The following is a 57,671-nucleotide window of genomic DNA, read 5'->3' on the forward strand; positions in this document are numbered from 1 at the left end:
CCTTGGCGCAGGGGCTTCTCGAGTACGAGACCCTCTCGGGCGATGAGATCAAGAACCTCATCGCCGGCCGACCGCCGATCCGCGATGCGGGCGATGGTCCGACCACCCTGCGCGGGTCGTCGGTCCCGTCCACGGGTCGCGGTCGTCCGCGCGGCAGCGACGGACTGGAGCCGCAGCCCCAGGCCTGATCGCCACCGCGCGAACCGATCGCTCCGACACCACGAGCCCGCCTCCGGCGGGCTCGTTCGTATCAAGTCTCCACGAATGCTGGTTCGGGTTCCTCGATCGCCCTCGGTTATCGCCCGTGATCCCGCAACTGGATCTTCAGGCTGTCGGGTGCACAGATCCTGACGCATCATCTCCGATGAGGCTGGGAGAACGGCGTCCGGAAACGGAGCTGGCCTCCTCGGCTCAAGATTAGAAACGGGACGCGAAGATCATGGCGCGCAAGTATTTCGGCACGGACGGTATCCGGGGCCGCGCCAACGGCGTCATCACGCCGGAACTCGCCCTCAAGGTCGGTCAGGCCGCCGGCCTGGTGTTTCAGCGCGGCGATCATCGTCATCGCGTCGTGATCGGCAAGGATACCCGCCTGTCGGGCTACATGATCGAGACCGCCCTGATCGCCGGCTTCACCTCTGTGGGGATGGACGTGCTCCAGCTCGGGCCGATGCCCACCCCGGCTGTGGCGATGCTGACCCGCTCCATGCGCGCCGATATCGGGGTGATGATCTCGGCCTCGCACAACCCGTTCGAGGATAACGGCATCAAGCTGTTCGGGCCGGACGGGTTCAAGCTCAACGACGACGTCGAGCACGAGATCGAGGCCCTGATCGACGGCGAGTTGCACAAGCGTCTCGCAGGCTCGCGCGATCTCGGACGCGCCAAGCGCATCGAGAGCGTGCATGCCCGCTACATCGAGTTCGCCAAGCGTTCGCTGCCGCGCAACATCACCCTCGACGGCCTGAGGATCGTGGTCGACTGTGCCAATGGCGCGGCCTACCGCGTGGCGCCCGAGACCCTGTGGGAACTCGGCGCGGAGGTCATCGCCATCGGTGTCGAGCCGGACGGCTTCAACATCAACCGCGACGTTGGATCGACCGCACCGGCCGCGCTCTCCGCCAAAGTCCGGGAACTGCGCGCCGATATCGGCATCGCCCTCGACGGCGACGCCGACCGTGTCCTCATCGTCGACGAGAAGGGCCAATCGGTCGACGGGGACCAGCTGATGGCCGTGGTCGCCCGCTCGTGGAAGGAGGACGATCGCCTGACCCAGCCGGGCCTGGTCGCGACCATCATGTCCAACCTCGGCCTCGAGCGTTACCTTGGCGGGATCGGGCTTAACCTCGCCCGCACGGCCGTGGGCGACCGCTACGTGCTCGAGCACATGCGCGAGCACGGCTACAATCTCGGCGGCGAGCAATCGGGCCACATCATCATGTCAGACTACGCGACCACCGGAGATGGCCTCGTGGCCGCTCTCCAGCTGCTCAGCGTCGTCAAGCGGCAGGAGCGCCCCGTGAGCGAGGTCTGCCACTGCTTCGAGCCGTTGCCGCAGATCCTCAAGAACGTGCGCTATCGCTCCGGCGAGCCTCTGCGGGCGGATTCGGTGGTCACCGCCATCGCCCAGGCCCGCGAGCGCCTCGGCAATTCGGGGCGCCTCGTCATCCGCCCCTCGGGCACAGAGACGGTGATCCGCGTCATGGCCGAGGGCGACGACCGGCGCCTCGTCTCCGAGGTGGTCGACGAGGTCGTGGAGGCGGTGACCAGGGCGGCGGCCTGAGAGGTCCGATACCGGGATCGAAGCCCGGCCTCAAATCCGGTCCTCATCCGCCGGCGCGACTTCGCGCCAAGCGGCCAGGAGGGCCGCAAGCAGCGCGTCCTCATCGGCCTCCCAGAGATTGAGATTGGTCCAGCCCCGGCGGCCCCAGGCGCCCTCGATCGCCTCGAAGCGGTCGGGTTCAGCCTCGACCCATTCCGCCTGCTGGGCGCGCGACAGGCGCAGAACCACTCGCTCTTCCTCGACCCAGAGCGTCGCGAAGATGCGCCCCCACACGCGGAAGTCGGGATGGCCGCTATGGGCGCCCTCGACGACTTCCGGCAGGGCACGGGCCAGACGTCGAACATCCTCGGGTTTCATGGTCACGAACGTGACGTCTCCCTGGTCATCGTGAAGCACGATGTCTCTTGCTGGACGATGCTCGCAAGTGCCCGTCGCAATACAACCAAACCGGTGTCAACGCTTCGGCAAGGATAAGATTTAACGTTAAATCCGATTTAACACTTCCCCACCATGGTGTCCTCGTCATCCCGCCGGCGTCTTGAGCTTCCGGCACACGGTCGATTGAAGGACATCCGATGCGCCGCACCAAGCTGTCTGCCTTGGCGCGCTCGATCACGCTCATTGTGAGCGTGGCAGCGCCCTGCCTCGCCCAAGCGGCGGATCTGCTGCCCCCGCTGCCGCCCGAGCCGCTGCCCCCGCCGGTCGAGATCGGCGGCGGCTGGTACCTGCGCGGCGATGTCGGAGTCGGCGCGACCAATGTCGGTGCCATCTCGACGACGGTGCATGGCGAGGGCCTTCCTTCAGGCTACCGCTACGATCAGAAGTCGGTCGAGGACAGCTACTTCGCCGGCGGCGGCGTCGGTTACCAGTTCGGCAGCTACTTCCACGGCGACATCACGGCCGAATATCGGGGCGGCAGCAAATTCCGCTTCCAGGACAGCTACGACTCCGTCTGCGGCGGCGACAACGCCTATCCGTGCAAGGGCGTGAACGCCTACAACGCCAACCTGTCGTCGGTGGTGGTGATGGCCAACGGCTACATCGATCTCGGCACCTGGTACGGGGTCACGCCCTTCGTCGGCGGCGGCGTCGGTACAGCCTTTCACCGCTTGAGCGGATTCAACGATTCCGGCTTCGGCGCCGCCTCGGGTGGCTACGGCTACGCCAAGGACAAGAACACCAACACCTTCGCGTGGGCCGCCATGGCGGGCCTCGGCTACAGCGTCACCCCGAACGTGAAGCTGGAACTCGGCTATCGCTACATGAACCTCGGCCATGTCGGCTCCAACCCGGTGACCTGCATCAACGATCCGGGCTGCGGCGGCGCCGTCTACAAGATCAAGGACATCACCTCCCACGACGTCCGGATCGGCATGCGCTGGCTGCTCGGAGGCGTCGTCGCCCCGGCGGTCGTCGAGTACCAGCCCGAGCCCGCCCCGCTGATCCGCAAGTACTGATCCGGAAACGACGGTCTGGGGCCGCCAAGCCGCCCTCGTCGTCGCGACCGCTGAACGTCCAACAAGCACCGATCCAAAACGGCCACGACAGCGGGAGACTGCTCGCGTGGCCGTTCTGCTGTGTCGCATGGGGGTGAAATCCTAAGGTGACGAAAACCTTTTCGCAGCAGAGGGTTAGGGTTAAGTCCTCTCTAACGCTTCCCGTGCAGGATCGCCAGAACGGCAATCCGCACCGCGTCTCCGGCGCCCGGTCTGCCACGCGTACCGTGAGTTCGAGGGCGTTATGGCCGCACACCGATTCCGCACCGCGACGGCACTCGCCCTCGCGCTCTCCGCATCCGGCTGGGCCACGACCGTACGGGCCGCCGATCTTCTGCCGCCCCCGCCCCCGCCGCCGCCGATCGCACCGGTGGCCATTGGTGAGGGCTGGTATCTGCGCGTGGACGCCACCGTCAGCGACTACGCCCGGCCGCGCGATGCGACGCCGCGACCGGCCGACGGCAGCCCGATCGTTCCCCTGACGCGCATGAACCTCGAGACCGTGCCGGGTTACGGCGGCGGCATCGGCTACCGGATCAGCAACTGGCTCCGCGTCGACGCCACGATCGATCAGCGCATGCCCGCGCGCTACAGCGCCTATTCGTCCGGGTCCAATTTCGTGACCGGCTACAATGTCGAGGCGGGCCAGATCGACGTGCTCACCGGCCTCGTCAACGTCTATGCAGATCTCGGCACCTGGTGGGGCCTGACGCCCTATATCGGCGGCGGCATCGGTTTCGCCGACAAGCGTTTCGCCAAGGCCTACACTCAGACCACCTGCATCCTCGAATTCTGCGACAACAATGCGGGCACGGGCCCGCGCGACGCGGTGCGCCGGCCGAGCCGGTCCGTCACCTCCCTCGCCTGGGCCCTCACCGGTGGCGTCTCCTACGACATCGGCCATGGCCTCAGCCTCGACACCAGCTACCGCTACGTCGATCTCGGCCGGGCGAAGACCGGCGTCGATGCCTTCGGGTACGATTCGCGCCTGAAGGATCTGGCCTCGCACGAGGTCCGGGTCGGCTTGCGCTACCGCTTCGCCGACGCCTCCGGTCGCCTGCCCGGCCTGGCGGTCCCGAGCTGGAGCCGGAATCCCTACGAGTAGGGGAGGGGACCCGCAGGCTCTCGGTGCACCTCGTTCGGGGGAGCGTCGGACCGCCGCGTCCTCCCGAGTCCCGTCCCGCCACGGGACGGCTCTCCACTACATCAAATCGCAAACCGCAACGGAGCGTTAAGGTTACTCAAGTAGAACCAGGCTACAGGCACAGCACTCTCACCCATCGGGCTGCGCCGTTAGGACGACATCGATGCGTACCGCAACCCTCGCGCTCCTGGCCAGCTTCACCCTCGGGGTCATCGCGCCGGCGCAGGGGGCCGACCTCGATTACGGCGTGCTGCGCGGGTCGGACTACGAGCCCGAGATCCAGCTCATCGACTGGAACGGCATCTATGTCGGCGGGCATGGCGGGTATACGTCCGCCTCCGCAGGCTTCAAGAACGTCTACACTCCGTTGATCTTGAACGAATTGCGGGATTCGTCGGCTGAGAGCCTTTTTGGCGCCTCGACCCTGCTCCCTTCGCGGACCGGCACCACGGAGGGTTCCAGCTACGGCGCGTATATTGGTTTCAACTATCAGTTCGAAGAGACGGTGATCGGTATCGAGGCCGATTACACGCGCTTCGATCGGACCACTTCGGCGCGCGACAGCATCGCTCGTTTCAAACTCAGTCCCGATGGCTACATGGAAAGCGTCTCCCTCGACGGGGCGGCCACCTCACGCGTCGAGGATTACGGGACGCTGCGGGCGCGTGGAGGCTACGCGATCGGAAACTTCCTGCCCTACATCACCGGTGGTCTGGCGATCGGCCGCGTTCATGTCGATCAATCGGTCGCCATTCAGTATCATGGCTACGACGCGGCCGCCTACAAAGCCAATCAAGCCCTCCAGGTGGGCGCCAAGGCCGTTGCCGTGAAGGATTTCGGTTACGTGAATGGCGGCTTCGATCCGAACAACCCTGAAGCCGGTATCCCGGCAACCAGGCGGGTGCGCAACGCCAAGACCAAGACCATGGGCGGATTCGTCCTCGGCGCCGGCCTCGAATTTGCCCTCACCAGCAACATCCTGCTTCGGGCCGAATACCAGTACGTGATGCTTAACGACTTCCAGGAGAGTGCCGCCAACCGCGTCGCCATCAACACCGTGCGTGCCGGTGCCGCGGTGAAATTTTGAGGGTACCGTTAAGCAGTCGCCCCTATCCTGGCGGTTCGATCATCAGCCGCAGTTGGCCTGCGCCCGCCGGGATGTTCTCCATGCTTCGACTCGTCCTCGCCGGCAGCGTCTTCGCCGGCAGCGTGCTCACGATGCCCGCGGGCGTCGGAATGGCTCTCGCGGGGGGAGAGCCCGGGCCGGCCTATCGGCGCCCGCTGCTTCCGCCCGACATCGCCTATCGCGACCCGACCTACGTCGCGCCGCCGCCGCTTCGGACCGTGGTCCTGGCGCCGGTCCTTCGCGCGCCGCGCTCCCTGGCGCTTCCGCTTTACAACGAGCCGCCGCCGCGCTTCCCCACCCCGTAGACCGCCTCAGCTTTCCAGCTCGGTGTCCCAGTAGAGGTAATCGAGCCAGGTGTGGTGGTACTCCCGGTGGTCGAATTCCGGCTGGCGGCGGTGAAGTTCGTGCCGCGTCGGCCGGTGCGGCTCGTGCAGGAGCGGCATGTCGGCCTCGGCCGGGGTGCGGTTGGCCTTTCGCAGGTTGCAGGGGGAGCACGCCGCCACGACGTTCTCCCAGCTCGACTGGCCGCCCCGCGAGCGCGGCACCACATGGTCGAAGGTCAGGCCCCCGGAGGGCAGGCGCAAACCGCAATACTGACAGGAGAAGGTGTCGCGCAGGTAGATGTTGTAGCGCGTGAAGGCGGGACTGCGCGCCAGGGTCACGTAGCTCTTCAGGGCGACCACGCTGGGAACCCGCAGGGACCGCGATGGGGACCGCGCCTCGACATCGTAGCTCGCGACCAGGGTGACCCGGTCGAGGAACAGGGCGGTGAAGGCGTCCTTCCAGGACCACAGGGACAGCGGATTGTAGGAGAGCGGCCGGTAATCCGCATTCAGGACGAGCGTTTGGAGATCCAGCATCGGCGCTACCCTCTCGACGGGTCAACGAGGGGACAACGCGCAGGAATCGGCCGACGCATCGTCCCGGGTTGGTGAAAGATCAGACATCTCCGCAATCCGGGGCGTCGAGGCGCGCGACGGAAGAGCGGGGGAACCGGGTGTCCGCGATGGGGCTGGTGGGGCCGGAGCGGTGACACGCCGAAGGCAGATTTGCCGGACGTTGGCCAAAAGCCGTCGCATCGGGCGGGAACGCCCGGTTCGTGGCGACGCTCATCGGCGCGGATGGGCGTCGCCACCTCCTCGCACGGGAACGAAAAGGCCAAGTCCATCGGGGCTTAGTCTAATATCAGCGTGACACGCTTGTGAAGGTCACTCCGGCTTTCCACGACGTCGCGCCCACAACCCGGACGCGCAGGTCCGCGTTTCTGCCCGGAAACCGCCACTTCGTCAGCCTTTCGCCCCATTGCTCGGCGATGGGGCGGGCCACAGCCGCTCCCTGCTCCCCGACTCGCACAGATCCTGCTGGGGCGATTCGAGCCCTGCGGGTTGCCAGCGGCTCGGCGAAGCGGCGCGTGACGGCGGGCCACGAGCGCGCGTTGGCGCGGCGCGAAAGGATCGACATGGGCGGTATCCCGAGAGGCCAGACACCCTGGGGCATCCGGAGGGCAGCGGTGATCGCCGCCTGGCTCGGGGCCCTCGTGCTGGCTCCCATCGGTGCGGTCGCGCAGGGCACGCAGACGGCCCCGGCCAAGCCCGCCCCCGCTGTGGCGCCTGCGGAGACTAAGCCCGCGCCGGCGGACCCGAAGGCGGCGCCAGCGGAGGCCAAGTCGAAACCGGCCGTACCGAAGCCGGCGGTCTCCGAAGAGATCCAGAACGTTCGCGCCGAGCTCGACGCCGCCAAGGCCGATTTGGAACAACGCGAAAAGATCCTGAGCGGGCCCAACGTCGGCAGCGGCGACCTGACCCGCGCCCGCGAAGGCATCGAGGGGATCGCCGACAAGATCCGCCACGTCATCGACATCACCACGCCGCGCCTGGAGGCCGCCCGGGAGCGCTTGACCCAGCTCGGCCCGAAGCCCAAGGAGGGCGAGGAGGGCGAGGACGTGGCGCGCGAGCGGACGGAACGCGAGCATGCCGTCGCCGAGATCGACGAGACCCAGCGGCTCGCTCGCTCGCTGCTGGTGCAGACCGATCAGATTATCGACCAGGTCTCCAACCGCCGGCGTGCGGCTTTCACCCGCGGCCTGTTCGAGCGTTCGACCGCCCTGGTCAGCCCCGACCTGTGGATGCGGATCGCAGCGGATGTCCCGCGCGACCTGCGGGCGCTCCAGAGCGCGGTGGAGGACACCGTGGCGCTGTTCGCCCGCAACGGCACCATCGGCAACCTCCTGCTGCTCGGGGTCGCCTTCGGCATCTCGATCGCCCTGTATTTCGGCCGCCGCAACATTGCGCCCCGCCTCGGCCGCCGCGACGCGAAGGCCGTCGCCCCGTCGCAGCGGAAGAAGCTCCTGGCGGCCTGGCGGGTGTTTCTGCTCGGAACCATCCCGGCCATCATCGGCAGCTACGCGGTCTATTACGCCCTGGACGCCACCGACCTCCTGCCCCTGCGGCTCCTGCCGGTGGCCGGCGCCATCCTGGGCGGTCTCGCCTTCGTGGCCTATGTCGAGGCCCTGGCCGACGGGCTGCTCTCCCCGGGCAAACCGTCCTGGCGCGTCGCCACCATGAGCGATGCGGCCGCCTCGCGGGTGACGCGGCTGGCGGTCGGCATCGCCGTCGTCATCTCGGTGGTCAAGTCGATCGAGGCCCTGAATTCCGGCCTCTCGGCGGCCCTGCCGATCTCGATCGCCACGCGCGGCATCGGCGCGCTGGCGACCGCGCTCATCCTCGCCATCGGCCTGCACCGCTTCGCCGACTCGGCCGAGCAGGAGGAGGCCTGCTTCGGTCCCTACGTGGCTCCCGAAGCCACCACCGGCATCGGCGGCCCGGCGCGGCTCCTCGGCTGGGCGGCCGCGGTGGTGATCGCGATCGCCGCCCTCGTCGGCTACGTCGCCTTCGCGGCCTTCGTCATCGACCAGCTGGTGTGGACGGCGGGCCTGCTGGTCCTCCTGTTCCTGCTGACCTCCAGCGCCGACACCTTCATCGGCGGGACGCTCGGCGACGACACCAAGTTCGCCACGGCGCTCCAGGCCAATACCGGCCTGCGCAAGCGCTCGATCAACCAGATCGCCGTACTGGCCTCGGGCTTTGCCCGCGTGGTCCTCGTGCTGATCGCGGCCCTGCTGGCGCTCGCCCCCTGGGGTCTCGACTCGACTGACGTCTTCAGTTCGGTGCGGACCGCTTTCTTCGGCTTCAAGGTCGGTGACGTCACCATCTCACTCTCCACCATCGCGCTGGCGATCGGCCTGCTGATCCTCGGTATGACACTGACGCGGGCGATCCAGCGCTGGCTCGAACAGACCTACCTGCCGGCCACCGACCTCGACGCGGGCCTGCGCAACTCGATCTCGACCATCGCCGGCTATGTCGGCTTCCTGCTCACCCTGGCGCTGGCCTTCTCGTATCTCGGCCTGAGTCTCGAGAAGCTCACCATCGTGGCCGGCGCGCTCTCGGTCGGTATCGGTTTCGGCCTGCAATCGATCGTCAACAACTTCGTCTCCGGCCTTCTGCTGCTGTGGGAGCGACCGATCCGCGTCGGCGATCAGGTGCTCATCGGTGACAGTGAGGGCATCGTGAAACGCATCTCGGTGCGCTCCACCGAGATCCAGACCTTCGACCGGTCGGCCGTGATCGTTCCGAACTCGAACCTGATCTCGGGCATCGTCAAGAACCGCGTGCGCGGCGACCGGACCGGCCGGGTCAGCATCACGGTCAGCGTCCTGCGCAATCAGGACCCGGTCCGGGCGGCGGAACTGCTGATGAACTGCGCGCAGGCCCAGCCGGACGTGCTGAAGGAGCCGCCGCCCCGGGTGGTGTTCCGCAAGATCGGCGACCCGTTCCTGGAATTCGAGCTGATCGCGATGATCGTCGACATCAGCCTCAGCCTGAAAGTGCAGAACGATTTGAACTTTGCTGTCTTCCAAACCTTGTCTGGGGCCGGAATGATCCCGGCTCTCGGCCCGGGCTCCAGCGTGGTCACGGTCCAGGGGCTGGATTCCTTCCAGTCCGCCATGGGCCAGATCGCCAGCACGTTCACGCCGCCGCAGCGGCCCGGCGAACAGGCGGGTCCGGCTCGGGCCGCGGAGGACCGCCTCGACGAGGCCGAACCGATGCGCTCGGCGGAGGCGGCGCGCCGGCGCGCGGGAAGCTGAACGTCAGGGAGATCGGGTCGTGGTGAGGCGGATGTCGGTGAAGGGATTGGGGATCGGCTTCGCCGCCGGTGGGATCGGGCTCCTGACGGGATGCGCCACCCCGGAGCCCGTGAACGCGACCCTTCCGAGCCTGTACTGGCCGATGACCACCCAGACGGCGCAGGTCGACACGGCCACGGCGCGTGACATGATCTCGGCCTATCGGGCCCGCAGCGGTGCGGGTGCCCTGCGCCTCGATCCGGACTTGCAGAAACTGGCGGAGGCGGAGGCCGCCTCCATGGCGATGGCGGATCGGCCGAGCCGGGCGCAGACCGTGAAGAACGCCGTCGAGCGGCTCGGCTTCGAATCGGCTGAGGCCAACCTGTCGGCCGGCTATCACACCCTGGCGGAGGCCTTTTCGGGCTGGCGGGATAGCCCCGCGCACAACGCCGCGATGCTGTCGCCCACCGCCCAGCGCATGGGCATCGCCACAGCCTACGCGCCGGGCTCGAAATACAAGGTCTACTGGGCGCTGCTGCTGGCGAAATAGCGCTCCGGCAGGAGCCTCCCGCCGGTGCGCCTGGCGGGTTCTGCCAACCGAGGAACCCAAGCCGACAAGCTTGGATCCCTCGTGACGTAGGCTGGCTCCTTGACCGGTCGGCTGCCGCAGGCTGTCAGGCGGCCCGGACGGTGGCGAGGAAGCGCTGGATCTCGCCGTCGAGATGTTCGCTCTGGCGCGACAACTCGGAGGCTGCGCCCAGGACCTGCTCGGCCGCCGCTCCCGTCCCGGCGGCCGCATTGGCCACGCCCGTGATGCTGGTCGTCACGACGTCCGTGCCGCTGGCGGCCTGGGCGACGTTGCGCACGATCTCCTGGGTGGCAGCCCCCTGTTGCTCCACCGCCGCCGCGATGGTGGTGGCGACCACGCTCATCTCGCGGACCTGGTTGGCGATCCCCTCGATGGCGCCTACGGCGCGGCCGGTGGAATCCTGGATCTCGTTGATCTGCCGGGCGATCTCGTCCGTGGCACGGGCGGTCTGGCTCGCCAGTTCCTTGACCTCGGTCGCGACGACCGCGAAGCCGCGGCCCGCCTCGCCGGCCCGCGCCGCCTCGATGGTGGCGTTGAGCGCCAGCAGATTGGTCTGCCCGGCGATGCTGGAGATCAGACCGACGACCTCCCCGATCTTGGCGGCACTCCGCGACAGGGCCTGGACCAGGATCGTGGTCTCGGCCGCCTGGGAGGCGGCCTGATTGGCGAGATGGGCCGAGCCGTCGACCTGCCGGCCGATTTCGGCGACGGAGGAGCCGAGTTCCTCCGCGGCCGACGCCACCGTGGTGACGTTGGTGGCGGCTTCCTCGGCCGCGGCGGCGACATTCGTCGACTGATTGCTGGTCTCGGTCGCCGTCGTGCTCATGACCTGGGCGGTCGCCTGCAACTCGGTGGCCGAGGCCGCCACCGCGCCCACGATGCCGCCCACGGCGCGCTCGAACCCATCGGCCAGCTCGCGCATGGCGGTCTGGCGCTGGACCTCGATGCTGGCCCGCGCCAGTTCGGCCTGCCGTTCCAGCTCGGCAGTCCGGATCAGGTTGTCCTTGAACACGCCGACCGCCGCCGCCATCGCGCCGACCTCGTCGCGACGCCCGGCCCCCGGAACCGCAAGCGACAGGTCCCCGGCCGCGAGACGCGCCATCATGGCGGTCATGGCCCGGATCGGCCGGGCAATCCCGAGATGCAGCAGCAGCAGGCTGAGTGCGGAGACCAGGAGGATGACGCCGATCCCGATCCAGTTCGCAAGCCGGGACGCCAGGGTCGCGGCGGCGGCGGCGGCCCCGCGGGTCTCCAGCAAAGACGCCTCGTCGGCCACGATCTCGGCCGCCTTGACTCTGAGAGCGTCCATCGAGGCCTTGCCGGCTCCCGAAGCCTCGACGCGGCGCGCCTCATCCTGCGTGGCCGGATTGGCCATGAGGCGGATTTCCTTCTCCGCGACGTCCCCTTGCCATTGCCGCGCGAAGCCCTCCACGGCGCGGAGCCGCTCCTGCTGGCGGGCGTTGTCCGAGGTCAGCTGCCGCACCGCGCCCAGGGAGGTGGCGAAGACGGCTTGGCCCGCCTTGTAAGGGGCCAGGAAGGCGTCATCGCCGGAGACGAGATAGCCGCGCACCCCCGTTTCCTGATCGACCATCGCGCCGGTGAGGCGGCTCATCTCGCCCAGCACTTGGTAGGTGTGGCGTGTCCATTGGTTGGCCTCCTCAATCGCCGAAAGGTTTCGGAGCGATACAACCGAAACGGTTGTGGAAGCCGCCAGAACAACAGCAAGGGTTGCACCAATCTTCGCAGCGATCTTGAGGTTGATGAGCCGGGACAACATTGAGAATGTCTCTTCGTTGCGGGTGCAAAAAGCCTTCTGCTCCCGTCTGTGGCGAAAAAAATCCGCTTGTCGAAGAGCTAGTCTTATCTTTTATAACTATGTCTTACGCCTCCCTATCATTTATCAATTTCGGCCCCCAGGAGGAAGAAGCGCGACAGCATCGTCCGCTCGCGGCGGGGCCGCGGCGTAGGCTGATCGGTCGGGGGAGGTGGTGATCGTCCGGCAGGCCGCCGCCATGCGCGGGGTGGGGCGCCGGAAGGACGAGGCTGTGCGGTGGACGCGGTGTCGGGACATCGGGGGCGATCCGACCGGCGGTCGGAAACGCCCTCCACCGTCAGGGGAAGTGCTTCATCCGCGGCGAAGGCGACGATTCGCTGATCAGCGTCACGGTCACGCGGCGGTTGGCGGGCAGGTAGGGGTTGTCCGGAAACATCGGCTCGGTGTCCGCCTTGCCGGCGACGGAGGCGAAACGGTCGTCGGGTACGCCGCTGCCCGCCAGGATCTCGCGCACGCTGATCGCCCGGTTGGCCGAGAGTTCCCAGGGCGGGGCGGGGGCGCGCGTTCCGGGCCGGTCGGTGGCGGTGTAGCCAGTGATGGCGATCCGGTTCGGCATCTTGCGCAGGGTGACGGCGATGCGTTCGAGCAGGCGGCGGGTGCGGGCGTTCGGTCGGCTCGATCCATCGGGAAACATCGAGGCTCCGTCCTGGTCGACGATGGACAGGTCGACCCCGCGCTGGGAGGGCGCCACGATGATGTTCTTCGACAGCTCGGCCACCTCCGGCATGTCCTGAAGCGCCTGGCGCAGGCTCGCGGCCGCCAGACCCGCGCCGTCGGGATAGCCCTTGTCCGGCATGCCCTCGTCGACGTTGCCGTCCACGGCCGGCGGCGTGGTGTGATCGGAGGCGAGCTCCGGCGGGATGTCGCGCCGGTACTTCACCTTGTCGGCATGGGCCAGACCGTCCTTCTCAATGATGCCGGCGAAGCGCGATTCCTTATTGACGCCGAAGGCATCGCGCATGGAGCCGGCCACCGCCTGCATCTTCTTCTGATCCTGCGTCGAATAGGCCGCGATCATGACGAAGAAGCTCATGAGCAGCGCCATCAGGTCGGCGAAGGTCACGAACCAGCCGTGGCCGCCATGCGCGCCGCCGCGCTTCTTCTTAGCCATGAGCGGTACCGCGCTTGTTCTTAGTCATGCGTGATACTGCGCCCGATGCGAACCCGCGCCATCAGGCCGGCTCGGCCACGAGTTCGTCACGGTGGTTGTGCGGCAGATAGGCGATCAGCATCTCGCGCACCAGGGAGGCGCTCTTGGCATCGCGGATGAGCAGGATGCCGTCGATGATCAGCGAGCGGGAGACGTCCTCCTCCTCCAGCTTCACATGCAGCTTGTCGGCCAGCGGCAGGGTGATCATGTTGGCGATCAGTGCGCCGTAGAGGGTGGCGAGCAGCGCGGTCGCCATGGCGGGGCCGAGCTTCGAGGGGTCCGACATGTTGGCGAACATCGTCACCATGCCGAGAATCGTCCCGATCATGCCCCAGGCCGGGGCGCAGTCGCCGAAGGCCCGGTAGATCTTCGAGCCCTCGTCGAGGTGCATGAGGAAGTTGTCGCGGTCGCGCTCCATCGTGTCGCGGATGAACTCGCGGTCGTAGCCGTCAGCGATGTAGCGCGCACCCTGGGCCAGGAAGGGGTCGGAGATCTCCATGTTTTCCAGGGCCATCGGGCCGGACTTGCGCACCACGTCGGCGATCTTGGTGATCTCCTCGATGAGGTCGCGCGGCTTGATGGCGCGCATCGAAAATGCGTAGCGCAGGCCCATCGGCAGCCCGTGCATCATGGTGGAGAACGGGAACCGCATCATCGTGGCGGCAGTGGCGCCGCCGAAGATCACGATGACCGCGTGCTTGTCGAAATAGGCGGCGAAATTGCCGCCGTCGATCATGATCAGGATGAAGACGACGGCGAAGCCGCCGACGAGGCCGATACCGGTTGCGAGATCCATGATCACTCGAGCCTGAGCGGCTGCCCGCATGCCGCGTTGGCACCGCACGACGAGGCGCCGCTCCCACCGTTACGCATTCAGGTTGAACGAACCGTAAAAACGCCGGCGGTCTCTGGCCAAACACCGTGTGATCGCGTCATGCACTGTTCAGGGAGCGCCGGACATAAGGCACGCCACGCCAAGGATTTGGCGGCCTCCGCCGGGATGCGTTCGCGCAACCCGGTCAGGGATCGGAGCACACGGTATCATGTCGTTGGTTCGTCTTTACGCACGGGTCATGGGTCTCCTGGGTGCCGACCGCCGTCTGGCGGCGGTCCTGGCCTGCGCCAACGTCGCGCTCGCAGTGGCGGCCTTCGCCGAGCCGCTGCTGATGGGCCGCATCATCGACCAGCTCACCCATCTCAAGAGCAGCACCAACGCCTTCGCCACGCTGGCGCCCCTGATCGGCGCCTGGGTGGGCTTCGGCCTGTTCACGATCGCGGCCGGCGTGACGATCGCCCTGCACGCGGACCGGCTGGCTCACCGCAACCGCCTCACCGCCATGGCCAACTACTTCGAGCACGTGCTCGAACTGCCGCTCGCCTTCCATTCCTCCAATCATTCCGGCCGCGTCCTGAAGGCGATGCTGGAAGGCTCGAACGGCATGTTCTGGCTCTGGCTCGGCTTCTTCCGCGACCACTTCGTCGCCTTCGTGTCGCTGATCGTCCTCCTGCCTATGACCCTGTTCGTGAACTGGCAGCTCGGCTCGATCCTGGTCGTGCTCGTGCTCGCCTTCACCGCCCTGACCACGATGGTCATGCGCCGCACCGAGACCCTGCAGGGCCGGGTCGAGGCCTATCAGTCGGGCCTCGCCGAGCACGCCTCGGACGCCCTGGGCAACGTCGCCGTCATCCAGTCCTTCACCCGCGCCAAGGCCGAGAAGGAGGCGATGCACGACATCATCCGCAACCTGCTCGCCGCGCAGATCCCTGTCCTGTCCTGGTGGGCGCTCGCCAACGTCGCCACCCGCGCCTCCGCGACCCTGACCATGACGGCGATCTTCATCACCGGTATCGCGCTGCACCAGCACGGCCAGGCCAGCGTCGGCGAGGTCGTGGCCTTCATGAGCCTGGCCACCATGCTGGTTTCGCGCCTCGATCAGGTCGCCACCTGCATCAACGGCCTGTTCCAGCAGATGCCCAAGATCGACGAGTTCTTCGAGATCCTCGACACCACCCCGGCCGTTCACGACCGTCCCGGCGCCCAGCAGGTCGCGCGCTTCGACGGCGAGGTCGCCTTCGATAGCGTCGGTTTCTCCTACACGGCCCGCCGCAAGGCCCTGGAGGATGTCTCCTTCACCGCGCAGGCCGGCCAGACCATCGCCCTCGTGGGCACCACCGGCTCGGGCAAGTCGACCACCCTCGGCCTCCTGCACCGCGCCTTCGATCCCGACCATGGGGCCATCCGCATCGATGGCACCGACATTCGCGACATCGGCCTGTCCAGCCTGCGCCACAACATCGGCGTGGTGTTCCAGGAGCCGATGCTGTTCGCCCGCTCCATCCGCGAGAACCTTCAGGTCGGCCGGCCGAACGCCACCGATGCCGAGATGCTCGACGCCCTCGAGCGGGCCCAGGCCACCGAGTTCATGGCCCGCCAGGCGGACGGCCTCGACACGGTGATCGGCGAGCGCGGCCGCTCGCTCTCCGGTGGCGAGCGCCAGCGCCTGTCGATCGCCCGCGCCCTGCTCAAGAACCCGCCGGTGCTGATCCTCGACGAGGCGACCTCCGCCCTCGATGCAACCACCGAGCGCAAGCTCCAGGGCGCCCTGGAGGCCGTGATGGAGGGCCGCACCACCTTCGTCATCGCCCACCGGCTTGCCACCATCCGCAACGCCGACCGCATCCTCGTCTTCCACGAGGGCCGGATCGTAGAATCCGGCACCTTCGACGACCTCGTCGCGCAGAACGGCCGCTTCGCCGATCTCGCCCGGGCACAGTTCATGGCGGCGCAGGAGCCGGACGGGATGGCGCTGGCAGCCTGACCCCCGGCGCATTTGACGCCAGCGCGCCGTAGGCCCACCGACTGACGCCTTCTCCCGACCCTCGGGGGAGGGCGTCTTCGTGCCGGGGTCGGGTGGCGCGGACACGCAGCCCGCGCAGGGGGGCGCCGAGGCCAGTTTGTCAGGACGGAGAGCGCGGGGGATCAGTCCGACGGGACCGACGTCCGCGCGTCCTCGGCCCAGACCCGGAACTGCGTCAGGCGGTTCGAGCCGAATGTGTGGGTCAGCGGAACGTCCGCCGCGTCCCGGCCGCGCGCCACCAGGATGCGACCGCGGCGGGGTGCATTGTTGCGCGGGTCGAACACGTGCCAGGCCCCCCCGAGATACACCTCGGTCCAGGCGGCGAAGTCGCCGGGCCCATGCGGTTCGGGCTCGCCGATGAAGCTGAGATAGCCGGTGCAGTAGCGGGTCGGGATGTTGAGCGCCCGGCAGAAGGCGACGAACAGGTGTGCGTAATCGCGGCACACGCCGCGCTGACTCGCGAAGGCATCGGCGGCGGTACGGTCGACATGGGCGTAGCCGTAGCCGAAGGTGATGTGGCCGTGGACGTAGTCGCAGATCGCCTGAACCCGCGACCAGCCGGGCTCGAGATGGCCGAACAGGTTCCAGGCCTCGTCGGAGAGCAGATCGGATTCGCAGTATCGGCTCGCCACCAGGAAGGGCAAAGCCTCCTCCGGCAGATCCTCGACCGCATGCTCGGCCGCGTCGGCAACCACCGGGTCGAGGGCGCCGTCGTCGTCGATCTCGGCGTGAACGCTCAGGGTTACGGCGCCGGCCGGAGCCACGAAGCGCACCGTGCGGTTGCCGAAGACGTCGCGGAAGGTGCGCACCGGAAGGGGCGGATCGAGGGTGAGCACGTCCGGCGGCACCGCCGCCAGGCCCTTGATCGGATAAGAATTCAGGCGGGCGATGACGGGGGTCGGCTGTGGGAAATCATAGCCCATCTCGCAACCGAACCTGATCCGCATCGAAACTCCCCCGGGCTCGCCGCCGCGCCGCTCAGCCCTCACTGCCCGCGCCCGGTCGGGGACACTAGGCCGCCGAGGTCACAGGCGGATGTCATCGCACGCCCTGCGCGCAGATGAAGCAGCCGAGTCAGAGCCCTCTGGCCCGGGCCTGCTTCTCCTGCATCCGCGCCTGGAGCCGCACCCGCCGCGCTGCAATGACGGTGCCATTGATCTCGCCGCCGAACAGGAACATCGCGGCGAGCCAGTACAGGAAGACGAGGAACACCATCGCGGTGGCGAGCCCCCCGTAGGTGGAGGCGTAGGCGTTGGAGAAGCGGTCGAGATAATAGCCGAAGCCGAGGCCGGCGAGGAACCAGAGCAACAGCGTGACGGCGATGCCCGGCACCACGGCCAGCACCGAGCGGCGCCCCGCGGCCACGAACTTGTGGGCGATCACCAGCACGGTGAGGAGCAGGAAGGCGGTGATGCCGATACGGCCGATCGCCACCGTCAGGCTCAAGGGTTCCAGTCCCGGCGCCACGTTGATCACCTTGCGCCAGATCAGCGGGCCCAGCACGACGAGGAGCGCGAAGGCCAGCATGGCGAAGGCGCCGCACACGACGTAGCCGATCGATTCCAGGCGGGTAAGCCACCACGGGCGGACCTCGCGCAGGCCGTAGGCGCGGTTGAGCCCGACCCGCAGGCTCTCGACCCCCGAGGACGAAAAGTACAGTGCCAGCAGGGCGCCGAGGGTCAGCACCCCGCCGCGCTGCTCGGTGAGCACCCGGTGCACCTCGCCCGCGATGGGATTGGCGACGGCGCGCGGCCACGCATCGAAGATGAGGTCGCTCGCCCCATCGGCGAGGGACTTCGTGCCGAACAGGCCGGCCAGGGCGCCGAGCAGAATCAGGAACGGAAACAGGGCGGTGAGAGTCGAGAGCGCGATATGGCTGGCGATGGCCCAGCCGTCATGGGCGACGAAGCGTTGCGCGGCGACGTTCGCGATCTCGAAAGGCTTGCGGATGCGACTCACGGGGCGGGGGTTCGTCCTTGAGCGATCAGGATGGGGCGCCAAGCGGCGGGCTGTCTTCTAAACGCAACGGGACCCGATTGCGCAACGGGCCGCCGGCCGACCCCGCGCGGAACCGGCTTGAAATCCCGGGGGCACTGTGATGCCTGCGGCCTTGCCATGGCACCATTCACTTCGTCCCTGATCCCGGCCCTGTTCGTTCTGATCTGGGCGACGGGCTTCGTCGCGGCCCGCTTCGTGGCGCCGCATGCCGAGGCCTTCACCTTCGTGGCGATCCGGGTGGTGGGCGTCGCCCTCGTCCTCGTGGGCCTGGCCCTCGCCCTGCGGGCACGCTGGCCGCGCGACCGGGCCGGTTGGTTTCATGCCGCCCTCGCCGGCATCCTGATGCAGGGGATCTACGTCATCGGCGTATTCTGGTCGGTCCAGCATGGGCTACCGGCGGGCATCGCCGCTCTCGTGGGCAGCCTCCAGCCCTTATTGACGGCGATGCTGGCCGGTCGCCTTCTCGGTGAGCCGGTGAGCGGGCGGCGCTGGCTCGGGATCGCCACCGGGTTTTCGGGAGCGCTCCTGGTGCTGGCCCCGAAGATCGGCGCCTCCGATCCCGCCGGCATCCCGGTCCCGGCACTCGCCGCATGCCTGTCGGCCATGGTGGCGATGACGGGCGGAACGCTCTGGCAGAAGCGCCACGGTACCGGGGGCGACCTCCTCAGCAATGCCGCGCTTCAATTCCTGGGCGCCGCGACCCTTGCCGTGCCGGCGGCACTCCTGTTCGGAACCGGCGGTTTCGATGGATCGACGCCGCTCTGGTTCGGGCTCGCCTGGTCGATCGTCGTGAACTCGGTGGGCGGTATCCTGCTGCTGCTGGTTCTGATTCGGCGCGGGGCCGTGGCGGGCGTCGCCTCGCTCCTGTTTCTGGTGCCGCCGGTCTCGGCCGTGATGGCCTACGTTCTGTTCGGCGAGGCCCTGGTGCCGATCCAGATGGGGGGCATGGCCATCGCCGCCCTCGGCGTCGCGATCGCCAGTCGAGGCTGATTCGGCGACGGACCTGCGTGACTTTTTCTTTGAGAAACATCTCAATAAAATTCAGCATTGAGCCGTTTGCCAAGAGAAATCAGGGTTTTTCGCCCGCGCGGATTATGAATTCACGAGGGATAGTGCCGCGCTGCGGCGAGACGCCTCTACAGGCCCGTCAAACCTGCCTATAATGAGCAGCAAAGCGTGATCTCTTTTCCAGCGAGTGTGCCATGTCAGCTTCCCCCGTCGTTTCGACCGAACCGCAGGATCTCCTGACCCTGGCCCGCGAGGCGGCCGAATCGGCCAAGGGCCTGGTGGCCGAGGCGACCCGCCGGGTGCGCACCACCATCCTGTCCGACGAGGGTAAGATCTCGGCCGAGAAGATGGAGACCGAGCAGCACGCGACCCACGGGCTCGCCTGGATCGCCACCTATGCCGAGGGCGTGCGCGAGCTTGGCGCCTACGCGCAGCGCCTGACCGAGGCGGGTGAGTTCGGCGAGACCGAGAGCCTGCTCGTGCGGATCGGCCTCGGCGAATACCTCGACCAGATGTTCTCCGGCATTCCCATGAGCCAGGGCGAGATGGTGCGTCCCACCGGCTCCCTGGGCCTCGCGGCCCGTGAGGTGGCCAAGTTCCGCACCGAGGCGGTCGAGGCTCTCATCGCCGAGGGCAACACCCCCGAGAACCGCGCCGCGCTCGTCGCCCGCATCCGCGACAACGGCGGTGCGGCCACCATCGGCAAGTCCGGCCTCGACGAGGACATGGAGGCGATCCGCTCCGAGATGCGCCGGTTCGGCCTCGCCGAAGTCGTGCCGCACGCGCATGAGTGGCACAGCCAGAACGCCTACATCCCGATGGAGATCGTCACCAAGATGGCCGAACTCGGCGTCTTCGGCCTGACCATCCCCGAGGAATACGGCGGCATGGGCCTGCCGAAGATCTCGATGTGCGTGGTCTCCGAGGAACTGTCCCGCGCCTATATCGGTGTCGGCTCGCTTGGCACCCGCTCGGAGATCGCGGCGGAACTCATCCTCTGTGGCGGCACCGAGGAGCAGAAACACCGCTTCCTGCCCGGCATCGCCTCGGGCGACACGCTTCCCACCGCCGTGTTCACCGAGCCGAACACCGGCTCCGATCTCGCTTCGCTGCGCACCAAGGCCGTCCGGGACGGCGACGTCTGGAAGATCTCGGGCAACAAGACCTGGATCACGCATCCGGTGCGCGCCGATATCATGACCTGCCTCGTGCGCACCAAGCCCGAGGAGAAGGGCCACCGCGGCCTGTCGCTGCTCATCGCCGAGAAGCCGCGCGGCACCGATGCCGAGCCCTTCCCGGTCGCCGGCCTGTCCGGTGGCGAAATTCACGTGCTCGGCTACCGCGGCATGAAGGAATACGAGCTCGCCTTCGACAATTTCGAAGTACCGGCGGGCAACCTGCTCGGTGAGGTCGAGGGCAAGGGCTTTGCGCAGCTCATGCAGACCTTCGAGTCGGCCCGCATCCAGACCGCGGCCCGCGCCATCGGCGTGGCGCAGAACGCCCTCGATCTCGGCCTGCGCTACGCCGAGGATCGGGTGCAGTTCGGCAAGGCGCTGATCAACTTCCCGCGTGTGGCCGACAAGATCGCCATGATGGCGGTGGAGATCAACATCGCCCGCCAGCTGACCTACTTCTCGGCCCGTGAGAAGGACGAGGGCAAGCGCTGCGATCTCGAAGCCGGCATGGCCAAGCTGCTCGGCGCCCGTGTCGCCTGGGCTGCGGCCGACAACGCCCTGCAGATCCATGGCGGCAACGGTTTCGCGCTGGAATACGCGGTCAGCCGCGTGCTCTGCGACGCACGCATCCTCTCGATCTTCGAAGGTGCCGCCGAGATCCAGGCTCAGGTCATCGCCCGCCGCCTGCTCGAAACCGCCTGAGCCGAGAGCGGCACCGACCTCACCCGGTCCGGCGGAGCGCCCTCTCTGTCGGGGTCGGGGGCCGAACCGGGTCTCCGTCCAGAAACGCAGAACGCCGGGGCGATCATCGCCCCGGCGTTCTGCGTTTCCCGCTTTGGAAGCCGAAGCGAGCGGACAGCCGTGCGAAGGGCTACTTCGTGATCTTCACCGACACGGGATCGCTCGACGGAAACGTCTCCTCCAGGGCCTCGTCGAGACGCTCGTCGCGTTCACCCGTCTGGCTCACGGGACGAGTCCCGTCGGACCCCTTCGGGGCCGGCTTGCCGGTGGTGGAGATGATGTCGGTCTCGGGGGTCTTCTGATGATCGGCCATGCACGGCACTCCCTCGGCTCGGCGGCCGGCGACCTCGCCAGCACCTTCCTCGACGATGAGCCGGGACAACGCCGGGCGCGCCTCCGGTTTCCACGATGGCGCGGCCGTGGTTCCGCCCGGCTCCCTCAGAGTGCCGCCGGGACCTGCGGACGCGTCGCGACGCGCCGGCCGCGCAGGTCGGCCGTCCGCCATTCGCGCAGGACGAAATCGTAGACCTGGCCCAGGCGATCGAGATGCGCATCCGGCGTCAGGGGAGCCGCCCAGTAGCGCTTGTAGGCGGCGCGGCTCATGCGCTCCGCGAGGCTGTCGTCGGAGAGACGGACGAGGTGGGCGGCGAGGGAGTCGGGATCGCCGGACCGGAACCAGAAGCCGGTCTCGCCGTCCTCCACCGCTTCCCGCCCGGCACAGGCGTCGCTGACGACCACGGGCGCACCGCAGGCGAGCGCTTCGTACACCGTCAAAGGCTGGCCCTCGTACCAGACGCTCGGAAAGACCAGGGCGCGGGCCTGCCGCATCAGGGCCTGGACACCGGCCTCGTCGCGCCAGCCGAGCATCACCGCCTCGGGATAGCGCGCCTCGAGTTCGGCGCGCGCCGGACCGTCGCCGACGAAGACCGGGCGGATGCCGGCGCGGCGCGCCGCCTCGGCAAAGATCGGAGCGCCCTTCTCGGTGGAGATGCGGCCGACGAACAGACACGCGCCGGGTGGGCCGGTGCGGAGCGGCGCCTGTGCGACCGCAATGGGATTGTCGACCCGGTGGAAGCGGGTCGCGGGGGGCAGGTGGGGGGCGATCACCCGCTCCTGTAGGGCACTGATGGTCACGATATGGGGGAACAGGGCCTTCATGCCAGCCAGATGCTCGAGGGCGAGGTGGCGCACCACCCGCAGGAGCTTGCGAGGGTAGCTGCGCGCATCGCAATTCGTGGTCAGGCAGCCCGGGGACATCGGTGTGCGCTGGCAGATCCGGGCGGCGGGATACTCGTAGAAGCCGCCATTGGGGCAGACGAGGAAGAACTCGTGCATGGTGTAGAGCAGCGCCAGCCCGGAGGCCGCGAGGCTGCGCCCGATCGAGGGCGAGAGGGCCTTGGCGAAGGCGTGGACGTGGACCACCGTGTCGTGCGGATCGAGCCCCTGCAGTTCGGCGGCGAGGCGCCGGGCCGCCGGGCGATTCCAGATGGCCTGGGCGGCGAAGGCGAACTTGTTCGTCGTCGTGCCCACATCGTCCTGGCCGAGACAGACGACGCGGATGCCCGCGGCCTCCAGGCGCGGGTCGGCGGGACCGACCGCTGCGAACACGGTGACGCGGTGTCCGCGGGCGCGTAACCCCAGGCCCGCATCCAGCGCGACCTTGGCCTGCCCGCCATTGATGTAGGCGTGGTCGACGACGAGGACGACATGCATGGTGGACAGTCCCGGCCAACGACGACAGTTCGTCCGATCTTTACCGAACGTGCGTTGATCTCCGGTAAATCGCTGATCCGGGTGCGGAGAACGATGGAAGTCTCCCGACATTCTTGGGTCCCGCCCGTCACCTTGGGCGTCACCCGTCACCTGGGGCAGGGCCATGCAGATCGTCGTGTTGGCCGAGTTCGCGGTGGCGAGCGGGGGCGCCGAAAAGGTCGCGGTCGAATCCGCGCGCGGCCTCGCCGAGGCCGGCATCGACGTCACCTACATCCAGGCCATCGATGGCCCGATGGATCCGCTCCTCGACCATGCCCGGATCCGCCGCATCACCCTCGGCAATACGGACATCTGGGCACGACCGGCGCACAGGGCCGCATTCGGCGGCCTCTGGGACGCCGGGGCGGCCACGCGCCTGGGGGCGGCCCTCGATGCCCTGCCGGTGCGGCCGGACCTGATCCATCTCCATCAATGGACCCGCAGCCTGTCGCCGAGCGTGTTTCCGATCCTGTTCGCGCGCAACCTACCGGTAGCGGTGACGGCGCACGACTACTTCCTCGCCTGTCCGAACGGGGTGTATTACCGCTTCGATCGGGCCGAGCCCTGTACCCTGAAACCCCTCTCGGCCCCCTGTATCGCAGCACCCTGTGACGGCCGCACCCGCCTGCACAAGCTCGTGCGGGTGGGTCGCTCAATGGCTCAGCGCGCGACCCTGAAACGCCGACGGCTCGCTGTCATCCATGTCTGCGATGCGAGCGTGGCGCGCCTGGGCGGCCTCCTTCAGGAGTTGGACGTCACCCATTACCGGGTCGACAACCCGGTACGGGTTGAGCGCCAGCCGCCGGCCGATCCGGCGCGGGGCGATGCCATCGCGTATGTCGGTCGCCTGACGCGGGAGAAGGGTGCCGACCTCGTGGCGGAGGCCGCGCAGGCGGCCGGCCTGCCCGCCCTGTTCATCGGGGCCGGTCCCCTGGAGGACGAACTGCGCGCGCTGCCGGGCGTCGAACTCGTCGGCTGGCAGGCTCCCGAAGCGGTCTGGACCCTGTTGCGCCGGCGGGCCCGCGCCATCGCGGCGCCGTCGCGCTGGTACGAGACCGGCCCTCTCACGGTCTACGAAGCTCTCGCCCACGGCATTCCGGTTCTCGCCTCCGATCGCTCCGGAGCATCCGATGCCGTCATCGACGGGGTGAACGGGTGTTCCGTCTCGCCCGATCCGGACACCCTGGCGCGGGCCGCCGCGCTGTTCCGCGACAATACCCGAACCGCCCGCCTCGGTGCGGCGGCGCATGCCGGCTACTGGTCGCGCCCCATGACCCTGACCAAGCATGCCGACGCGCTGATCGGTGTCTACGAACGCATCCTTGCCGTGCCGGGCACCGCTGTCCCAAGTCTTCGCAGCGCGATCCGGGCCTCGTGATCCCGCATCAGCAAAGCGGCAAAATTTTTCACCTGTCAGCCGTAGACCCATTGACCTGCATGGTGCGGCGCAACATAAATCTCTCGCAGCGCACCGAACGACTCGGTGCACTCTGGAGCGTATCGCAATGAACGGTCAAACCTTCGAGATCCCCACCGAGATGCGCGCGCTCGCCGAGAAGAGCGTCGACCAGGCCCGGGTCGCCGTCGGCAATGTCATCGGCACCGCCATCAAGACCGCAGAGCAGATGCAGACCACGTCGAAGTCGGTGCAGGAATCGATGCAGACCGTCGTCGTCAAGGGTCTCGACCAGGTTCAGGAAAACGCGGCCGCGACGTTCGACTTCGCCCAGAAGCTGGTCCGCACCCGTGACCTCCGCGAAGCCTTCGCGCTGCAAGGCGAATTCCTGCGCAGCCAGATCGCCACCCTGCAGGCGCAGGCCAAGGACCTCGGCGCCCTCGCCCAGAACACGTTGCGTCCCTCGGCCTGAGGGACGATCCGGCCCCGAACTCAGGCATCGGCGCGGGGCTTCTGCGCGACACGCCTGCGCGACACCGGCCCGTTTCGGGTTCATCATCGACCCGGAGCGGCAAGGAGACAGCGACATGTCGAGACGGCGCAGGATGCCACCTCAGGGGCACGGCAAGAATCAGGGTCAGGGCAAAGATCAGGGTCCGGGTAAAGATCAGAGTCCCGGGCAAGACAAGGCCGGGGCTTCCCCCGAAATTCAGGAGGGCGGACCGAGGAACGTCGAGGACGCCGACCCGGTGGCGGCCGTGACCGGCGGCGACGGTAAGCCCGGCCTCGTGCCGGTCTCCCAGGGGGCGGAGGCCGCTGCAGCCAACACCAACGATCGGTCGCCCGGCACAGGATCGGTTCACGAAACGTTGCTGGAAGGTGTCTCGGCCGAGGCCCTGGTGGCGAGCCACGCGGGCGAGGGCGGATCGGGCTGCAACGAGCCCGAGCTTGAGCCTGCGCCCGAGCCGACATCCGCGCAATCCCCCGGCGACGGGGCCGAGGCCGCGCCTCTCTCGGACGATCTCACGGTGGTCCCGGAGGAGGCGCCCGAGCCGGCCCAGCTCGCCCGTGAGACGGTCGCGGTGGCGACCGAAACGGTCGAGACCGTGAGGCAGACCCTTCCCGAGGCGACCGACGCACCGTCGACCCTTCCCGCACTGGCCCCGATCCCCGCCGTGGCGAGCCCGCCAGCGACGACCGGAGCGATCACGCCGCCCCGATTGACGGAGCTGATGGGTGAGGTGGGCGAGGTGAACACCACGGTTCTCGCCTATCTGCGCGGGGAGAGCGTGGCCGCCATGGCGCATCTGAAGGCGCTCTCGGGCGCTGCGACTCCGGCCGATGCGATCCGCCTGCAGGTCTCCGAGATGCAGCGGGCGGCCGATGCCTCGCTGAGCTGCTTCGCGGCACTCGCCCGGCGGACCAGCCGTCTCACCGCCGCGATCGTGCGGCGCTGAACGTCCCCGGACGCGGCGCCCCTCGCGCCGCCGGCCCGACCCGTCTAGATATCCCGGCATCCGTCGCGGCCACGTCCCAGACCGGGGCATAGCTGCGACGCCAGGTCCCCGGGAGTTATCCATGCCGCGTTCGTCCCTTCTGCTCGTCCCGCTGCTGACCGCGACGCTCGCCGCCGCGCCGGCCTCGGCGCAGATGATGAAGACGCCGGAGGGGTCTGCCGAGAAGGTGTCCCCGGACAAAGCGCTTCCCGACAAAGTGGCACCCCTCGCCAAGGGGCAGGTGCAGCTCTCCTTCGCGCCCGTGGTCAAACGGGCCGCGCCCTCGGTGGTGAATGTCTACGCCTCGCACGTGGAGACGCGCGGCCAGAGCCGCAGCGCCATGGACGAGTTCATGCGCCGGTTCTTCGGCGAGAACGGCGGCCGTGGTCGCGGCGGAGCCCCCGGGGAGCGCGCCCAGAAGTCGCTCGGATCCGGCGTGATCGTCGACGAGTCCGGCCTCGTCATCACCAACAATCATGTCATTGAGAACATGAACGAGGTGCGGGTCTCGCTCGCCGACCGGCGCGAGTTCGAGGCCACCATCGTGCTGCGCGATCCGCGTACCGACCTCGCCGTGGTCAAGATCAAGAACCCGACCGGCGGCCTGATCCCCATGGCCTTCGGCGATTCCGAAGCCCTCGAGGTCGGCGATTTCGTCATGGCGATCGGCAATCCGTTCGGTGTCGGCCAGACCGTGACGCAGGGTATCGTCTCGGCGCTGGCGCGCACGCAGGTCGGCTCCTCGGACTATCAGTTCTTCATTCAGACCGACGCCGCTATCAATCCAGGCAATTCCGGCGGGGCCCTGGTCGATCTTCAGGGACAGCTCGTCGGCATCAACACCGCGATCTACTCGCAATCGGGCGGCAGCCACGGCATCGGCTTCGCGATCCCGGCGAGCATGGTCCGGGCCGTGGTCGAGACCGCCAAGGGCGGCGCCACCGCCGTGCGCCGCCCCTGGCTCGGCGCGCGCGTACAGAGCGTGACGCCCGACATCGCCGAGAGCATGGGCCTCGACCATCCGACGGGCGTCCTGGTGGCGAGCCTGCAGCCGAAGAGCCCGGCCGAGGAGGCCGGCCTGAAGCGCGGCGACCTCATCCTGACCGTGGACGGCAAGGTCGTCGACGACCCGGAGGCCTTCGGCTACCGCTTCGCCCTGAAGGGCCTCACCGGCCAGACCAAGTTCGGCATCCTGCGCGGGACCGGGCGTTCGACAATCGCGGTCAAGCTCGGGCCGGCGCCGGAGACCCGGCCGCGCGACACCCTGAAGGTGCGGACCCGGTCGCCCTTCCTCGGCGCCACCCTGGTGAACACCTCGCCGGCCGTGGCGGAAGAGCTCCAGGTGGATTTCCCGTCCGAGGGCGTGGCGGTCGCCGGCGTCGATGAGGGTTCGATCGCGGCCCGCGCCGGCCTGCAGAAGGGGGACATGATCGTCGCCATCAACGGCCTGCCGATCGCCACCACGAAGGACCTGGAGCGGGTCACCCGCAACAGCCTCAACATGTGGGAGGTCTCGATCAACCGCGGCGGCGAGGTGATGACGTCCATGTTCGGGGGCTGACGCCCGGCGTCCCGGGGGGCAGGGGGCGGTGATTGCCGGGGGGGATGATTTTCCCGGTTGCGGGCGGCGGGCTCCCGCGTCTTCATGCGCCCATGTCCGACCTCTTCGCCTCCGCCGGCCTCGCCCATGCCGCGCCCCGCCCCCTCGCCGATGCCCTGCGGCCGAAAACCCTGGCCGAGGTGGTGGGCCAGGAGCACCTGACAGGTCCGGACGGGGCGCTGACCCGCCTCCTCAACGCCCGGTCGTTCGGCTCGCTGGTGTTCTGGGGGCCGCCCGGCACCGGTAAGACCACCGTGGCGCGCCTGCTCGCGCACGAGACCGACCTGCATTTCGAACAGATCTCGGCGATCTTCTCCGGCATCGCCGAACTTCGGAAAGTCTTCGACGCGGCGCGCGGGCGCCGGGCCATGGGACGGGGCACGCTGCTCTTCGTGGATGAGATCCACCGGTTCAACCGGGCGCAGCTCGACGCCTTCCTGCCCGTGATGGAGGACGGCACGGTGACGCTGGTGGGCGCCACCACCGAGAACCCGTCCTTCGAGCTGAACGCCGCGCTGCTCTCCCGTGCCCGTGTGCTGCTGTTCCGGGCGCTGGACGATGCCGCCATCGCCAAGCTGCTGATCCGCGCGGAAGCTCTGACGGGGCAGCCGCTCCCCCTGGACGAGGAGGCGCGCGGCGTGCTCGTCCGCATGGCCGACGGGGATGGCCGCGCGGCCCTGACCCTGGCCGAGGAGGTCTGGCGCTCGGCGAAACCGGAGGAGGTGTTCGACGCGGAGCAGTTGCAGGCGATCATCCAGCGGCGGGCGCCGATCTACGACAAGTCCCAGGAGGGGCACTACAACCTCATCAGCGCCCTGCATAAGACCGTGCGGGGCTCGGACCCCGACGCGGCCTTGTATTATCTCTGCCGGATGCTCGACGGGGGCGAGGACCGCCTGTTCATCGCCCGCCGCCTCGTGCGCATGGCGGTGGAGGATATCGGGCTCGCCGACCCGCAGGCCCTGGTGGTGGCCACCGCGGCGAAGGACGCCTTCGATTTCCTGGGCTCCCCCGAGGGCGAGCTGGCTCTGGCCCAGGTCACGGTCTATCTCGCCTGCGCGCCGAAATCGAACGCGGTCTACAACGCCTACAAGGCCGCCACCCGGGTAGCCAAGGAGCATGGCTCCCTGCCGCCGCCTCGCACCATCCTCAACGGATCGACCAAGCTGATGCGCAAGATCGGCTACGGCGAGGGCTACCGCTACGACCACGACGAGCCGGACGCGTTCTCGGGCCAGAATTACTGGCCCGAGAAGCTCGGGCGCCAGCACTTCTACGCGCCCACCGACCGGGGCATGGAGCAGCGCTACGGCGACCGCCTGGCCCATTGGGAGGATCTGCGCCGCCAGCGCCGCGCCGACGAAGACTGAACCGCCGGCAGGCCCGGCGGAGCATGGTCAAGCCAAGTATGACCCAGCGGAGGGTGACCCAGCGGAGATGACCCAGCCGAGGATGGCCGTCCCGCTCTGCCGCGGATACGGGCTGCTGTGAGCCGACCCGCTGCCCCACACCTCCAGCGGTTGCCAGCGCGGCTGGGAGGGATGAAGGCTGGAGGGCGAAACCGATCCACGAACGCTTACAGGTCCGAAGACTCCACCCATGCAGGCCTACCGCACCCTCACCGCACGTTTCGCCCGCCTCGGCGCCCTCGGCGACGCGGCCGGCATCCTCCACTGGGATCGCCAGACCCTGATGCCGGCCGGTGCGGCGGACGGGCGGGCCGAGCAGTTGGCGCAGCTCTCGGTCATCGCCCACGAGATCCTCACCGCGTCGCAGACCGGCGACCTGATCGACCAGGCCCATCACGAGCGCCAGCACCTCGACCCCTGGGAAGGGGCGAACCTGCGCGAGATGCGCCGCGCCTATCTCCATGCCTCGGCGGTCCCGGCCGACCTCGTGGCGGCAAGCTCCAAGGCTTCCTCGCGCTCCGGGATGATCTGGCGCGAGGCCCGCGCCCAGTCCGATTTCGGGCAGCTGGCGCCCGCCCTCGCCGAGACCCTGCGCCTGCAGCGCGCGGTGGGTGCAGCCAAGGGGGCGGCGCTGGGCCTCGATTCCTACGACGCCCTCCTCGACGGCTACGATCCCGGCATGCGCCGCGCCACCATCGATCCCCTGTTCGCGGATCTGCGCGCGACGCTGCCGGGCCTGATCGAAGCGGTCCGCGCCCGTCAGGCTTCCGGCCCGGCACCGCTGCCGCTGCCGGGTCCGTTCCCGGTGGAGACGCAGGCGGCGATCGGGCAGCGCCTGATGCAGGCCGTCGGCTTCGACATGACCCGCGGCCGCCTCGACGTGAGCCTGCATCCGTTCTGCGGGGGCGCGGCCGACGACGTGCGGATCACCACCCGCTACGACAGCGACGATGCTTCTCGCGCCCTGATGGGCGTGCTGCATGAGACCGGGCACGCGCTCTATGAGCAGGGCCTCCCCGCCGCGTGGCGCCATCAGCCGGTGGGCACTGCCAGGGGCATGACCTTGCACGAGAGCCAATCGTTGCTGGTGGAGATGCAGGCCTGCCGCTCGTTCGCGTTCTGCAGCTTCCTCGCCCCCGTCCTGCGGGAAGCCTTCGGCGGGGATGGGCCGGCCTGGACCGCCGAGAATCTCCACGGGCTCTACACACGGGTCGAGCCAGGCTTCATCCGGGTCGATGCCGACGAGGTCACGTATCCGGCGCATATCCTGCTGCGCTACGACCTCGAAACCGCGATGATGGCGGGCGACCTCGCGGTGAACGACCTGCCCGGTGCCTTCAACGACGGCCTGCGGGATCTCCTCGGCCTGACCGTGCCGGACGACCGCCAGGGCTGCCTCCAGGACATCCACTGGCCGAGCGGAAGCTTCGGTTACTTCCCGACCTACACCCTCGGCGCCATGGCGGCGGCGCAGTTGTTCCGGGCCGCCTGCGAGGCGGCGCCGGGCATCCTGACCGGCCTCGCCGTCGGCGACTTCACGGATTTGCGCGGCTGGCTGCGCGACAGTGTGCACGCGCGGGCCAGTCTGTTGGAGACCGATGACCTGCTCGTGGCCGCGACCGGACGTCCGCTGAGCGCCGCGGACTTCACGCGCCACCTGCATCACCGCTACCTCGGAGAGTCCTGACGCCCCGGTCGCGGCGGCGCGCAGAGGCGGCCTGATCTCCGCAGGCGGGTGGCTCCGAATCCGTTACGACGCGATCGCCCGAACCTGGGACGTCGGCCGATGCAGGGCCGCCTGCCGGTTCAGCGCCGCGATGGTCGCGGCATCGCCCGCGGAGGGCACGGGACGACCGAGCAGGTAGCCCTGGACCTCCGTGCAGCCCTCGGCCGTGACGAGATCGAGATGGGCCTGGGTTTCGACCCCCTCGGCCACGGTGGTGACGCCGAGGCGGCGGCCGAGATCGGCGACGACCCCGACGATCGCCGCGCATTCAGGACGCTGCACCGCATCCTGCACGAACGACCCATCGATCTTGATCTTATCGAAGGGGAAGGAGCGCAGATGCGCCAGCGACGAGAACCCGGTTCCGAAATCGTCGAGCGCCACCCGGACGCCGAGATCGCGGACGCGACGCAGATCCGCGAGGCAGTCGAGCTCATCGGCGAGCAGGGCACTCTCGGTGATCTCGATTTCCAGGCGGCTCGGCTCCAGGCCGGCACCGACCAGCGCCGCCAGGATGTTCGACGCGAGGGTGCCCTTGCCGAGCTGCTTGGCCGAGACATTGACGGCGACCCGCGCGTCGTCGTCCCAGGACGCGGCGTCCCGGCAGGCGCGATTGAGGACCCAGATGCCGAGTTCGTCGATCAGTCCGCTCTCCTCGGCGACCGGGATGAACTCGGCGGGTGAAATCCAGCCCCGCGTCCGATGATGCCAGCGGATGAGGCCTTCGCGCGCCGTGACCCGTCCGGTCGCGATGTCGGTGATCGGCTGGTAGAACAGGAACAGGCTGTCGGCCTGCGCGAGCGCCGCACGCAGCTTGCCTTCGAGGCGCACGCGCTCGTGCACCCGCGTCTCCAGTTCGGGTGTGAACACCCGGAAGGTCTTCTTGCCGGCCGCCTTGGCGGCATAGAGCGCCATGTCGGCCCGCGACAGCAGGATCTCGGAATCGGTTCCGTGCTCCGGCGCCGCCGCCACGCCGATCGAGGCGCCGATCTCGAGCCGGCGTTCGGCCTCGATCTGATAGGGCGCGACGATCTCGAGGAGCAGGGTCCTGGCGACGTCCCGCGCCTCCTCGATGCCGGCCTCGGCGATCAGGATGGCGAACTCATCGCCGCCCAGGCGCGCGACCATGGTTCCGGGGCGTCCGCAGCAGGCCCTGAGCCGATCCGCCACCCGGATCAGCAGCGTGTCTCCGACAAGATGGCCGTGGGAATCGTTGACGAACTTGAAGCCGTCGAGATCGATGAACAGCAGGCCCAGCTTGGGATCGGGACGTGCGAGGCAGGCCTTGAGATGCTCGCGGAAGGTGTTGCGGTTGGCCAGGGCGGTCAGCGTGTCGAAATGCGCCAGCTGCTGAATCCGGGCTTCTGCTGCAACCTGCTTGGTGATCACCGACCAGGTCAGCATCGGGCCGAGATAGACACCATCCGTTCCCGTCACCGCCGAGACCTGAAGGTCCAGCACCTCGGACCCGAGCTTGATCCGGGCGTGATGGGGAAGGTTGGCGGGGTCGGCCAGGAGCTGGCGCTGGTGGTGCGGATGGCGATGGAAGACGTCGATCGAGGCCCCGAGCAACTCGGACGGCTTGATCGGCAGCAGATCCTTGATCTGCCCCAACGTCCGCTTCGAGGTCTCGTTGAGGTATGAGAATTGAAGGTGACGGGATCGACCGTCATCACCGCCACCGGCATGTCGTCGATCATGCGCAGCAGGCGATACTCCTCCTGTTCCTTGGCGACCTCCGCGGTTGCGATGGCCCAGACCAGCAGGGCGCGGCTGACCCGTCCCGTCGAGTCGGGCAGGGGATGGATATGCAGGTCGAGCCATTCCTGTCCGAAGCAGATCCGCGCCTTGTGCGGCAGCCGCCCCGAATCCGACAGAAGCGTGCGCTGGTGAAGCGGATCCCGGTGAAACACGTCGATCGAGGTGCCCACGATGGTCTCCGGATCGAACCCGAGCGTCTCACGGATCGATTGAAGCAGGGCGATCGAGCACGGATTGGCGTAGTCGATTTTGAAGGTGTCGAGGTTGCACGTCATGGCGCCGACCGGAAGGACGTCGAACATGCGCTCGAAGTCGAGAGGTTCGAGCGGCATGGCGGTGCCGGGCGGTGCTTTCGCGAGAATCGGACAGCCCGTCATCGTTTCCATCCCACCCGGAATCCGAGCCTCACGATCCGCCATTCCGGCAGCCGTTACGCACGCCCCTTCAGAGCCCATGCCCCCTGAGCGTCGGACGCCTGGGATGCGGTGCTGACCAGACCCGACGCTGTGCTTCAAACAATTGAATTTTTTCTAAATCATGCTTTTTGTTGCTTGATATTCTCAAATATAAACTCCACAACCCTAGATTATATTGTCGATATTCGCCAGAAACGACAATAGCAGCTGGCAAGATGATAGTGCTCTGCCATGAGGTCCGGGTGCTGTACGCCGAGAATTCGGCACGGGCCGACAAGCCGATTCCGCGCCGTCTGCGACGACCTGAAGGTTCGATGACGATGCACTTGCCTCGACTGGCGTCGCGAATCCGCACCACCGCACCGTCCGGCCATGCGATCCACTGGCAGAACCTCATCGGCGGGCTCGAACACAGTCGCACTTCACCAATTCGTGATCGACATGACCCTCTGGCGAATCGGCGCTCTCGTCGGGCGGCGCGCGCTCGCGCACCGGAGGGCTCGGGTCCGGCACGGCCGCACTGCACAAAACTCATGGACCTCGCGGGAGCCAGCCTGTAGGGGAGCCGGCCCTATCATCCAGCGCTGATGCCGGAGACCATCATGGCGGCCTGCGGCCTCGACTTCGGTACCTCGAACACCACCCTCGGCCTCGTGACCGGGCAGCGTCCGCAGCTCATGCCCCTCGAAGGGCGCCATGTGACGATCCCCAGTGCGATCTTCTTTCCGCCGGGACAGCCGCCCTTCGTCGGGCGCGCTGCCATGGCCGAGTACGTGGAGGGCACGCCGGGCCGGCTGATGCGAAGCCTCAAATCGGTGCTCGGTTCGTCGCTGCTCGAGGAAACCACGCCGGTCGGGCGCGAGCGCATCAAGTTCCGCGACGTGATCGGACGCTATCTCAGCGCCGTGAAGGCCCGCGCGGAGGCGGCGAGCGGCCAGTCCCTCGACACCGTGGTGCACGGCCGCCCGGTCCACTTTGTCGACGGCGATCCGGAGGGCGACGCCCGGGCCGAGGACGCCCTGCGGGAGATCGCAACCAGCATCGGCTTCCGTCACGTCTCGTTCCAGTTCGAACCGATCGCGGCGGCCCTCGACTACGAGCAGCAGGTGCGCGCGGAGGAGATCGCCCTGATCGCGGATATCGGGGGCGGCACCTCGGATTTCTCGATCGTGCGCCTGTCGCCGGAGCGACATGCCAAGCGCGAGCGCAGCGACGACATCCTGGCCAATGACGGCGTGCGCATCGGCGGTACCGATTTCGACCGTCGCCTCAGCCTCGGGACCGTGATGCCCCTGCTCGGCCTGGGCAGCGCCATGAACCGGGGCGATCTCGACGTACCGACCGGCTATTTCCACGACCTCGCCACCTGGTCGAGCATCAACCGGCTCTACAACGCCAAGACCCTACGGGAGATCGAGGAGGTGCGCCGCGACGCCCGCCGCCCCGATCTCCTGGCGCGGCTCCACACCGTGGTGGAGGCCGAGCGCGGTCATTCCCTGGCCATGGAAGTAGAGGGCGCCAAGATCGCGACCTCCGAAGACGGCGAGGGCCGGGTCGACCTCGATTGGGTCGAGGCCGGGCTCCGGGCCGAGATCGATCGGTCGGGACTCGTCCTTCATACCGACGAGCTTGCCCGGCGCATCGCCGAGCGCATCGGACGCTGCCTCGCGCAGGCCGGCCTGACCGCCGACCGCATCGATGCGCTCTTCCTCACGGGCGGCTCGACGGGCTTGCCCCATGTCCGTGCGGCCCTGACCGCGTGCGTGCCGAACGCCCGCGTGGTCGATGGCGACACCTTCGGGTCGGTTGGGACCGGCTTGACCATCGAGGCGGCGCGGCGCGCGGCCTGAACGGGACGTCGCCCACGCGGGAATCCCTCCGCGACAAAACCCGACCGACCCGCGCTTTGTCGCGAGGCTGGCCGGTGATACGAGCAGGCCATGACCACACGACCACCATCACGCGGGGGATCCGGGCGCAAGGGCGCCGGGCCGAGCCGCAGCGGCCCAGCGGGCCGTCCCGGCCGCCCCGGCAAGCCGGGCGCCTTCATCCGGCCGGAGCGCGAGCGGACGGGCCCCCGCACCAGCGCCCTCGACGCCGCGCAGCGCGCCGCGCAGGGGCGGGGCGACGCCGCCGCCAAGCACGCGCCCTGGCGCCCCGGGCAGGAGCCGCGCGACCGCGCCGATGCCGCGCCGGAGCCGTTCGAGGCGATCGACGAGGCACCCCGCCGGGTCCGCCGCCCACGCACAGAACGCTCGGATGACGCGGCGGCGACGCCTCCGCGCCGGGCCGAGGCCACGGCGCGCGGCGGCGCGCCCGTCACGGAGGGGCCGACCCGGCGCGAGCAGCGCGCGGCGGCCTCCGCCACGCTGGCCTCCGGCGTTCAGACGCTGACCGTGGACGAGGACGAGGCCGGCATGCGGATCGACCGCTTCCTGACCACCCGTTTCCCGCAACTGCCCTTCACCCGCGTCCAGAGCATCGTTCGCAAGGGCGAACTTCGGGTCGATGGCAAGCGTGCCAAACCCAACGACCGGCTGGAGCCGGGCATGAGCGTGCGCGTGCCGCCCCTCAAGCTGGAAGCGCAGGGCGAACGCCCGCGCTCCGTCGCGCGGGATGCCACCGATGCCGATTTCATCCGCTCGCTCATCCTCTACGAGGATGCCGAGATGATGATCCTCAACAAGCCTTTCGGCCTCGCGGTGCAGGGTGGCTCCGGAACCGTGCGGCACGTGGACGGCCTCTTGGAGGCACTGACGGGCAAGGACGGCCAGAAGCCGCGCCTGGTCCACCGCCTCGACAAGGACACCGCCGGCTGCCTCATCGTCGCCAAGACGCGGCTCGCCGCCGCCACCCTGGCGAAAAGCTTCCGCTCGCGCTCGGCCCGCAAGGTCTACTGGGCTCTCACCGCCGGTGTTCCGCGCGTGCCGCAGGGTCGCATCTCCACCTATCTCGCCAAGGAGGAGCCCACGGACGCCGATGCGCGGATGCGGGTGGCCAAGCATGGCGACGAGGGGGCTGCGCACGCGCTGACTTACTACGCCATGGTCGACAACGCGGCCCAGAAGCTGTCTTGGCTGTCGCTGAAGCCGGTGACCGGACGCACCCACCAGCTGCGCGCCCATGCAGCCCATATCGGCCATCCCATCGTCGGCGATCCGAAATACTTCAGCATCGAGAACTGGGAATTGCCCGGCGGAATCCAGAATCGCCTGCATCTTCTCGCACGCCGAATCGTGATTCCCCATCCGCGCACGGGCAAGCCCGTCGACGTCACGGCTCCGCTTCCACCGCATATGGCGCAGAGCTGGAACCTCCTTGGATTCGACGCGTCCCGCTACGATCCGATCGTCGAGGCCCCCGAAGCCTGAGCCCACGATCCCGACGTCCGATGCCGGGGCAGAATGCGCCGGCAAGGCCAGAACGGGGAGGGCACGCGTGTTGAACCTTGCCACGTTGCACCTTGGCAAGCGCCCGCCAGGGCCTATCCTCTTCGACACAGCCCGGCTCGGCGCCTCGCCGCCGGCCAAGGACCGGCGCGCCACGATGCCTCGAGACACGATCCTGAAGCCCGCCAACGCGATCGGCTTCGCGCTCCTCGCCCTCTCGGTGTTCACCGTGGGCAGCGCATACGACAGCAAGGTCTTTGCGCAGGCCGCCCCGCCGGCGCAGACCAGGGCGCCGTCCCAGATGGCACCCCAGGCCCAGGCGCCACTTCAGAACCCGGCCACGCCTCAACAACCCCAAGGATTGCAGCCGGCGCAGCCGCAATCGCCCCCCGCTGCTCAGCCTCAGGGCCAGGGCTCGCGCTCCGCGGCGCCCAGTCAGCCGGCCGGGGCATCGGCGGGGCGCGGCACGGCGCAACAGGCCAGCCGGCCCCGTCGGCGGTCCTATGCGGCGTGCAACCGCATTTCGCACACGCGCGGCTTGCGCGGCGGGGCTCGGCGCCGATTCCTCGTCCGCTGCAAGCTCGGCTACGATCGGCCCCGCAATGGCCAGTCCCAGCCCAACCGGCAGCCTTAATCAGATCGTCCGCAGCACGAGCCCGATCCCGTGAAGCTCATCGTCTTCGACGTCGACGGAACCCTGGTCGACAGCCAACATCTGATCGTAGCCGCGCAGGGCATGGCCTTCGCCGAGCACGGCCTGACGGCCCCGAGCCGCACCGAATCACTCTCCGTGGTCGGCTTGTCCCTGCCGCAGGCGTTTCGACGCCTCGTCGGCGAGGATGGCCCGATCGAGGGTCTGTCGGAGAGCTATAAGCGCGCCTTCAATATCCTGCGCCTCGATCCGAACTACGAGGAGCCGCTGTTTCCCGGCATAGGCGACCTTCTCACCCGCCTGCATGCCCGCGACGACGTGCAACTCGGCATCGCAACCGGCAAGGCGCGGCGCGGCGTCGATCGGCTGATCGACACCCATGGCTGGAAGGGCTGGTTCGCCACAACCCAGAGCGCCGACGACGCCCCCTCGAAACCGGACCCGGCGATGCTTCTCCAGGCCATGACGGACACCGGCTCCGAGCCGGGCGCCACGGTGATGATCGGAGACACCACCTACGACATGGCGATGGCGGTGAGCGCAGGCGTGGCGGCGGTCGGTGTCGGCTGGGGCTATCATCCGGTCGGCGCCCTCTTCGGCGCGGGCGCCTCCATCGTGGTCGACACCGCGGACGATCTCGGCGCCTTGTTCACCGGAACGCTCCGCGATCCGACGGCGGCGACAGCCTGATCCTTCGGCACCGGCGTCTCGCAGGCTGCGGGCCGATGCCCTATCTGATCCTGCATGAGCGACGATCCAAAATCCGAAGGCCCGAACCGCGATGGGGCGAACCGTGACGGGCCGGACGCCGACTGGCTCGGCGCGCCCGGTTCCGCTGCCCCCCCCGATCCCACTCGTTCGGCGCGCGGCCCCGGCAAGCCAGCGCTGCCCAAGCGCTTCTATGCCGAGGCGGGCCTCGGCGAGCACGCCGGCGGCTTCCGCCTGACCCTGGACGGACGTCCCGCCAACACCCCCGCCCGCAATCCCCTGGCCCTGCCGACGCGCGCGCTCGCCGAGGCCGTGGCCGCCGAGTGGGCGGCACAGATCGACGTCATCGACCCGTCCCGAATGCCACTGACGCGTCTCGCCAACACCGCCATCGACGGAGTCGCGCCGCGGCGCGAGGCCGTGGTGGACGACCTGTCGGCCTATGCGGGCACCGATCTGCTGGCCTATCGGGCCGGCGATCCGGACCGCCTCGTCCAGGCGCAGGCCGAAGCCTGGGACCCGGTGCTCGATTGGGCGCACGAGGCCCTGGGCGCCCGCTTCATCCTCGGGGAGGGAGTGATGCATGTCACCCAGCCGGACACCACGGTGGCGGCCCTGCGCCGGGCCATCGGCGAGACGGACGGCCCCTTCCGTTTGGCCGCCCTCCACACCCTCACCACCCTGACGGGATCGCTCGTCCTCGCCCTCGCAGTGCTGCGCGGCCGGCTCACGCCCGCTCAGGCCTGGACGGCGGCGCATGTCGACGAGACCTATCAGGCGAGCGTCTGGGGGCAGGACGAAGAGGCGGCGGCCCGGCAGGCGCAGCGCCGCGCCGAATTCGACGCCGCGGCGCAACTCTCGGCCCTGTCCGACGCCGGGTGATGCGGCGGCCCTGACACGGTCCGAACGGGTTCCGTTAATACCCCCGTGCTAAGCCGTCCGGATCACGGGGGCGACGTGACATGTCCGGACGGGACCAGAAAAGCCTTGCCGCACAGGCGCACACGCCGGCATCCGACGTTCCGAATGCCCGGGCGCGCCTGTGGTTCGCGATCCTGATCCTCGGCGCCATCACGACGCTGTGGATGCGCGTGGCCGGACTCGCGGTCGATCTCCCGAGTGCGCTGCCGCCCGCCCTGGCCTGCGCCGGGCTCGAACTCCTGGCGACGTTCTATCTGACGAGGCGGCCGGAGCCGCGCTTCGCCGTGACCCTTTCGGGTCTTGCGCAGATCATCGCGGTCAGTGCCTTTGCCGGCCTGCTCTCCTACGCGGCGGCCGCAACCGGCGGCCCGCTCTGGGACGGCACCTTCCAGGCGCTCGATAAAGCTCTCGGCCTCGACTGGCCGGCCTATCTCCATACCCTGAACGACCATCCGAGACTCGGCTTCGCCCTATCGCTGGCCTACCAAAGCCTGATGCCGCAGATGATCCTGGTGGTGATCGTGCTCGGCTTCAGCGGACGCCTGAGTGCCGTACGGGACTTCGTACTGGCCTTCATGATCGCCGGTTTGATCACCGTCCTGCTCTCGGGCTTGATGCCCGCGATGGCGATGTTCGTGCATCTTGGGCTACGTCCGCAGGATTTCCCCGGGTTGAATCCGGCCGCCGCTTACGTTCATCTCGCCCCCCTGTCGGGCCTGCGCGACGGGACAGTTCGGATCATCTCCCTCGCCGAGATCGAAGGGATCATCACCTTCCCGAGCTTCCATGCGGCACTCGGGGTCCTGTTCGCGCGCTTCTTCTGGATGTCACGGATCACGCGCTGGCCCGGCCTCGCCGTCAACGCGATGCTGATCGCCGCGACACCGATCGATGGCGGCCACTACTTCGTCGATGTCGGTGCGGGTGCCCTGATCGCGGTCGCGGCGATTGCGGCGGCCCGAATCCTGAACCGGAGCGCGACGCGCCGGAGCGGCATGTCGGATGCTCCGGTCGCCTTGACGGCGACATCCGCCTGAACCCGGGCTTCCGACGCAACGATCGATTTTCGTGAGAGAATCCCTGTGGTATGGCCCCACCAGGCCGACCGCCAAGCTCGCCGCGAGAGGGGCTGGTGGCTCGTGGCCGGAAACGCCAGCACAAGCCACGAGGCGCAGCCCCATGAAGGACATCCTCGCATGAAGGACATTCTCGAGAAGCTCGAAGAGCGGCGCGCCCAAGCCCGCCTCGGCGGCGGCGAGAACCGCGTCGTGGCCCAGCACAAGCGGGGCAAGCTGACGGCGCGCGAGCGCATCGAACTCCTTCTCGACCATGGGTCGTTCGAGGAATTCGACATGTTCGTGCAGCATCGCTCCACCGATTTCGGCATGGAAAAGCAAAAGATTCCCGGTGACGGCGTCGTCACGGGTTGGGGCACCATCAACGGCCGCACCGTCTTCCTGTTCTCGAAGGACTTCACGGTGTTCGGCGGCTCGCTCTCCGAGACGCACGCCGCCAAGATCGTGAAGGTGCAGGACATGGCGCTGAAGATGCGCGCGCCCATCATCGGCATTTTCGATGCCGGCGGCGCCCGCATCCAGGAGGGTGTCGCGGCGCTGGGCGGCTACGGCGAGGTCTTCCGCCGCAATGTCGCGGCCTCCGGCGTCATTCCGCAGATCTCGGTCATCATGGGTCCCTGCGCGGGCGGCGACGTGTACTCGCCGGCCATGACCGACTTCATCTTCATGGTGCGCGACACGAGCTACATGTTCGTCACCGGACCGGACGTGGTGAAGACGGTGACCAACGAGGTCGTGACCGCCGAGGAACTCGGCGGCGCCAAGGTTCACACCACCAAGTCCTCCATCGCCGACGGTTCCTTCGAGAACGACGTCGAGGCCCTGCTGCAGATCCGCCGCCTGGTCGACTTCCTGCCCGCCAACAACATCGACGGCGTGCCGGAACTCGAGAGCTTCGACGATCCGCTCCGCCTCGACATGAGCCTCGACACCCTGATCCCCGACAATCCGAACAAGCCCTACGACATGGGCGAGTTGATCCGCCGCGTGGCCGACGAGGGCGACTTCTTCGAGATCCAGGCCACCTACGCCCGCAACATCATGACGGGCTTTGGTCGCATCGAGGGCCGCACCGTGGGCTTCGTCGCCAACCAGCCGATGGTGCTGGCCGGCGTGCTCGATTCCGACGCCTCCCGCAAGGCCGCCCGGTTCGTGCGCTTCTGCGACGCGTTCTCAATCCCGATCGTGACCTTCGTCGACGTGCCGGGCTTCCTGCCGGGAACGGCCCAGGAATACGGCGGCCTGATCAAGCACGGCGCCAAGCTGCTCTTCGCCTACAGTCAAGCCACGGTGCCGCTGGTGACCATTATCACCCGGAAGGCCTTCGGCGGCGCCTACGACGTGATGGCCTCCAAGCACGTGGGGGCCGACCTCAACTATGCCTGGCCCACCGCGCAGATCGCCGTGATGGGTGCCAAGGGCGCCGTCGAGATCATTTTCCGCAGCGAGATCGGCGATGCCGGCAAGATCGCGGAGCGCACGTCGGAGTACGAGGATCGCTTCCTCTCGCCGTTCGTGGCGGCCGAGCGCGGCTACATCGACGAGGTGATCATGCCCCACTCCACGCGCAAGCGCATCGCCCGGGCGCTGAGCATGCTGCGCACCAAGGAGATGGAGCAGCCCTGGAAGAAGCACGACAACATCCCGCTCTGAACCCGGATGTGACGATCAAGCCCGGCGCTCACTGCGCCGGGCCGGTTTGGCGAAAGATTCCGATGGCCTATTCGCGGAAGGGTGCCATGATCCCGCACCCACAACCGGGAGGAGACAGGTCATGGCGGCTGAACAGAAGCGCGGAAGTCGCGAGGCCAAGAAGCCCAAGAAGGCCGTGACGAAGACGATCGCGGCGGCACCCTCCACAAAGGGCACGGTGGTGGCCGCACCGAAGGCCGGCAAGAAGTAGCAAGCCCGACCAGGGCCGGCGGACGGCTCCAGGGCCGCGCCGGCCGAGGCCTCAGCTCCGAATGATCCGGGTCCGCTGGACGGTCTTCGCACTCGACTCGGGCGGGCCTCCGAGTTCCAGAAGCACGATCTCCGGCGGAACGCCGAGACGCACCGGAATCCGGCTGACGCCAAACCCCCCCGACACGATCATGTGGCGTCCCTTCCGGACCACGTGGCCGTAGGCGAAGTCGTTTCCGCGCACCGAGGGGATCACCGGTGAGTAGCCGAACAGGCGGACCTGACCGCCATGGGTATGGCCAGCCAGGGTCAGCGAGACCCGGTCCGGCACGTCCAGGAAGAGATCCGGCTCGTGGATCATCAGGAGCACCGGTGCCGAATCGGTGATCTTGGCGAGGGTGCCCGGCAGGTCGTCGCGCCCCTGCTCGATCCGCTGGAGAAGGAACGGGATCTGATCGCCGACGCCGGCGACCCAGAACGGCTTGCCATCCTTTACCAGGCGCACGGCATCGTTCTCGAAGACGGGAATGCCGACATTCTCCAATGCGCGCTGCACCGCAATGGGGCCGTCGAGGCGCACCTGCGCCTCCTCGTCATCCCACCAATCGTGGTTTCCCAGAACCGAGTACACGCCGAGCGGCGCCCGAAGGGGTGCGACCACCTTGGCGAAATCGGTCAGCGGAACCTTGCGGAAGGTCACGCTGGGGCCGGCCGGGTAATCGCCGAGCATCAGGATGAGGTCGGGGTTGAGCGCGTTCGTGGCGTCGACGATCTCGGCGATCCGGTCCAGCGGCATGAATGGTTCGCCGACATGGAAATCCGCCAGCACGGCTACGCGCAGGGACAGGCCCGGCGTCCAGTTCGGTAGAGCCGGAGCGTAGGATGTGACGACCAAGCGATAGAGCGGCTCGATTCCGAACGCATAGGCGCCGGTTCCGCCCAGGGCGGCCGCACTCGCTCCGAATCCGGTCAGGAACTGCCGGCGACTCGGCAGGATCAGCATCGTCAGGCTCCCGGACCGCCAGAAGGGCGCGGCTCCATGCCCTCGCCGTCAATGGTGACGAAATCGAGGAGACAGCCGCGCCCGACGCTAGCGTTAGGCCCGATGCATTGACGAAGCGATACCGGATTCGTTGAAATCAGCCGGTGACGGCGACCGATCCGACCATCTCAGGAAAGGGGCGTATCCTCGTGCTCGAAGCGAGAGGAACGCGGGCCGCTCACGATCACGGACCGGTCCGATTTCCGGGCCGTGGCGGTGACCTGTACGGCGGCCGCCAGGGCCGGAAGCGCGACGGGACGGAACGTCTCGGCTTGATGATCAACCATGATGGAGGATCGGCCCGAACGTTGAGCTTGGCTCGAAGTCTGTCGACGGGGGTACATGCAACCGATGTCCTGTTGTGGCCGACCAGCTTAGTGAGATGATCTGCCTCATTATAAGCCATGCACGTCTCACGGGCACCGTTTGGTTCCACCCGGACGCTTATCGAGCAACGATGCAACCATAAAGCCGGCCTCAACCTGAATGAAAGCTTAAACCTGTCGCAATCCTTCGACTGATAAGGATTTCGGTTGCGATTCCCTTCATCAAAGCACTTAAGCATCAGGTGCATTGCAACGCAAAATAATGATGCATTGCGAAGACTAGTTTACCGAAGACGATCGGCGAAGCATGTTGTCGCGGTCAGCGCGACGGGACCGGAGCCGCGACCAGCCCTTGTTCGGCGATCCAGGCGACGGTCCGGTCGAGGGCGCGGCTGAGCCGATCGAACAGCGCGTCCACTTCCGACGGCGCGATCACAAGAGGTGGGCAGATGGCGATCCGGTCTCCGGCCAGGAATCGGACGATCAGGCCCTCCGCCTGGGCGAAGGCGACGCAGCGTGCCGCAACCCCGGCCTTCGGCTCATACTGGCGCTTGGTGGCCTTGTCGGCCACGAGTTCGATGCCGCCGATGAGGCCGATGCCGCGCGCTTCGCCGACCAGCGGATGCTGACCGAGGGCCGACAGGCGCGCCTGGAAATGCGGCGCCTTCTCGCCAACGCCTTCGACGATGCGGTCGCGCTTGTAGATCGCGATGGTCTTCAAGGCGACGGCGCAGGCCACCGGATGCCCGGAATAGGTGGTGCCGTGTCCGAAGGTGCCGAGCTTGGCGCTCTGCTGCACCATCAGGCGGTAGAGCGGCTCGTCCACCGAGACGCCGCCCAGCGGCAGGTAGCCCGAGGTCAGCGCCTTGGCGAAGGACAGGCTGTCCGGCGTCATCCCCATCGCCTCCGAGCCGAACCAGGTTCCCAGGCGCCCGAAGCCGCAGATCACCTCGTCGGCGATGAAGCGCACGTCGTGCCGGGCGAGCACCGCCTGGATCTTGGCGTAGTATCCCGTGGGCGGCAGAATGGCGCCGCCGGCGCCCAGCACCGGTTCGGCGATGAAGGCCGCGACGGTATCCGCCCCCTCCCGCTGGATCACCGCTTCGAGTTCGGCGGCGAGTCGGGTGGTGAAGGCGTCCTCGCTCTCGCCCTCCTGACCGAAGCGATAATGGTGCGGGCAGCCCACATGCAGGAAACCGGGCAGCGGCAGGTCCCAATCGGCGTGATTGGCGGGCAGGCCGGTCATCGACGCGGTGGCGACCGTGACGCCGTGATAGCCCCGGAGGTGGGAAAGGATCTTTTTCTTGCGCGGGCGACCGAGCGCATTGTTCATGTACCAGGTCAGCTTGACCTGGGTGTCGTTGGCTTCCGAGCCCGATGAGGTGAAGAAGATCTTCGAGGTCGGAACCGGCATCAACTCCTTCAGGGTCTCGGCCAGCTCGATCGCCGGGTCGTGGCTGCGGCCCGAGAAGAGATGCGTGAAAGGCAGGCGCGACATCTGCTCGCTGGCCGCCTCGACCAATTCTTCGTTGGAGTAGCCGAGCGCCGTGCACCACAGGCCCGCCATGCCCTCCAGGTAGGGCCGGCCGTCGCTGTCATAGACCCAGACCCCGTGACCGCGTTCGAGCACGAGGGGTCCCGTCTCCCGAAAGGTCTCCAGATTGGTGTAGGGATGGATCAGGGTTTCGACGTCGCGAGTCGCGAGGTTCGAGAGCATATTTTTGCCTGACGGTTGGACGATGGCCGACATGGGTGCGTGACTGTAACGAGGGCTGCCCGCCGTACAAACCCGCGCGACGTCGCAACCGGCGTGAGGCCACAAATGGAAAGCGCCATGCTCGACCCTGCAACCATCGTGGCCCATCCGGCCCCCGGCCGCGCCTGCGGATCGTGCACCCTCTGCTGCAAGGTCTACGACGTGCCGGCAGTGGAAAGCATGGCGGGGCAATGGTGCCGGCACACCCGACAGGGACGGGGTTGCGCCATCCACGCGACGCGGCCCGACCATTGCCGCGCCTTCCACTGCCTCTGGATGACGGAAGCCTGGCTCGGACCGGAATGGAAGCCCGAGCGGGCCAAGATGGTGCTGAGCCTCGATCCGGTTTCGCGACACATGAACGTGCAGGTCGATCCTGGTCAGCCGAACGCTTGGCGGCGCGAGCCCTATTACGGCCAGCTCAAGCGCTGGGCCGTATCGTCCCTGGCCCAGAAGCGCCACGTCCTGGTCCACCTTAACAAGACCACGACCGTGGTGCTGCCCGACCGCGACGTGGCTCTGGGCGTGTTCGAGCCCGGCGACCGCATGGTGGCCCGCGAACGCATGACGCCACAGGGCGTGATCATCGAAGTCGAGAAGGTGCGCGATGCGGCCTGATTCGCTCGGCGGCACGATCTGCGGCATCCTGTTCGACAAGGACGGCACTCTGGTGGACTTCGACCGGACTTGGGGGCCGGCCGCCTACGCCGTGATGTCCGACCTGTCGGGCGGCGACCGGGGCCGCCTCGAGGCCCTGATGCGGGTGAGTCACTACGTCGAACAAGAGCAACGCTTCCTGCCGACTTCGCCGCTCATCGCCGGCTCGTCGGCGGGATACGGTCCCCTCTGGGCCGACGTGCTGGGCCGCCCGGCGGGACCGGTGCTCTATGCCGAGATGGACGCGCTCTTCCGCGCAGCGGGACTGGCCTCGCTGACCCCGATCAAGGCGCCCGCGCAGCTCGCCGCGACCCTCGTGGCCGCCGGCTACGCGCTCGGCATCGCCACCAACGACGCCGAAGCCTCGGCCCGGGCCCAATGTGCGGCGCTGGGCCTCGATCCGCATTGCGCCTTCGTCGTAGGCTATGATTCCGGGCACGGGTCCAAGCCGAAGCCCGGCATGGTCACGGCCTTCGCCGATCATCTCGGCGTCCCGGCCCGCCGGATCGCGATGGTGGGGGATTCCCCTTACGACCTCGTCGCGGCCCGAAGCGCCGGAGCGGTTTCAATCGCCGTGCTCAGCGGCCCCCTCGGCCCGGCGGCCCGCGACGAGATGGGGCCGCTGGCCGATCACATCCTCGACTCGATCGCCGACCTGCCGGCGCTGCTCGGCCTCTAACTCTCGTTGTCCGAAACTGGTTGGTCCCGGGCCAGATCGCGCCATCGCAGTACCAGGCGCTCGAAATCCGCGATGTCCTCGGCCGGCAACTGGCCGAGGGTCCGGTCGACATAGGCCTTCTGAGCCAAGATCCCGCGGGTCGCCAGGTCGGTTCCGCCCGGGGTGAGGTAAAGGGCGTGCGAGCGGCGGTCGCCCGGGATGGGGCGGCGTTCCACAAGGCCCGCCTCAACGAGGCGATCGATCAGCCCCGAGACGTTGCCCTTGGTGACGTAGAGCCGGGCGGCGAGGTCCTGCTGCGTCATGCCCTCGCGCTCGGTGAGGGTCGAGAGCGCATCGAATTGCGGGATGGACAGGCCGAGACCGCGGAGTTCCCCGGCCATCGCCGCGGTGACCCGGCGGTTCAGGCGGATGAAGCGGAACCAGACCCGCAGCGGATCGGCGGCCTCTGCGGGCGTCGGGGAAGGCGGGGCTGGCGACATCGTGGCGTGGCTATAGCAGACCGGCGCCGAGTCTCGGAAGCGGTGCGATGCACGGTGCGGGTGGCGCCGCCGGTCGCGGACCGGTAAAGCTCGCCCGACACCGCCCCGCGACCCTCCGGACAGCGAATCCCCTCACAGCATGCGTCGTCTGCCCTACGAGGATCCCGTTACCCGAGCCGGCCCGGCCGCGCGCACTGTCGCGATCCTCGCCGTACTGGTGACGGTGTTCGCCCTGCTCCTGGTGCGCGATCCCCGGGCCGAGGCGGGGCCGGCACTGGCAACCCTCGGCGCCGGACTGGTGCTGGCCCTAGTCGCCGTCGCCTTCGCGCTGATCGCCTTCGTACGGGTCTGGCGCGAGGGTGCGCGCGGTCTCGGTGCGGCGCTGGCGGGCGTGTTCCTGGCGAGCCTGGTTCTCGCCTACCCGTCCTTCGCGGCCCTGCGCGGATTGCGGCTCCCGGGAATCGCGGACGTGACCACCGATACCGAGAATCCGCCCGCCTTCTCGCGCTCCCGCGCCGCCTTCGCCGCACGCGACGGGCGCTACCCGCCCGATCCCGGACCTGCCGCCCGCGCCGCCCAGCGCGCGGCCTATCCGCAGATCGCCCCACTCACCCTCGACCTCGACGCGGACGAAGCCTTCGAGCTTGCCCGCAAGGCGGCGGTGAACCGGCGCTGGCAGATCGTCGAGGCGATCCGGCCCGGCGGTCGCATCGGCAATGGACGGATCGAGGCGGTGTCGCGCGGACCGATCCTCAATCTCGCCGATGACGTCACGGTCCGGGTCCACCCGCGCGCCGATGGCGCCCGCATCGACGTCCGCTCCGCCTCGCGTCTCGGAACCCGCGATCTCGGCAGCAACGCCGACCGCATCCGCGCCTATCTGGACGAGGTCGCCAACCTCGCCATCGCGGTGAAGTGACCGGCCTCAGACCGGCGCATAACGGCTGGTGAGCAGAACGGGTCCGTCGCAGCGCGCGAGGTCGCGCTCGACCAGATCCTCGAGATGGGCGAAGACCGACAGGGCCGCCGCACCGCGCAGGGCTGGGTTCAGTCCCTGGTAGATCGCTCCCACGATGGCGCCGATGTCCCGATCCCCGGCCTCAAGGCGGGATCGAATCGCCGTCTCGCGCTGGCGCCGGTGCGTGGCGAGGCCGCGCACGAAGCGACGGGGATCGCGGACCGGGCCGCCATGGCCGGGCCAGTAGATCGTCTCGTCGCGGCTGCGCAACGCGTCAAGGGACTCCAGGTAGGCCCGCATCGAGCCGTCGGGCGGCGCCACGATGCTGGTCGACCACGCCATGACGTGATCCCCGGAGAACAGGGCGGCCTCCTCCCGCAGGGCGAAGGCGAGATGGTTCATGGTGTGCCCGGGGGTTTCCAGGGTCTCCAGGGTCCAACCCGGCCCCGCAATGATCTCGCCAGCGCGCAGTTCGCGGTCGGGCCGGTGATCCCGGTCCGCGCTGGCATCGAGATGCGGAAACTCGCCCTCGGCCAGGGCCCGTGCCGCGCGATGCGGGCCGCACCCGACGATCGGCGCACCGGTTCGAGCCTGAAGGAGGCGGGCGCCGGGCGAATGATCGCGGTGGGTGTGGGTGACCAGGATGGCCGCGACCGGGGCTCCCGCACAGGCCTCGAGGAGCGCGGCGATGTGGTGCGCGTTCTCCGGTCCGGGATCGATGATCGCGACGCTCTCGGCACCCACGATGTAGCTGCAGGTACCGGTGGCGGTAAACGGGCCCCCGTTCGGCGCGATGCGCCGCCGGACCAGCGGCGACAGCCGCACCGTCTCTCCACTCGGCGGCTGAGCTTCGTCGAGAACGGGATCGGTCTGCGTCTCGCTCATGCCGGCTCCTCACCGCGTGGATATCGCCGCGGGCCTATGCCATCGCCGCACCCCGGACAATGCGCGGCATCCGGCAGGCCGCTCAGTACACGAAGGGCGACGCCATCACGATCCGTGTGGGTGGGCGCGCCGGGACGAAGCGCGGCTCGACCTCGATCGGCGGAGGTGCGGGCTCGAACCCCGAGGTGGCGGCCACGCGGACGCGACCCGAGCGATCGGCGGTGCGCAGGGCCTTGCGGAAGGCGCGGGCGTCGGCCTCCCGCCGGACCACATCGACCTTAGCGTCGATGTCCCGCTGCACGCGGCGGGACAGACCACTGGCCTCCCGAAAATCCACCATCGTGAAGCCGCCGGACCGCCGCAACGCGACAACCACGGCACTCGCCTCGGTGGCCACCACGTCGCCGGCACGCAGGGTCAGGTCCTGGAGGATCGGCAGGGGCGTGGCGATCCCCTGCTCGGGCTGGCAGGCGCAGTGCGCGACACGCTTCGTGCGATAGAGATTGGCCACCGCCAGACTGCGATAAGGCTTTCCGTCGAGGCCGACCGCACGGTCGAGCTCGGTGTCCCGGCCTGCGAGGGTGAACAGACGCGTGGCCGTGCTCGGACAGGCGGCTGCGCAGGCGGCCTCGTGGATCGGCAGGTCCGCACGGGAGGCGAGGCGGCCCAGCGGAAACAGATAGCCGTCGCAGGACCGAACGCAGACCGTGCGTGCCCCTAGCATCGCGTGGGTCAAGCCACCGATCGCCCCAGCATTCCCCTTGACCACCATGGCCGGTGCGTCGGCGCGACGCCTGAGAGTTCGCCGCACTGGCGACGCGTCGGCGACGGGTCGCCGTGTCTGGCGAATCGCCCTTGCTGCCGTCACCCGCCGGGCATCGGGAAGCGACGCGTAATGGGCCGGGCGGCGATTGACCCGTGCCATCGCGACCGGCGCCGGCGGTGAAGCGCGAAAGATCGTCTCCAGGAAGCCGAACAGGCCGCTGCGCTCGGAGGCCTGGACCAGAGTCGTCCCGGCGGTGACGCCGCCGAAACCGAGCAGCAGGCCGGCCAGGGCCGTCACCGTCATTTGCTGACGCGTGCCGGCCGGTGCGAGACGCTGCCAATTCATTCCTGCGGCCCCCTGGCCATGCCCGCCGACGATGGTGTCCCCGCGTCAAGCGGCGAAGATGGCGCCGGGGCGGTCCGGCCCCTCCAGCTACACAGCAGGACGCACCGGACGCAACGGCGGCAAACAACCGAGACGAAGGGATCGGAGCAAGGCACCGTTCCCCGGCATCCGATCAGAGAGAGACCGGGGGTCCCGGACCATTGGCCGGCCGCGGCCGATCTCGGGTCCGAGCGAAGCGGGCGCATGCGTCGGCGCAGCGTCCGGGACCTGCGGTTTGTTCGCGGCGCGGAATGTCGTCCGTAGGGTCGGGGCCGAACCGCAACCTCCCCAATTAGAATGGAACTCCGTTTGGATTCTTTGCGCTCCCACCTGCTTGACGGAAGAAAAGCGAAACGCAGAGGTTCTATAATCTATGGTTGTATATTCGAAAAAACGCTTGTTCTCGCCTCTACTTCAAAGATGCTCCCTGCTCATTATGAGGCAAGACTTTCAGAAACTGCGCAGAAAAGCTCGCGCCGGTTCAATGGGCACTTTCGGGCCTGCGGATGGATGACCTGAGATTTATTACCTCGACACCGGAAAAACCGATGCTCATGCATGATAACATCATAGATCAAGCCTTTCGATTACATGTCACATTGAATTTATCTGAACTTTAAATCAACTTTAATAAATCTGTTGCATAAACGGTCGGACACAAGAAACAAAAAGTTAAACAGATCGAGCTTGGTTATTCGGGCTGGTTTGTTTCTTCGGGCTGGCAAGGGGCGAACATCTTCGAGGCATACTAAGCGTCGGGAAGCCAACCGAACCCAGGCATTTCTACAAAGCACCGGACCAACGGCTCACGAAGGACGGACCCAATCCGGCGTGGTGACCAACAACTCGACTCGGTTCCTGATCCTCAGAGAAGATCACTTCGCTCGACTGATTTCATCACCCCAACCGCAAGAGTTCCCTCCTATCGCCGCCGCGCTCACTGCGTGCCCGTTGGCTCCCCAAGCCGAGCGGGGTGCTGCCACGCCCAGGATCCCGTCCATGACTTTCTTCGGCAACAAGACATCGGCGAAGCTGCAGGCTCTGGACCGCTCTCAGGCCGTGATCGAATTCGCGCCCGATGGAACGATCATAAGCGCGAACACGAACTTTCTTGGAACGGTGGGGTATGATCTCGCGGAGGTCCAAGGCCAGCACCACCGGATGTTCGTGGACCCGGCGGAACGCGACAGCCCGGCTTACACGGCGTTCTGGGCCGCGCTGGCACGGGGAGAATATCAGCGCGGCGAGTACAAGCGCCTCGGCAAGAACGGCCGCGAGATCTGGCTGCAGGCGACCTACAATCCGATCCCCGGCCGCGACGGCCAAACCACGGGCATCGTCAAGTTCGCGACCGACGTCACGGCCGAGAAACTGCGCAGCGCTGACACCCGGGGTCAGGTCGAGGCGATCGGTCGTTCGCAGGGTGTCATCGAATTCGCCCTCGACGGAACCATCCTCACCGCCAACGCGAACTTTCTCGATGCGGTCGGCTACAGCTTGTCGGAGCTGAAGGGCCAGCACCACAGCCTCTTCGTCGATGCGGCCGAACGGGAAACGGCGCCCTACCGGGCGTTCTGGGCAGCGCTCGCGCGAGGCGAGTTCCAGTCGGGGGAGTTCCGCCGGATCGGCAAGGACGGCCGCGACATCTGGCTTCAAGCGACCTACAACCCGATCCTCGATCCAACCGGTCGGCCCCTCAAGGTGATCAAGTTCGCCACCGACATCACTGCCGAGAAGCTGCGCAACGCAGAACTGCAGGGTCAGGTCGAAGCCATCGGCCGTTCGCAGGGTGTGATCCATTTCGATCTCGACGGTCACGTACTCGATGCCAACGCGAACTTCCTATCCGCGCTCGGCTATGGCCTCGATCAGATCCGCGGCCGGCACCACCGCACATTCGTCGATGCCGCCCATGCCGCTTCGCCCGAGTACCAAGCGTTCTGGGCGGCCCTGCGCCGGGGTGAATTCCAGGCCGGGGTGTACCAGCGCGTGGGCGCCGGCGGTCGCACGATCTGGATCCAGGCGTCCTACAACCCAATCTTCGACATGAGCGGCAAGCCGTTCAAGGTGGTCAAGTACGCCACCGACGTCTCGGCCCGGATGCGCTCGCAGATCGAGGCCGCCGAGGCCTCGACGCAGACCCTGACCAACGTCCAGGCCGTCGCCTCGGCCGCCGAGGAACTGAACGCCTCGATCTCCGAGATTGCCGGCAGCCTCGCCCGCTCCCGACAGGAAGTCGACGAGATGGATGTCCGGGCTCAGAGAGCCGATCGCTCGACGGGCGAACTCGCGAGTGCGGCCAGTTCGATGAACGGGATCGTGCAGCTGATTCAGGGCGTTGGCGGGCAGATCAATCTCCTGGCGCTCAACGCCACCATAGAGGCCGCACGCGCGGGCGAAGCCGGGCGCGGCTTCGCCGTCGTGGCCGGCGAGGTCAAGAACCTCTCGAACCAGGTCACGAGCGCCACCGCGCGCATCGCCGACGACATCAAGGCGATGCAGGCGATTTCCGGCGATGTGGTCACGTCCCTGACGGCGATCGGACAATCGATCGAGGCTGTTCGGGGCTTCGTGACCGGCGTGGCCTCGGCAGTGGAGGAACAGAGCGCCGTCACCCGAGAGATCTCGATGAGCATGCAGACCGCAGCACACGGCGTGGCCGATATCGACCGCAACCTGCAAGCCCTGGCATCCTGAAGGCACCGAGCGGAAGGCGTTGAGCGACAGGCACCCGGCGAGAGGCATCGAGCGGATTGCGCGCGGTCGCCTCCAGCCCCGGACATAGCCGTTGGATCGTAATATAGCCCATGCTATGAGGTCCCGGGCGGCGCTACGGGCCGATGGTTCTGCTGCCCGATGGTTCTCCCGCTGGAAACGCGCGCAAGCATGGCTCGAAACGAATCCATCACGCTTCCGTCTCCCCCTCGCGACACGGGTCAATCCTGGCGCTTCAGCGATCCATCGCACGCGCAGCCGAGCCTCGGACGCATGAATGGCAGCGTGCCGGTGCTGGCGACCGGCACCTGGCTGCGCCGCCTCCTCGCCTTCATCGGCCCGGGCTACATGGTCTCGGTCGGCTACATGGACCCGGGCAACTGGGCCACCGACATCGCGGGTGGCGCGCAGTTCGGCTATACGCTGCTCTCGGTCATCCTGCTCTCCAACCTCATGGCAATCGTGCTGCAGGCCCTGTCCGCCCGGCTCGGCATCGCCACGGGACGCGACCTCGCGCAGGCCTGCCGCGATCACTATCCCCGACCGGTCAGCATCGTGCTGTGGCTCGCCTGCGAAGCGGCGATCATCGCCTGCGACCTCGCCGAAGTGATCGGAACGGCGATCGCCCTCAAGCTCCTGTTCGGCATCCCGCTGGTGCTCGGCGCGACGCTGACTGCCCTCGACGTCTTCCTGATCCTACTCCTGATGCGGCGCGGGTTCCGCGCCCTGGAGGCGTTCGTGATCGCCCTGCTGGTGGTCATCTTCGTCAGCTTCGGCGTGCAGATTGCCCTCGCGGCCCCGCCGATCCAGGCCGTCCTCGGGGGCTTCCTGCCGTCACCCGAGATCGTCACCAATCCGGCCGCGCTCTACATCGCCATCGGGATCATCGGGGCCACGGTGATGCCCCACAATCTCTACCTGCACTCGTCGATCGTGCAGACGCGGGCCTATCCCCGGACCGAGGCCGGGCGGCGCGGCGCGATCCGCTTCGCGGTAACGGATTCCACCATCGCCCTGATGCTCGCGCTGTTCGTGAACGCCGCCATCCTGATCATGGCGGCCTCGGTGTTCCACGCCCAGGGACGGACCGACGTCCAGGAGATCGAACAGGCCTACGAGCTTCTGTCGCCGCTCCTCGGCGCAGGCATCGCCTCGACCTTGTTCGCCGTAGCGCTGCTGGCCTCCGGCCTCAACTCGACGGTCACCGCGACCCTGGCCGGGCAGATCGTGATGGAAGGCTTCCTCCGGCTGCGCATTCCGGACTGGGCGCGGCGGCTGATCACCCGCGGCATCGCCATCGTGCCGGTCGTGGTCGTGACCGCGCTCTATGGCGAACAGGGCACCGCGAAGCTGCTGGTCCTCAGCCAAGTGGTGCTGTCGATGCAGCTGCCATTCGCCGTCATCCCGCTGGTCGCCTTCGTCTCCGACAAAGCAAAGATGGGTCCCCACGTCATCCCCGCTTGGCTGAAGATCCTGTCCTGGATCATCGCGGCGATCATCGTCGTGCTGAACCTCAAGCTGCTGTTCGATACGATTGCGGGCGCTTGAACGACAAAAGGCCGGACGTCCTGTCCGGCCTCCCGAGTCACCCTGGTTGTCCCACAACCTGATCGGGACGCCGTACCGCCTTAGCGACGCCGATCGGTCCTGATCCGTACCGGCACGGGCTGCGGCGCGGGCATCGCGCCTTCCAGCACCGCATCGACGAGCGACCGGCCAGTTGCGGCAACAGATTTGATCAGACGTCGCGCGATGGAGGCGACAGTCGATTGTCTCATGACGGGCTCCTGACCGACGGGCAGAGGACGAACGTCGCAGTCCGGGCCGGGTTCCGGTTGCGATAGACGACAGATAGCGACGTCAGTGTCTCCTGCTCAGGGGCTGAGGGCAATCCGCCGCATCGCGTGTGAGCGCAAAAAAGCACCGGCGCGAACGCCGGTGCCCAGAAGTCGCGCAGGTGACGGGATCGAGCGTCGAGGCTCGGAGCCTACGGCTTTCCGCGCTTGGCCATGAGTTGCTCGATGAGGGAGCCGCCCTTCTCGATCGCCGCCAATTCCTCGGCGACCGCGTCGACGGTCTCGCGGATCTGTTCCGGCGTATGCTCGGACGTGATGAAGAAGCGCAGGCGCGAGGCGCGCTCCGGCACGGCCGGGTGGATGATCGGCTGTACGTTGATACCGCGCTTGAAGAGGCGATCCGACAGGGTCACCGACTTCAGGGAGTCGCCGACGATGACGGGGATGACCGCCAGGCCGAGACTCGTCCCTGTGTCGAGTCCATGCTTCTTAGCGCAGGACAGGAACAGGTGTCCGTTCTGGCGCAGCCGTTCCACGCGGTGTGGCTCGGCATGCATGATCTCAAGCGCCGTCTCCGCAGCGGCAGCCAGTGGAGGCGAGATGCCGACGCTGTAGATAAAGCCACCGGCCGTGCACTTGAGGTACTCGATCAGCGCGGCCGGTCCGGCGACGTAACCGCCGCAAGTCGACAGCGTCTTCGAGAGTGTGCCCATCCAGATGTCGACGCCGTGGGGATCAACGTCGCAATGCTCGGCCAGGCCGATCCCGGTCCGGCCGAGGACGCCGAGGCCGTGCGCATCGTCGACCATAAGCCAGGCGTCGTAGCGCTGCTTGAGGGCGATGAGGGCGGCGAGGTCCGGCGCGTCGCCGTCCATGCTGTAGAGGCCCTCGACCACGATCAGCGCGCGGCGATGCTCGTGGCGGGTTGCGCCGAGCAGGGTTTCCAGGGCGTCGAGGTCGTTGTGCGAGAACGAGCGGCGCTGGGCACCCGAGAGCTGCGCGCCGGTAACGATGCTGTTGTGGCTGAGGGAATCGTGGAAGATCACGTCGCCGGGCTCGAGCAGGGCACCGATCGTCGTGACGTTGGTGGCGTGTCCGCTCACCATCACGACGCAGGCCTCGGTATCGTAATGGTCAGCCAGGGCCTTCTCGAGGGAGAGGTGCCCCGGGCGCTCGCCGGCCACGATGCGGCTCGCCGAGGCCGAGGTCCCGTAGGTCTCGATGGCGCGGGCGGCCGCGGCATTGACGTCCGGATGCCCGTTGAGGCCGAGGTAATCGTAGGACGAGAAGTTGATGAACGACTTGCCGGCGATGCGCGTGGTGGCGCCGGCCTTGGTCTCGTGCACCCGGAAGAACGGGTTACCGAGGCCGATCAGGTCGGCGGCCGAACGCTGAAGCCGCAGTTCGCGATAACCCGGCAGCGTTTCGAAATTCTGCACCGAGGAATCGCCCGAGGGCCGCGGCGCCGGGCGCGCGGTGGCCGGACGGTTGGCGTTGCGCCCGAGGCGGTTCGTCACGAAGCCTGCCAGGGCCGCGCGTCCACCATCCGGTCTCGCGGGATTGCTCATGCGGAAACGCTCATGCGGGATGTCACGGCCAGATGGGTCACGGCAGGATCTCTTTGATCGCGAGGCTGTTTTCTTCGACCATCGCGTGGAAGGGCTCGAGGGTGCGGACGTCGACGCCCTCGCTGGCGTGGCGCTGAGCCAGGCTCATCACGGCTGCGGCCGCTTCGTCGACCGGGGCCGCGATCGATTGGATCAGGGTCTCGGTCAACTCGTTCACCGTCAGGCCCGAGGAGATGCCTGAGGGCGGCGCCTCCAGCGCGAAGCGCTCCTGCAGGCTGGCGCCGAGTTCGACGCCCATCAGCGAGTCAAGACCGATCTCGGAGAGATGGCGGACGCGGCTGATATCGTCCTTCGGCAGGCGCAGGATCCGGGCGATGTCCTCCACGATGGCATCGGCCACCGTCTTGCGCACCGCGTCGATATCCTGGGTCTTCAGCAGCATGCCGATGTTGATGGCCGCCACCGTTCCAGCTTCCATCTGCTGGTCGGACCCCAGCTCGACGTAGCTGGGGCTCTTCATCGTGGCGAGGCGTTCGCGCGCCTTCCCCCAATGCATCGACGCGATGGCGATCACGGCGTCGTCCGGGTTGGTACCCTGGCCTTCGAGCGCGTCGGCCATGAGGTCGAGGCAGTGACGGGCATCCATCGGGGTCACGCCGACGCGACCCGCGAGGGTCTCCATCACGGCGCGGTTGCGGGCGAGAACGCCGACATCGCCGATGGCACCCCAGGCGACGGCCAGGGCGGGCAGTCCGAGCTTGCGCCGGCGCCGGGCGAGACCTTCCATGAAGCCGTTCGCCGCCACGTAGGCGCCCTGCCCAGGATTGCCGATGAACGTGGTCGCCGAGGAGAACATCACGAAGTAGTCGAGCGTGCGCCCGCGCGTCGCCGCATCGAGATGCTCGGCGCCGATGACCTTCGGGCGGATGACCGCATCGAGCGCGGCGGCGTCGACATTCGCAATCAGGCCGTCCTGGAGCACCATCGCACCGTGGATCACGCCGGCGAGCGTCCGCCCGTCGCGCTCTACCTCGGCCAGCAGCCCATCCACCGCCTTGCGATTGGTGATGTCGCAGGCCATGGCGGCGACGTTGACGCCCCGCGCTCCGAGATCGGCCACAACCTGCTTCGCCTCGGAGCTTGCGGCCCCGTTGCGGCCGACGAGGACGATGTGCTTCGCCCCCCGATCAGCGAGCCAGCGCGCCGCCTCGATACCGAAGCCGCCAAGGCCGCCGGTGACCAGATGGACCCCATCGGTCGAGATCGTGAAGGCGGTCCTGGTCGCCTGCATCACGCTGCCGGGCTTCGGCGGCGCGATGACGATCTTCCCCACATGTCCCGATTGCTGCATCAGCCGGAACGCGTCGGAGACCTCGTCCGCCGTGAAGGGCTGGAAGGGCAGGGGCTTCAGACCCCCTTCCTTGAACAGGGCCATCACCTCGCGGAAGAGCCGTGCACCATCCTCGCCCTGGTGCTGGAGCACCTGATCGAGGTCGACACCGAAATACGAGAGATTCCGGCGGAACGGACGCAGGCCGATATGGGTATTGGCGACGTAGTCGCGCTTGCCCAACTCGATGAAGCGGCCGAACGGCTTCAGGACGTTGAGGCTACGCTCCATCGCCTCGCCGAACAGGCTGTTCAGCACCACGCCGACGCCGTCACCGGTGATGCGGCGAACATCGTCGACGAAGGCGAGCGAGCGCGAGTCGAGCACGTGCTCGGCCCCGAGCGCCTTGACCAGGGCGCGCTTCTCGCGCGAGCCGGCGGTGGCGATGACCCGCGCGCCCTTGAGCTTGGCGATCTGGAGGGCGGCCAAGCCGACGCCGCCGGCGCCGCCATGTACCAGGACCCACTCGCCGCGACGCAACCGGGCGCAGCTGACGAGGCCATAATAGGCCGTCAGGAAGGCCACCGGAACGGTCGCGGCGGCCTGGGCATCGAGCCCGGGCGGGCTCGGCGCGACAACCAGTTCGGGCACGACGATATGAGTTGCGAAGCCCGATTGCGCAAAGGCGACGACCCGGTCGCCGACCTTGAACGCCTCGACGCCCTTACCGACGGCCAGCACCCGGCCGGCCACTTCGAGGCCGAGGCGCGGACCCGCGAAGCCGTCCTCGAGAATCTCCTCGGGCAGCATCGACAGAGCCCAGAGCACGTCGCGGAAATTCAGGCCGGTGGCCTCGACCGCGATCTCGACCTCGCCGTGCCCTGGGGCGCGACGCTCGGCCGGCCCCCACGCCATCTCGTTGAGGCCGCCGGTGTTACTCCGCTCGAGACGGGCCGCCGGTGCCGGCACCGCATCGGCGTTCGGACGGCGGGGCAGCTGGCCCGGCGAGAACCGGATCACGCGGGTGCAGTCCGGATCCAGGATGATCTCAGTCTCGAGGGTGCCCGACAGGATGAGATCGCGCAGCCGCTCGGCGGC

At 68.0% G+C, this 57,671-nt stretch carries 49 protein-coding genes (2 of these 49 only partly in view); 30 read left to right on the top strand and 19 right to left on the bottom strand.

Annotation, left to right across the window (positions count from 1 at the left end):
* Positions 1-188, top strand: partial view of an ATP-dependent zinc metalloprotease FtsH gene (gene ftsH, locus ASF57_RS09345; RefSeq protein ID WP_056482272.1) — the 3' end only. 1,729 nt of this gene lie to the left of the window's left edge; 188 of the gene's 1,917 nt are visible here — the last part of the coding sequence; the start codon falls outside the window, past its left edge; the stop codon is at positions 186-188.
* 251 nt (positions 189-439) lie between these two features.
* Positions 440-1,783 (top strand): phosphoglucosamine mutase, encoded by a 1,344-nt coding sequence (glmM, locus tag ASF57_RS09350; protein WP_056184059.1) that lies wholly within the window; start codon positions 440-442, stop codon positions 1,781-1,783.
* Positions 1,784-1,813: 30 nt separating this feature from the next.
* Here glmM and ASF57_RS09355 read toward each other — a convergent pair whose 3' ends face one another.
* Positions 1,814-2,140 carry an MmcQ/YjbR family DNA-binding protein gene (locus ASF57_RS09355; RefSeq protein WP_082503832.1) on the bottom strand — a complete coding sequence of 109 codons (327 nt, stop codon included), beginning with the start codon at positions 2,138-2,140 and terminating at the stop codon, positions 1,814-1,816.
* 218 nt (positions 2,141-2,358) lie between these two features.
* Between ASF57_RS09355 and ASF57_RS09360 the strand changes: the two genes are divergently transcribed.
* The 4 genes from ASF57_RS09360 (at position 2,359) to ASF57_RS09375 (ending at position 5,854) form a co-directional block, all read left to right on the top strand.
* Positions 2,359-3,240: an outer membrane beta-barrel protein gene (locus tag ASF57_RS09360; protein ID WP_056184054.1), complete on the top strand. Its 882-nt coding sequence runs from the start codon at positions 2,359-2,361 to the stop codon at positions 3,238-3,240.
* Between the two features lie 283 nt (positions 3,241-3,523).
* A complete protein-coding gene (locus ASF57_RS09365; RefSeq protein ID WP_056482274.1) occupies positions 3,524-4,384 on the top strand; it encodes an outer membrane beta-barrel protein in 861 nt (286 codons plus the stop codon).
* Positions 4,385-4,586: 202 nt separating this feature from the next.
* Positions 4,587-5,510, top strand: a complete 924-nt coding sequence (locus tag ASF57_RS09370) for an outer membrane beta-barrel protein (RefSeq protein ID WP_056482277.1) — start codon at positions 4,587-4,589, stop codon at positions 5,508-5,510.
* Positions 5,511-5,590: 80 nt separating this feature from the next.
* Entirely contained in the window at positions 5,591-5,854 is a 264-nt protein-coding gene (locus tag ASF57_RS09375; RefSeq protein ID WP_156376035.1) for a hypothetical protein, read from the top strand.
* Positions 5,855-5,860: 6 nt separating this feature from the next.
* Here the strand turns inward: ASF57_RS09375 and ASF57_RS09380 are convergent, their stop codons facing one another.
* A complete protein-coding gene (locus ASF57_RS09380) occupies positions 5,861-6,409 on the bottom strand; it encodes an HNH endonuclease (RefSeq protein ID WP_056184046.1) in 549 nt (182 codons plus the stop codon).
* Between the two features lie 599 nt (positions 6,410-7,008).
* Here ASF57_RS09380 and ASF57_RS09385 point away from each other — a divergent pair.
* Together ASF57_RS09385 and ASF57_RS09390 are read left to right on the top strand one after the other, a co-directional pair.
* Positions 7,009-9,696: a DUF3772 domain-containing protein gene (locus ASF57_RS09385; RefSeq protein ID WP_082503803.1), complete on the top strand. Its 2,688-nt coding sequence runs from the start codon at positions 7,009-7,011 to the stop codon at positions 9,694-9,696.
* 31 nt (positions 9,697-9,727) lie between these two features.
* The gene (locus tag ASF57_RS09390; RefSeq protein WP_056482284.1) at positions 9,728-10,225 is read left to right on the top strand and encodes a CAP domain-containing protein; all 498 of its coding nucleotides are present in this window, start codon (positions 9,728-9,730) and stop codon (positions 10,223-10,225) included.
* A 124-nt stretch (positions 10,226-10,349) separates the two neighbouring features.
* Here the strand turns inward: ASF57_RS09390 and ASF57_RS09395 are convergent, their stop codons facing one another.
* The 3 genes from ASF57_RS09395 to ASF57_RS09405 form a co-directional block, all read right to left on the bottom strand.
* Positions 10,350-12,041, bottom strand: coding sequence for a CHASE3 domain-containing protein (locus ASF57_RS09395; protein ID WP_056184039.1), 1,692 nt, complete (start codon positions 12,039-12,041; stop codon positions 10,350-10,352).
* 334 nt (positions 12,042-12,375) lie between these two features.
* A complete protein-coding gene (locus tag ASF57_RS09400) occupies positions 12,376-13,209 on the bottom strand; it encodes a flagellar motor protein MotB (protein ID WP_056482287.1) in 834 nt (277 codons plus the stop codon).
* 61 nt (positions 13,210-13,270) lie between these two features.
* Positions 13,271-14,044 carry a MotA/TolQ/ExbB proton channel family protein gene (locus ASF57_RS09405; protein WP_056184035.1) on the bottom strand — a complete coding sequence of 258 codons (774 nt, stop codon included), beginning with the start codon at positions 14,042-14,044 and terminating at the stop codon, positions 13,271-13,273.
* Positions 14,045-14,291: 247 nt separating this feature from the next.
* Here ASF57_RS09405 and ASF57_RS09410 point away from each other — a divergent pair, with 247 nt between their 5' ends.
* Complete coding sequence (locus ASF57_RS09410) at positions 14,292-16,067, top strand: glucan ABC transporter ATP-binding protein/ permease (RefSeq protein ID WP_056184033.1); 1,776 nt, start codon at positions 14,292-14,294, stop codon at positions 16,065-16,067.
* 161 nt (positions 16,068-16,228) lie between these two features.
* Here the strand turns inward: ASF57_RS09410 and ASF57_RS09415 are convergent, their stop codons facing one another.
* Both ASF57_RS09415 and ASF57_RS09420 read right to left on the bottom strand, forming a co-directional pair.
* Entirely contained in the window at positions 16,229-17,053 is an 825-nt protein-coding gene (locus tag ASF57_RS09415; protein ID WP_056482290.1) for a transglutaminase family protein, read from the bottom strand.
* Between the two features lie 127 nt (positions 17,054-17,180).
* Positions 17,181-18,065 (bottom strand): YihY/virulence factor BrkB family protein, encoded by an 885-nt coding sequence (locus ASF57_RS09420; RefSeq protein ID WP_056184030.1) that lies wholly within the window; start codon positions 18,063-18,065, stop codon positions 17,181-17,183.
* Positions 18,066-18,221: 156 nt separating this feature from the next.
* On the opposite strand from ASF57_RS09420, the gene ASF57_RS09425 reads away from it, so the two are divergent.
* Entirely contained in the window at positions 18,222-19,094 is an 873-nt protein-coding gene (locus ASF57_RS09425) for a DMT family transporter (protein WP_056482293.1), read from the top strand.
* 212 nt (positions 19,095-19,306) lie between these two features.
* The gene (locus tag ASF57_RS09430; RefSeq protein ID WP_056184026.1) at positions 19,307-20,989 is read left to right on the top strand and encodes an acyl-CoA dehydrogenase family protein; all 1,683 of its coding nucleotides are present in this window, start codon (positions 19,307-19,309) and stop codon (positions 20,987-20,989) included.
* A 169-nt stretch (positions 20,990-21,158) separates the two neighbouring features.
* On the opposite strand, the gene ASF57_RS09435 is transcribed toward ASF57_RS09430, so the two are convergent.
* Both ASF57_RS09435 and ASF57_RS09440 read right to left on the bottom strand, forming a co-directional pair.
* A complete protein-coding gene (locus ASF57_RS09435) occupies positions 21,159-21,341 on the bottom strand; it encodes a hypothetical protein (RefSeq protein WP_056482791.1) in 183 nt (60 codons plus the stop codon).
* Between the two features lie 125 nt (positions 21,342-21,466).
* Positions 21,467-22,741, bottom strand: coding sequence for a glycosyltransferase family 4 protein (locus ASF57_RS09440; RefSeq protein WP_056482296.1), 1,275 nt, complete (start codon positions 22,739-22,741; stop codon positions 21,467-21,469).
* Between the two features lie 163 nt (positions 22,742-22,904).
* On the opposite strand from ASF57_RS09440, the gene ASF57_RS09445 reads away from it, so the two are divergent.
* The 6 genes from ASF57_RS09445 (at position 22,905) to ASF57_RS09470 (ending at position 30,368) form a co-directional block, all read left to right on the top strand.
* Complete coding sequence (locus ASF57_RS09445) at positions 22,905-24,158, top strand: glycosyltransferase (protein ID WP_056482298.1); 1,254 nt, start codon at positions 22,905-22,907, stop codon at positions 24,156-24,158.
* 127 nt (positions 24,159-24,285) lie between these two features.
* Entirely contained in the window at positions 24,286-24,648 is a 363-nt protein-coding gene (locus ASF57_RS09450) for a phasin (RefSeq protein ID WP_056482301.1), read from the top strand.
* A 277-nt stretch (positions 24,649-24,925) separates the two neighbouring features.
* The gene (locus tag ASF57_RS09455; protein WP_056482304.1) at positions 24,926-25,633 is read left to right on the top strand and encodes a hypothetical protein; all 708 of its coding nucleotides are present in this window, start codon (positions 24,926-24,928) and stop codon (positions 25,631-25,633) included.
* A gap of 121 nt (positions 25,634-25,754) precedes the next feature.
* Positions 25,755-27,233 (top strand): Do family serine endopeptidase, encoded by a 1,479-nt coding sequence (locus ASF57_RS09460; protein WP_056482307.1) that lies wholly within the window; start codon positions 25,755-25,757, stop codon positions 27,231-27,233.
* Positions 27,234-27,325: 92 nt separating this feature from the next.
* Positions 27,326-28,642: a replication-associated recombination protein A gene (locus ASF57_RS09465; RefSeq protein ID WP_056482310.1), complete on the top strand. Its 1,317-nt coding sequence runs from the start codon at positions 27,326-27,328 to the stop codon at positions 28,640-28,642.
* A 229-nt stretch (positions 28,643-28,871) separates the two neighbouring features.
* The gene (locus ASF57_RS09470) at positions 28,872-30,368 is read left to right on the top strand and encodes a carboxypeptidase M32 (RefSeq protein WP_056482312.1); all 1,497 of its coding nucleotides are present in this window, start codon (positions 28,872-28,874) and stop codon (positions 30,366-30,368) included.
* 63 nt (positions 30,369-30,431) lie between these two features.
* Here the strand turns inward: ASF57_RS09470 and ASF57_RS09475 are convergent, their stop codons facing one another.
* Both ASF57_RS09475 and ASF57_RS26860 read right to left on the bottom strand, forming a co-directional pair.
* On the bottom strand, positions 30,432-31,811 hold the full coding sequence (locus ASF57_RS09475; RefSeq protein ID WP_244476893.1) for an EAL domain-containing protein: 1,380 nt from the start codon (positions 31,809-31,811) through the stop codon (positions 30,432-30,434).
* A gap of 29 nt (positions 31,812-31,840) precedes the next feature.
* Positions 31,841-32,554: a PAS domain-containing protein gene (locus tag ASF57_RS26860; protein WP_244476877.1), complete on the bottom strand. Its 714-nt coding sequence runs from the start codon at positions 32,552-32,554 to the stop codon at positions 31,841-31,843.
* Positions 32,555-33,186: 632 nt separating this feature from the next.
* Between ASF57_RS26860 and ASF57_RS09480 the strand changes: the two genes are divergently transcribed.
* From ASF57_RS09480 to ASF57_RS27230, 8 genes are all read left to right on the top strand, one after another.
* Positions 33,187-34,434: an Hsp70 family protein gene (locus tag ASF57_RS09480; protein WP_056482794.1), complete on the top strand. Its 1,248-nt coding sequence runs from the start codon at positions 33,187-33,189 to the stop codon at positions 34,432-34,434.
* A gap of 90 nt (positions 34,435-34,524) precedes the next feature.
* A complete protein-coding gene (locus tag ASF57_RS09485; RefSeq protein WP_056482317.1) occupies positions 34,525-35,955 on the top strand; it encodes an RluA family pseudouridine synthase in 1,431 nt (476 codons plus the stop codon).
* A 67-nt stretch (positions 35,956-36,022) separates the two neighbouring features.
* Positions 36,023-36,607, top strand: a complete 585-nt coding sequence (locus ASF57_RS09490) for a hypothetical protein (RefSeq protein WP_056482320.1) — start codon at positions 36,023-36,025, stop codon at positions 36,605-36,607.
* 30 nt (positions 36,608-36,637) lie between these two features.
* Entirely contained in the window at positions 36,638-37,315 is a 678-nt protein-coding gene (locus ASF57_RS09495) for an HAD-IA family hydrolase (RefSeq protein WP_056482323.1), read from the top strand.
* Positions 37,316-37,369: 54 nt separating this feature from the next.
* Complete coding sequence (locus ASF57_RS09500; RefSeq protein ID WP_056482326.1) at positions 37,370-38,215, top strand: ATP12 family protein; 846 nt, start codon at positions 37,370-37,372, stop codon at positions 38,213-38,215.
* Positions 38,216-38,295: 80 nt separating this feature from the next.
* Positions 38,296-39,291, top strand: coding sequence for a phosphatase PAP2 family protein (locus ASF57_RS09505; protein ID WP_082503804.1), 996 nt, complete (start codon positions 38,296-38,298; stop codon positions 39,289-39,291).
* 159 nt (positions 39,292-39,450) lie between these two features.
* Positions 39,451-40,983, top strand: a complete 1,533-nt coding sequence (locus ASF57_RS09510) for an acyl-CoA carboxylase subunit beta (protein WP_056184002.1) — start codon at positions 39,451-39,453, stop codon at positions 40,981-40,983.
* 121 nt (positions 40,984-41,104) lie between these two features.
* A complete protein-coding gene (locus ASF57_RS27230) occupies positions 41,105-41,233 on the top strand; it encodes a hypothetical protein (RefSeq protein WP_274533552.1) in 129 nt (42 codons plus the stop codon).
* Between the two features lie 51 nt (positions 41,234-41,284).
* On the opposite strand, the gene ASF57_RS09515 is transcribed toward ASF57_RS27230, so the two are convergent.
* The 3 genes from ASF57_RS09515 to ASF57_RS09520 all read right to left on the bottom strand — a co-directional run bounded on the left by ASF57_RS09515 (position 41,285) and on the right by ASF57_RS09520 (position 44,317).
* Positions 41,285-42,235 (bottom strand): metallophosphoesterase, encoded by a 951-nt coding sequence (locus tag ASF57_RS09515; protein WP_056183999.1) that lies wholly within the window; start codon positions 42,233-42,235, stop codon positions 41,285-41,287.
* A gap of 167 nt (positions 42,236-42,402) precedes the next feature.
* Positions 42,403-42,561, bottom strand: a complete 159-nt coding sequence (locus ASF57_RS25575; protein WP_156376036.1) for a hypothetical protein — start codon at positions 42,559-42,561, stop codon at positions 42,403-42,405.
* Positions 42,562-42,919: 358 nt separating this feature from the next.
* Positions 42,920-44,317, bottom strand: coding sequence for an aminotransferase (locus ASF57_RS09520; RefSeq protein ID WP_056183997.1), 1,398 nt, complete (start codon positions 44,315-44,317; stop codon positions 42,920-42,922).
* 117 nt (positions 44,318-44,434) lie between these two features.
* Here ASF57_RS09520 and ASF57_RS09525 point away from each other — a divergent pair, with 117 nt between their 5' ends.
* Both ASF57_RS09525 and ASF57_RS09530 read left to right on the top strand, forming a co-directional pair.
* Positions 44,435-44,974 (top strand): hypothetical protein, encoded by a 540-nt coding sequence (locus tag ASF57_RS09525; RefSeq protein WP_056482802.1) that lies wholly within the window; start codon positions 44,435-44,437, stop codon positions 44,972-44,974.
* Positions 44,964-45,692, top strand: a complete 729-nt coding sequence (locus tag ASF57_RS09530; RefSeq protein ID WP_056482328.1) for an HAD family hydrolase — start codon at positions 44,964-44,966, stop codon at positions 45,690-45,692. The genes ASF57_RS09525 and ASF57_RS09530 overlap by 11 nt, the downstream gene beginning before the upstream one ends.
* Here the strand turns inward: ASF57_RS09530 and ASF57_RS09535 are convergent.
* Positions 45,689-46,171 carry a MarR family transcriptional regulator gene (locus ASF57_RS09535; RefSeq protein ID WP_056183991.1) on the bottom strand — a complete coding sequence of 161 codons (483 nt, stop codon included), beginning with the start codon at positions 46,169-46,171 and terminating at the stop codon, positions 45,689-45,691. The two genes, ASF57_RS09530 and ASF57_RS09535, sit on opposite strands and share 4 nt — an antisense overlap.
* 139 nt (positions 46,172-46,310) lie before the next feature.
* Between ASF57_RS09535 and ASF57_RS09540 the strand changes: the two genes are divergently transcribed.
* A complete protein-coding gene (locus ASF57_RS09540) occupies positions 46,311-47,090 on the top strand; it encodes a DUF1499 domain-containing protein (protein ID WP_056183988.1) in 780 nt (259 codons plus the stop codon).
* 6 nt (positions 47,091-47,096) lie between these two features.
* Here ASF57_RS09540 and ASF57_RS09545 read toward each other — a convergent pair whose 3' ends face one another.
* Together ASF57_RS09545 and ASF57_RS09550 are read right to left on the bottom strand one after the other, a co-directional pair.
* Positions 47,097-48,014: an MBL fold metallo-hydrolase gene (locus ASF57_RS09545; RefSeq protein WP_056482333.1), complete on the bottom strand. Its 918-nt coding sequence runs from the start codon at positions 48,012-48,014 to the stop codon at positions 47,097-47,099.
* 82 nt (positions 48,015-48,096) lie between these two features.
* Positions 48,097-49,125, bottom strand: coding sequence for a DUF2865 domain-containing protein (locus ASF57_RS09550; protein ID WP_056482337.1), 1,029 nt, complete (start codon positions 49,123-49,125; stop codon positions 48,097-48,099).
* A gap of 1,038 nt (positions 49,126-50,163) precedes the next feature.
* Here ASF57_RS09550 and ASF57_RS09555 point away from each other — a divergent pair.
* Positions 50,164-51,861, top strand: coding sequence for a PAS domain-containing methyl-accepting chemotaxis protein (locus tag ASF57_RS09555; protein ID WP_056183982.1), 1,698 nt, complete (start codon positions 50,164-50,166; stop codon positions 51,859-51,861).
* Between the two features lie 189 nt (positions 51,862-52,050).
* On the top strand, positions 52,051-53,427 hold the full coding sequence (locus ASF57_RS09560) for an Nramp family divalent metal transporter (protein WP_082503834.1): 1,377 nt from the start codon (positions 52,051-52,053) through the stop codon (positions 53,425-53,427).
* Between the two features lie 439 nt (positions 53,428-53,866).
* Here the strand turns inward: ASF57_RS09560 and ASF57_RS09565 are convergent, their stop codons facing one another.
* Positions 53,867-55,243, bottom strand: a complete 1,377-nt coding sequence (locus ASF57_RS09565) for an aminotransferase class I/II-fold pyridoxal phosphate-dependent enzyme (protein ID WP_056183977.1) — start codon at positions 55,241-55,243, stop codon at positions 53,867-53,869.
* A gap of 37 nt (positions 55,244-55,280) precedes the next feature.
* Positions 55,281-57,671, bottom strand: partial view of a type I polyketide synthase gene (locus ASF57_RS09570; RefSeq protein WP_156376037.1) — the final stretch only. It continues 5,031 nt past the right edge of the window; 2,391 of the gene's 7,422 nt are visible here — the last part of the coding sequence; the start codon falls outside the window, past its right edge; it ends in the stop codon at positions 55,281-55,283.

The organism is Methylobacterium sp. Leaf117 (assembly GCF_001422985.1).
In the GTDB taxonomy this organism is placed as follows: Bacteria; Pseudomonadota; Alphaproteobacteria; order Rhizobiales; family Beijerinckiaceae; genus Methylobacterium.

Coding starts and splice junctions, on each gene's coding strand:
- ASF57_RS09395 (WP_056184039.1), bottom strand. CDS start 12,041: ATGTTGTCCCGGCTCATCAACCTCAAGATCGCTGCGAAGATTGGTGCA.
- ASF57_RS09505 (WP_082503804.1), top strand. CDS start 38,296: ATGTCCGGACGGGACCAGAAAAGCCTTGCCGCACAGGCGCACACGCCG.
- ASF57_RS09480 (WP_056482794.1), top strand. CDS start 33,187: ATGGCGGCCTGCGGCCTCGACTTCGGTACCTCGAACACCACCCTCGGC.
- ASF57_RS27230 (WP_274533552.1), top strand. CDS start 41,105: ATGGCGGCTGAACAGAAGCGCGGAAGTCGCGAGGCCAAGAAGCCCAAG.
- ASF57_RS09370 (WP_056482277.1), top strand. CDS start 4,587: ATGCGTACCGCAACCCTCGCGCTCCTGGCCAGCTTCACCCTCGGGGTC.
- ASF57_RS09435 (WP_056482791.1), bottom strand. CDS start 21,341: ATGGCCGATCATCAGAAGACCCCCGAGACCGACATCATCTCCACCACC.
- ASF57_RS09525 (WP_056482802.1), top strand. CDS start 44,435: ATGCTCGACCCTGCAACCATCGTGGCCCATCCGGCCCCCGGCCGCGCC.
- ASF57_RS09470 (WP_056482312.1), top strand. CDS start 28,872: ATGCAGGCCTACCGCACCCTCACCGCACGTTTCGCCCGCCTCGGCGCC.
- ASF57_RS09450 (WP_056482301.1), top strand. CDS start 24,286: ATGAACGGTCAAACCTTCGAGATCCCCACCGAGATGCGCGCGCTCGCC.
- ASF57_RS09535 (WP_056183991.1), bottom strand. CDS start 46,171: ATGTCGCCAGCCCCGCCTTCCCCGACGCCCGCAGAGGCCGCCGATCCG.
- glmM (WP_056184059.1), top strand. CDS start 440: ATGGCGCGCAAGTATTTCGGCACGGACGGTATCCGGGGCCGCGCCAAC.
- ASF57_RS09360 (WP_056184054.1), top strand. CDS start 2,359: ATGCGCCGCACCAAGCTGTCTGCCTTGGCGCGCTCGATCACGCTCATT.
- ASF57_RS09560 (WP_082503834.1), top strand. CDS start 52,051: ATGGCTCGAAACGAATCCATCACGCTTCCGTCTCCCCCTCGCGACACG.
- ASF57_RS09365 (WP_056482274.1), top strand. CDS start 3,524: ATGGCCGCACACCGATTCCGCACCGCGACGGCACTCGCCCTCGCGCTC.
- ASF57_RS09565 (WP_056183977.1), bottom strand. CDS start 55,243: ATGAGCAATCCCGCGAGACCGGATGGTGGACGCGCGGCCCTGGCAGGC.
- ASF57_RS09520 (WP_056183997.1), bottom strand. CDS start 44,317: ATGCTCTCGAACCTCGCGACTCGCGACGTCGAAACCCTGATCCATCCC.
- ASF57_RS09405 (WP_056184035.1), bottom strand. CDS start 14,044: ATGGATCTCGCAACCGGTATCGGCCTCGTCGGCGGCTTCGCCGTCGTC.
- ASF57_RS09475 (WP_244476893.1), bottom strand. CDS start 31,811: ATGCTGACCTGGTCGGTGATCACCAAGCAGGTTGCAGCAGAAGCCCGG.
- ASF57_RS09460 (WP_056482307.1), top strand. CDS start 25,755: ATGCCGCGTTCGTCCCTTCTGCTCGTCCCGCTGCTGACCGCGACGCTC.
- ASF57_RS09500 (WP_056482326.1), top strand. CDS start 37,370: ATGAGCGACGATCCAAAATCCGAAGGCCCGAACCGCGATGGGGCGAAC.
- ASF57_RS09550 (WP_056482337.1), bottom strand. CDS start 49,125: ATGAATTGGCAGCGTCTCGCACCGGCCGGCACGCGTCAGCAAATGACG.
- ASF57_RS09415 (WP_056482290.1), bottom strand. CDS start 17,053: ATGCGGATCAGGTTCGGTTGCGAGATGGGCTATGATTTCCCACAGCCG.
- ASF57_RS09440 (WP_056482296.1), bottom strand. CDS start 22,741: ATGCATGTCGTCCTCGTCGTCGACCACGCCTACATCAATGGCGGGCAG.
- ASF57_RS25575 (WP_156376036.1), bottom strand. CDS start 42,561: ATGGTTGATCATCAAGCCGAGACGTTCCGTCCCGTCGCGCTTCCGGCC.
- ASF57_RS09485 (WP_056482317.1), top strand. CDS start 34,525: ATGACCACACGACCACCATCACGCGGGGGATCCGGGCGCAAGGGCGCC.
- ASF57_RS09385 (WP_082503803.1), top strand. CDS start 7,009: ATGGGCGGTATCCCGAGAGGCCAGACACCCTGGGGCATCCGGAGGGCA.
- ASF57_RS09375 (WP_156376035.1), top strand. CDS start 5,591: ATGCTTCGACTCGTCCTCGCCGGCAGCGTCTTCGCCGGCAGCGTGCTC.
- ASF57_RS09515 (WP_056183999.1), bottom strand. CDS start 42,235: ATGCTGATCCTGCCGAGTCGCCGGCAGTTCCTGACCGGATTCGGAGCG.
- ASF57_RS09380 (WP_056184046.1), bottom strand. CDS start 6,409: ATGCTGGATCTCCAAACGCTCGTCCTGAATGCGGATTACCGGCCGCTC.
- ASF57_RS09530 (WP_056482328.1), top strand. CDS start 44,964: ATGCGGCCTGATTCGCTCGGCGGCACGATCTGCGGCATCCTGTTCGAC.
- ASF57_RS09355 (WP_082503832.1), bottom strand. CDS start 2,140: ATGAAACCCGAGGATGTTCGACGTCTGGCCCGTGCCCTGCCGGAAGTC.
- ASF57_RS09545 (WP_056482333.1), bottom strand. CDS start 48,014: ATGAGCGAGACGCAGACCGATCCCGTTCTCGACGAAGCTCAGCCGCCG.
- ASF57_RS09555 (WP_056183982.1), top strand. CDS start 50,164: ATGACTTTCTTCGGCAACAAGACATCGGCGAAGCTGCAGGCTCTGGAC.
- ASF57_RS09430 (WP_056184026.1), top strand. CDS start 19,307: ATGTCAGCTTCCCCCGTCGTTTCGACCGAACCGCAGGATCTCCTGACC.
- ASF57_RS09400 (WP_056482287.1), bottom strand. CDS start 13,209: ATGGCTAAGAAGAAGCGCGGCGGCGCGCATGGCGGCCACGGCTGGTTC.
- ASF57_RS09445 (WP_056482298.1), top strand. CDS start 22,905: ATGCAGATCGTCGTGTTGGCCGAGTTCGCGGTGGCGAGCGGGGGCGCC.
- ASF57_RS09425 (WP_056482293.1), top strand. CDS start 18,222: ATGGCACCATTCACTTCGTCCCTGATCCCGGCCCTGTTCGTTCTGATC.
- ASF57_RS09410 (WP_056184033.1), top strand. CDS start 14,292: ATGTCGTTGGTTCGTCTTTACGCACGGGTCATGGGTCTCCTGGGTGCC.
- ASF57_RS09465 (WP_056482310.1), top strand. CDS start 27,326: ATGTCCGACCTCTTCGCCTCCGCCGGCCTCGCCCATGCCGCGCCCCGC.
- ASF57_RS09540 (WP_056183988.1), top strand. CDS start 46,311: ATGCGTCGTCTGCCCTACGAGGATCCCGTTACCCGAGCCGGCCCGGCC.
- ASF57_RS26860 (WP_244476877.1), bottom strand. CDS start 32,554: ATGGAAACGATGACGGGCTGTCCGATTCTCGCGAAAGCACCGCCCGGC.
- ASF57_RS09390 (WP_056482284.1), top strand. CDS start 9,728: ATGTCGGTGAAGGGATTGGGGATCGGCTTCGCCGCCGGTGGGATCGGG.
- ASF57_RS09510 (WP_056184002.1), top strand. CDS start 39,451: ATGAAGGACATTCTCGAGAAGCTCGAAGAGCGGCGCGCCCAAGCCCGC.